General features: G+C 43.9%; 31 protein-coding genes (1 of these 31 only partly in view). 15 read left to right on the top strand and 16 right to left on the bottom strand.

Annotation, left to right across the window (positions count from 1 at the left end; genetic code table 11):
* Positions 1-70: 70 nt before the first annotated feature.
* Positions 71-1,378 (bottom strand): tyrosine--tRNA ligase, encoded by a 1,308-nt coding sequence (gene tyrS, locus ACYUCY_RS03680; protein ID WP_460225095.1) that lies wholly within the window; start codon positions 1,376-1,378, stop codon positions 71-73.
* Between the two features lie 233 nt (positions 1,379-1,611).
* Between tyrS and ACYUCY_RS03675 the strand changes: the two genes are divergently transcribed.
* Complete coding sequence (locus ACYUCY_RS03675) at positions 1,612-2,967, top strand: peptidoglycan DD-metalloendopeptidase family protein (RefSeq protein WP_460225094.1); 1,356 nt, start codon at positions 1,612-1,614, stop codon at positions 2,965-2,967.
* A gap of 37 nt (positions 2,968-3,004) precedes the next feature.
* Positions 3,005-4,135, top strand: a complete 1,131-nt coding sequence (locus ACYUCY_RS03670; RefSeq protein WP_460225093.1) for an anhydro-N-acetylmuramic acid kinase — start codon at positions 3,005-3,007, stop codon at positions 4,133-4,135.
* Between the two features lie 23 nt (positions 4,136-4,158).
* Here the strand turns inward: ACYUCY_RS03670 and erpA are convergent, their stop codons facing one another.
* The 4 genes from erpA to argC form a co-directional block, all read right to left on the bottom strand.
* A complete protein-coding gene (gene erpA, locus ACYUCY_RS03665; protein WP_460225092.1) occupies positions 4,159-4,509 on the bottom strand; it encodes an iron-sulfur cluster insertion protein ErpA in 351 nt (116 codons plus the stop codon).
* Positions 4,510-4,630: 121 nt separating this feature from the next.
* Positions 4,631-5,068 carry a bactofilin family protein gene (locus tag ACYUCY_RS03660; RefSeq protein WP_460225091.1) on the bottom strand — a complete coding sequence of 146 codons (438 nt, stop codon included), beginning with the start codon at positions 5,066-5,068 and terminating at the stop codon, positions 4,631-4,633.
* A gap of 31 nt (positions 5,069-5,099) precedes the next feature.
* On the bottom strand, positions 5,100-5,858 hold the full coding sequence (locus ACYUCY_RS03655; protein ID WP_460225090.1) for a DUF6776 family protein: 759 nt from the start codon (positions 5,856-5,858) through the stop codon (positions 5,100-5,102).
* A 249-nt stretch (positions 5,859-6,107) separates the two neighbouring features.
* Positions 6,108-7,157: an N-acetyl-gamma-glutamyl-phosphate reductase gene (argC, locus tag ACYUCY_RS03650; protein WP_460225089.1), complete on the bottom strand. Its 1,050-nt coding sequence runs from the start codon at positions 7,155-7,157 to the stop codon at positions 6,108-6,110.
* Between the two features lie 309 nt (positions 7,158-7,466).
* On the opposite strand from argC, the gene ACYUCY_RS03645 reads away from it, so the two are divergent.
* The 5 genes from ACYUCY_RS03645 to hemL all read left to right on the top strand — a co-directional run bounded on the left by ACYUCY_RS03645 (position 7,467) and on the right by hemL (position 12,987).
* Entirely contained in the window at positions 7,467-9,260 is a 1,794-nt protein-coding gene (locus ACYUCY_RS03645; RefSeq protein ID WP_460225088.1) for a chloride channel protein, read from the top strand.
* 121 nt (positions 9,261-9,381) lie between these two features.
* Positions 9,382-9,801 (top strand): CopD family protein, encoded by a 420-nt coding sequence (locus tag ACYUCY_RS03640; RefSeq protein WP_460225087.1) that lies wholly within the window; start codon positions 9,382-9,384, stop codon positions 9,799-9,801.
* 314 nt (positions 9,802-10,115) lie between these two features.
* The gene (gene thiD, locus ACYUCY_RS03635; RefSeq protein ID WP_460225086.1) at positions 10,116-10,946 is read left to right on the top strand and encodes a bifunctional hydroxymethylpyrimidine kinase/phosphomethylpyrimidine kinase; all 831 of its coding nucleotides are present in this window, start codon (positions 10,116-10,118) and stop codon (positions 10,944-10,946) included.
* 110 nt (positions 10,947-11,056) lie between these two features.
* A complete protein-coding gene (gene thiE / locus ACYUCY_RS03630; protein WP_460225085.1) occupies positions 11,057-11,710 on the top strand; it encodes a thiamine phosphate synthase in 654 nt (217 codons plus the stop codon).
* A complete protein-coding gene (gene hemL, locus ACYUCY_RS03625) occupies positions 11,707-12,987 on the top strand; it encodes a glutamate-1-semialdehyde 2,1-aminomutase (protein ID WP_460225084.1) in 1,281 nt (426 codons plus the stop codon). The genes thiE and hemL overlap by 4 nt, the downstream gene beginning before the upstream one ends.
* 93 nt (positions 12,988-13,080) lie before the next feature.
* Here the strand turns inward: hemL and ACYUCY_RS03620 are convergent, their stop codons facing one another.
* The 4 genes from ACYUCY_RS03620 to mrcB all read right to left on the bottom strand — a co-directional run bounded on the left by ACYUCY_RS03620 (position 13,081) and on the right by mrcB (position 19,178).
* Positions 13,081-13,434, bottom strand: coding sequence for a PilZ domain-containing protein (locus ACYUCY_RS03620; RefSeq protein ID WP_460225083.1), 354 nt, complete (start codon positions 13,432-13,434; stop codon positions 13,081-13,083).
* On the bottom strand, positions 13,409-15,880 hold the full coding sequence (locus ACYUCY_RS03615) for a DUF1631 domain-containing protein (protein WP_460225082.1): 2,472 nt from the start codon (positions 15,878-15,880) through the stop codon (positions 13,409-13,411). The genes ACYUCY_RS03620 and ACYUCY_RS03615 overlap by 26 nt, the downstream gene beginning before the upstream one ends.
* Before the next feature lie 383 nt (positions 15,881-16,263).
* Positions 16,264-16,740, bottom strand: coding sequence for a tetratricopeptide repeat protein (locus ACYUCY_RS03610; RefSeq protein ID WP_460225081.1), 477 nt, complete (start codon positions 16,738-16,740; stop codon positions 16,264-16,266).
* Between the two features lie 26 nt (positions 16,741-16,766).
* Positions 16,767-19,178, bottom strand: a complete 2,412-nt coding sequence (gene mrcB / locus ACYUCY_RS03605; protein ID WP_460225080.1) for a penicillin-binding protein 1B — start codon at positions 19,176-19,178, stop codon at positions 16,767-16,769.
* A gap of 172 nt (positions 19,179-19,350) precedes the next feature.
* On the opposite strand from mrcB, the gene ACYUCY_RS03600 reads away from it, so the two are divergent.
* The 3 genes from ACYUCY_RS03600 (at position 19,351) to ACYUCY_RS03590 (ending at position 22,783) form a co-directional block, all read left to right on the top strand.
* A complete protein-coding gene (locus ACYUCY_RS03600; protein ID WP_460225079.1) occupies positions 19,351-20,349 on the top strand; it encodes an adenosine kinase in 999 nt (332 codons plus the stop codon).
* A 129-nt stretch (positions 20,350-20,478) separates the two neighbouring features.
* On the top strand, positions 20,479-22,389 hold the full coding sequence (ftsH, locus tag ACYUCY_RS03595) for an ATP-dependent zinc metalloprotease FtsH (protein ID WP_460225078.1): 1,911 nt from the start codon (positions 20,479-20,481) through the stop codon (positions 22,387-22,389).
* 46 nt (positions 22,390-22,435) lie between these two features.
* The gene (locus ACYUCY_RS03590) at positions 22,436-22,783 is read left to right on the top strand and encodes a TraR/DksA family transcriptional regulator (protein ID WP_460225077.1); all 348 of its coding nucleotides are present in this window, start codon (positions 22,436-22,438) and stop codon (positions 22,781-22,783) included.
* Positions 22,784-22,793: 10 nt separating this feature from the next.
* Here ACYUCY_RS03590 and ACYUCY_RS03585 read toward each other — a convergent pair whose 3' ends face one another.
* The 4 genes from ACYUCY_RS03585 to ACYUCY_RS03570 all read right to left on the bottom strand — a co-directional run bounded on the left by ACYUCY_RS03585 (position 22,794) and on the right by ACYUCY_RS03570 (position 25,252).
* Positions 22,794-23,282, bottom strand: coding sequence for a DUF6644 family protein (locus ACYUCY_RS03585; protein ID WP_460225076.1), 489 nt, complete (start codon positions 23,280-23,282; stop codon positions 22,794-22,796).
* A 41-nt stretch (positions 23,283-23,323) separates the two neighbouring features.
* On the bottom strand, positions 23,324-23,863 hold the full coding sequence (locus ACYUCY_RS03580) for a DUF6644 family protein (RefSeq protein ID WP_460225075.1): 540 nt from the start codon (positions 23,861-23,863) through the stop codon (positions 23,324-23,326).
* A gap of 78 nt (positions 23,864-23,941) precedes the next feature.
* Entirely contained in the window at positions 23,942-24,388 is a 447-nt protein-coding gene (locus tag ACYUCY_RS03575) for a cupin domain-containing protein (RefSeq protein ID WP_460225074.1), read from the bottom strand.
* Positions 24,389-24,448: 60 nt separating this feature from the next.
* Complete coding sequence (locus tag ACYUCY_RS03570) at positions 24,449-25,252, bottom strand: DUF4159 domain-containing protein (protein WP_460225073.1); 804 nt, start codon at positions 25,250-25,252, stop codon at positions 24,449-24,451.
* Between the two features lie 770 nt (positions 25,253-26,022).
* Here ACYUCY_RS03570 and ACYUCY_RS03565 point away from each other — a divergent pair.
* On the top strand, positions 26,023-28,167 hold the full coding sequence (locus ACYUCY_RS03565; RefSeq protein ID WP_460225072.1) for a putative bifunctional diguanylate cyclase/phosphodiesterase: 2,145 nt from the start codon (positions 26,023-26,025) through the stop codon (positions 28,165-28,167).
* A 43-nt stretch (positions 28,168-28,210) separates the two neighbouring features.
* Here ACYUCY_RS03565 and ACYUCY_RS03560 read toward each other — a convergent pair whose 3' ends face one another.
* Entirely contained in the window at positions 28,211-28,993 is a 783-nt protein-coding gene (locus tag ACYUCY_RS03560) for a VOC family protein (RefSeq protein WP_460225071.1), read from the bottom strand.
* A 279-nt stretch (positions 28,994-29,272) separates the two neighbouring features.
* On the opposite strand from ACYUCY_RS03560, the gene ACYUCY_RS03555 reads away from it, so the two are divergent.
* Complete coding sequence (locus ACYUCY_RS03555; protein ID WP_460225070.1) at positions 29,273-30,289, top strand: NADP-dependent oxidoreductase; 1,017 nt, start codon at positions 29,273-29,275, stop codon at positions 30,287-30,289.
* Positions 30,290-30,615: 326 nt separating this feature from the next.
* Here the strand turns inward: ACYUCY_RS03555 and ACYUCY_RS03550 are convergent, their stop codons facing one another.
* Complete coding sequence (locus tag ACYUCY_RS03550; RefSeq protein ID WP_460225069.1) at positions 30,616-31,371, bottom strand: lipase secretion chaperone; 756 nt, start codon at positions 31,369-31,371, stop codon at positions 30,616-30,618.
* A gap of 147 nt (positions 31,372-31,518) precedes the next feature.
* Entirely contained in the window at positions 31,519-32,565 is a 1,047-nt protein-coding gene (locus ACYUCY_RS03545; RefSeq protein ID WP_460225068.1) for an AraC family transcriptional regulator, read from the bottom strand.
* 838 nt (positions 32,566-33,403) lie between these two features.
* On the opposite strand from ACYUCY_RS03545, the gene ACYUCY_RS03540 reads away from it, so the two are divergent.
* The 3 genes from ACYUCY_RS03540 to ACYUCY_RS03530 form a co-directional block, all read left to right on the top strand.
* Positions 33,404-34,492: an efflux RND transporter periplasmic adaptor subunit gene (locus ACYUCY_RS03540; RefSeq protein WP_460225067.1), complete on the top strand. Its 1,089-nt coding sequence runs from the start codon at positions 33,404-33,406 to the stop codon at positions 34,490-34,492.
* Positions 34,493-34,668: 176 nt separating this feature from the next.
* On the top strand, positions 34,669-37,914 hold the full coding sequence (locus tag ACYUCY_RS03535; protein WP_460225066.1) for an efflux RND transporter permease subunit: 3,246 nt from the start codon (positions 34,669-34,671) through the stop codon (positions 37,912-37,914).
* A protein-coding gene (locus ACYUCY_RS03530) for an efflux RND transporter permease subunit (protein WP_460225065.1) crosses the window boundary here: on the top strand, positions 37,914-40,943 show its 5' portion. The gene runs 123 nt beyond the window's last position; only the first 3,030 of its 3,153 coding nucleotides appear in the window; its start codon is at positions 37,914-37,916; its stop codon lies off the right edge, out of view. Before ACYUCY_RS03535 ends, ACYUCY_RS03530 begins: the two co-directional genes overlap by 1 nt.

Raw genomic sequence — 40,943 nt, 5'->3', positions numbered from 1 at the left:
GGAAAAAATAGTTTTTATTTGGGTATTTTGAATAATCGAATCTTGGGGCACAACGGCTAGGTAATGTCGCCTAAATCATGTCCAGCAAGTGATAGCTTTTCTTGCCTAACTTAATCACAAAAAACCTGTTAAAGAAGGCCTTTTGAAGATCAAAACAGCTTTCAAGATCAGCATTATCTTGAGTACTCTTGGCATCACCATTAACCAATACCGAACTCGCAGCCAAAGCGTCTTTTACTTGTTTCCCAGACTTCGCCACCCCCAACTCAACCAAAAGCTGCGTTAGCATCTTACCGCTTAAGTCCGCCCTACCGAGTTTCGAAGCGGGTAGACCATCTAATTGAAGCTGCTCAAAATCATTTTCCGTCAAAGAATCTAAGGTGCTACTAAACAAGGCCTCTGTGATTCTCTGCGCAGCTAAAAGGCCCGCCTCGCCATGGACAAGCTTGGTGACCTCTGTTGCCAGGATATGTTGAGCCATTGGTTTAACGCCCGATTCGCGATCAGAACGCTCCACCTCATCTATTTCAGCGGGAGACAAAAAAGTAAAAAACTTCAAAAAACGATACACATCAGCATCGGGAGTGCTTAACCAAAACTGGTAGAACGCATAAGGAGAGGTTTTAGCGGGGTCTAGCCAAATGGTGCCACTTTCTGTTTTGCCAAATTTGGTCCCATCCGACTTCGTCACTAAAGGCAGAGTCAGTCCGTGCGCCACACCTCCATGCATGCGCCGAACCAAATCAACACCACCCGTAATATTGCCCCACTGATCGGAGCCACCAATTTGAACGGTACAATTATTTCGCTTATAGAGTTCAGCAAAATCGTATGATTGCAAAATCATATACGTGAATTCAGTAAAAGAAATACCCTCACCTTCACGATTAATCCGCTGTTTAACCGACTCTTTCTGAATCATATTATTGACGGAAAAGTGCTTACCCACATCCCGCAAAAAATCCAACGTATTTAAGTCCTGCATCCAATCAAGATTATTGGCCACCTCAGCGGAACAATTACCTGCATCAAAATCGAGAAAAACTGAGACCTGCTTCTTGAGGCACTCAACCCAATTCGCCACGATATCTGATGAATTCAATGAGCGCTCTTCGGTTTTCCCGCTGGGATCACCAATCAGACCCGTAGCACCGCCCACCAAAGCAATAGGCTTATGACCCGCCAACTGAAACCGACGTAGAGTCAGCAAAGGCACCAAGCTTCCAATGTGCAAACTGCTAGCAGTGGGGTCAAAACCACAATAAACCGTTCTTGAAGCGCTCTTAAAATACTCGTCCAGCTCACCTACACCCGTCATTTGAGAAACCAAATTACGTGCTTGCAAGTCATCAAGCAAAGAGGGAGTAGCAGCAGACATTTTTTCAATCCTAATTAATGCGTCGTTAATGATTCTGTTCCGAGAACCCATGGGATTCGGGCCATTTTAAGAGGCGCCAACCTTACCGGAAACACGCCCAAAAACAAGGCCCGACTCAAGATAAAGCAGTCACAAATGCGAGACCAATGGCAATATTGTGCGCTCGCTGGGATGATATCCGAATAATTTTCTGATATAACATTAAACTGTTAACCCAAACATTTAGCAGAGCCATGGAACCCACTGAAAAACAACAGAAAAGAAGCCTTGCAAACAAGCTAGCTCACTTCCCAAAAACTCACATGGTGGCGGCTGGTTCATTAACAGCCTGTCTCGGCCTGCTATTCGCGATGTTTCCTTCGGAAGATGTTTCTGCAAAACGGCAAGCTATCCCTGTCGCCCTATCGGTAATGCCCTCCGAACCCCTATTTCCTGACGAAGAAATCTTTGAACCACTGGTAGAAGAGATTGAGTGGAAGACCTTAACCGTTGCTAACGGCGACAGTTTGTCGGTTCTATTCAATAAAGCAGGCTTAAATGATCGTGATGTTTACGAATTTACCAACAGTAACAAAGAAGCAAAGTCGCTGAGAAAAATATTTCCTGGCCATAAGCTCGCTTTCCAAATAGATGACTCGGGAAAGCTTCAGCAGCTGCATCACATTAAAAGCAAATTAAATTCACAGTTATACAAAAGAACTGAAGCGGGTTTTGTATTTCAAGATGCGTCTAAAGAACCCGATATAAAGCTAGCTTATCGCGAAGCAACGATTAACAATTCACTCATTCTCGCCGCACAAGGTGTTGCGATGAAAGACAGCTTAACGATAGAACTCGCCAATATGTTTGGTTGGGATATCGATTTCGCATTGGATATTCGTAAGGGCGATCATTTCAAAATATTATTCGAAGAAAAATTTCTTGACGGCGAAAAACTAGGTCATGGTGAGATTCTTGCGGCTGAATTCACCAATCGCGGGACAACTTACAGTGCCGTTAGATATACCGATGAGAACGGCGACAGTAATTATTTCACCCCCGAAGGTCACAGCATGCGCAAAGAATTTTTACGTGCACCACTGGATTTTCGCCGTATAAGCTCCAGCTTCAACCCTCGCCGTTTACACCCTATTCATAAAACTGTACGCGCACATAATGGAACCGATTATGCCGCAGACAGAGGCACGCCGGTTTGGGCCGCAGGTGACGGTCGCGTCGTCAAAGCAGGATACAATTCCGCAAACGGGAATTACGTTTTTATTGAACACCCCAATGGTGTCACCACAAAATATCTTCACTTGGATAAAAAGAAAGTAAAACGCGGTGACCGCGTCAAGCAGAAACAAACCATTGGCACCGTTGGCTCTACAGGATCCGCAACCGGAAATCACCTGCACTATGAGTTTTTGTGGAACGGCGTGCATCGCAATCCAGCAACCATTGCTAAAAAGCTACCAAAAGCTAAAGCGATTAATAAAAATGAATTAGAAAGATTCAAGCAGCAAATTGCTCCCGTGGTTGCGCAATTAAATCAGCGTCATCAAGCGACTCAGCTAGCCCTTTCTTCATCTTCAACCTCATTAAACTAATTTCAATCCCTTCAAATAGTTTTATTCGGATAATCCAATGCAAGAAAGTGAAGACTTATACATTGGATTAATTTCCGGAACCAGTGTGGATTGTGTCGATGCAGTATTGGTAGATTTCTCCAAACCAGCGCCACAATTAGTTGAATGCATTGGTTATCCTTTTCCCGAAGAATTAAAACAGAACATTCAAAGCTTAATGCTTCCCGGCGACAACGAAATTGATCGCATGGGCGTGGCTGACCAACTTACCGGTCGGCTATTCGCGGATGCTGCCTTACACGTTCTTGCGAAAACAAAATATAAAAATTCTGATATTGCCGCGATCGGTAGTCACGGCCAAACAATTCGTCATAGACCCAAAGGCGAATTGAGTGAGGCGTTCACCGTACAAATTGGCGATCCAAATATTATTGCTGAACAAACAAGCATAACAACAGTGGCGGATTTTCGGCGCAGAGATATGGCGGCTGGCGGACAAGGGGCGCCTTTAGTTCCCGCGTTTCATCATGCTGTTTTTCATTCTGAAAACGTCGCTCGGGTGATTGTTAACATCGGGGGAATCGGCAACATCACATCCATTCCGACCTGCGGTGAAGTCATCGGTTTCGATACCGGCCCCGGCAACGCGTTAATGGATGAATGGATTGCAAAACATAAGAATAGAAATTTCGACGAGAATGGTGATTGGGCAAGTACGGGCTCTATCGACAAGAGCTTGCTCAAAAATTTATTGAGCCACCCTTATTTTTTTCAAGCTACACCGAAAAGTACAGGCAGAGAAATGTTTACTCTGCCATGGCTAGAAGAATCTCTCTGTGAATTTGAAAATATAGAAGCACAAGATGTTCAAGCTACACTTTTGGAGTTGACTGCCGTAACGATTTGCAACGACATTAAACTACACACTAAAGAAAACAAATTGGACCAAGGCATAGAAGTTTTTATTTGTGGAGGTGGCGCATTAAACCAAGCATTGTTAAACCGCTTGAGCGAATTGCTTGCACCCTACGACGTACAAACCACATCGACACTCGGTATCGATCCAGAATGGGTAGAGGCGATGGCTTTCGCTTGGCTGGCAAAACAGACACTGGAAAAGAAACCCGGCAACCTCGCCACCGTAACTGGAGCGAAACGGGATTTAATTTTAGGTGGCATCTATTGGTGAGAGATGGTGAGCGTAAATCGTCTTTAGACAGAAAAAGATTCGCCACAACCACAAGTCGTAGAAGCATTGGGGTTGCGCACCACGAATTTAGATCCTTGCAGCCCTTCTTCATAGTCAACTTCTGCGCCGACTAAATAGGGGTAACTCATCGAATCAACTACCGCTTTAATCCCGCCCTTTTCAATAACGAAATCATCTTCTGCCGTGACATCCTCGAACGCAAAGCCGTACTGAAACCCAGAACATCCGCCGCCAGTGACGAATACTCGTAACTTCAGCTCATCATTACCCTCTTCTTCAATCAGAGTGCGAACCTTGTCGATTGCGCTCGAAGTAAGCAATAAAGGTTCTGGAGTGAATGTTTGTGCAGTCATAAACAGTTTGAACTCAACAATGAAGCAGTATCGAAGAAAAACTAGTGCCGCATTATCGCTTTAACCTAGTAAAACAATCAAGTATTTACAGCGACTTAAAACTTTGCGTTGGAAATGGGCCCTAGTGGCCACTTGAAGAGACTTGTTGCTCGGAGTGATGTTCCGAACTTGATTCCTGCAATGATACGACAGGGCTGATTTTTTCGGGCTTGGAATCCCCACCATAAACCAGCTTACCGTTTACCTGGGCACCTCTGACCATTTCGATTAAATGGTAGTTCACATTGCCTTCGACTACGGCTTTTGCTGCTAATTCAACGTGTTTGCTTGAGTGAACATCGCCAATCACTTTGCCATTAATTCTCACCGTAGAAACAATAATCTGGCCCTCTACAATGCCATTTTCGGCGATATCTAGATGCGCTTCCTTACCATCTTTAATGTGTACATTGCCCCGTAAGGTGCCTTCAATATGCAAAGTGCCGGAAAAATAAATATCACCGACGACTTCAGTATTTTTTGCAATTAGAGTTGTACTCGTACTGCCTGGTAAACCCATGGGAAACACCTCAATAAATTATTTTATGGCCCTATAAAGCCGAAGTACTCAGCTTTTCTTGGACAAGCCACCCGAACTTCTTTTCTACCTGAACTGCGTCTCGCCCTGTAGAGCGGGCTATAATTTCGATTCGCTCCGGCTCAAAGCCAATTGGAATCTCTAAGCGTCCCTCAATATTCTGAAAATACTTGAACCCTAAGCGAATCTCGTCTGAGTCGACCTGCGAGGTTAAATCTTTAAGCGCAATATTACGATAAATCGGCCCTTCACGACCAATGACGTTGAACTCAAGAGAACCCTGCAGCAACTGGTGATTGGTTGTTAATTGCTGGACCACTACTTTGAAATCGTACTGCCTCGGTACCGAAGTGGAAATGACATCAACGGAACCTATAGTTAAGCCGCGCTTATTGTCCGTGGGCTCCATCAATCCGCGATAAAACGAAATATCTTCCTGTAGGGCTGATATCTCATCTTTTAACTGAATCACCTCATTGCGAACATCTTCACCAGCGACTTTATCTACTTCAGTGGCCAGAGTTAAATTTGCCACCTGCTGGGATAGCTGCTCGGCTTCCTTTGTTTTGCTTTCGAGCTTAAGCCGCAACGAATCCCGTTCCGCAACCGCCTGAATCTGCAAACTCGAACCACGATGCTCACCCAACAAATAGCTAACGGCCGCCACAACACAGAGTGCTAGAACTATGCTCGCAATGAGCAAAATTCGAAATTGCGGCCGATATGGAACCACTATCAGTCGATGTTGTTTACTGCCTTTTACAACACTCATCTTCTCTCTCTAGACACTCTCTCAATGACTCTTGTTGGATTCTGGCTTCTTACCTCAAAAGCAGCGGAGTTTCACCGCATAACTGCCCTACTTCAAAACTCTAAACAGTTTTAGCTCAATTCGTTCGCCGGATCGACACAGCCTAGCGAGACTGTGGACCAATTCTCACTCATCACCTAATTTGACGGCGAGGGATTGAATGTAAAGGGCGTGATGCATGACCCACTAACTTCTATTTCACCATTAAAACTAGGGTAAGATCGCGATTTGATCAATACCGGTTTTTTCATCAAAACCAAACATAATATTCATACATTGAATTGCCTGACCTGAGGCTCCTTTGGTTAGATTATCAATCACCGACAATACAACAACGGTATCGCGTTGCTGGGGCCTAAACACGGATAAACGGCACATGTTGGAAGATTTCACCGTACGCGTTTGAGGTATTTCACCCGCATCAAGAACATCAACAAAATACTCGTCTTTGTAGTACTGTTCGTAAAGCGCCTGTAAATCTACATCACCATCGAGCAAAGTCGCGAATAGACTCGCTTGTTCGCCACGAATCATTGGCACTAGGTGAGGAACGAAAGTTAGTTGAGGTGCTTTTCCTGCTGGGTCGACGCCAGCCAATATTTGCTCAATTTCAGGCTGATGACGATGACCAGCAACCCCGTATGCTTTGAAGCTGTCACTTAGCTCAGGAAACAAATTATCGACTTTCGCACTTCTACCAGCTCCACTGACACCCGAAGCGGCGCTAGCGATTAGGTGTTGGGCATCAACGATTCCCGCAGAAATCAGCGGCAACAGCCCAAGAATAATGGCAGTGGGGTAGCAACCTGGACAGGCAATTAATCGAGCGTTTTTTATTTGCTCTCGATTCAATTCGGGCAAACCATAAACGGCGGCGGGTATTAACTCTGGGCATGAATGGCTTTGCCCGTACCAGGATTCCCATAAAGCTTGATCTTTAATGCGAAAATCCGCCGAAATATCGATCACTTTAGGGCCAGAACTCAGGTCTCGCCCCAATAATTCTGGCAACATTCCTTGAGCAACCCCGTGTGGCGTCGCGAAAAATACCACATCACAGTCATTGAGAGGGGCGGATTCTGGCTCGACAAAACGTAAATCGTAGTGACCTCGCAGACTTGGATATAGCTCGGCAACACCTTTACCCGATTCACCACGAGAAGTTATACAGATCACCTCAACCTGCGGGTGCTGCGCCAATAAACGCAACAACTCGACTCCGGTATAACCTGTACCACCAACAATCCCTACTTTAATCACTTACTCACCTCAAATTCACAATGACAAACACGCGTTCTCCATCCTTCAAAAAGCAACCCTTCAAACTCGGCAACCTTTGTGGTCAGCGACACTTCACTCGCGCAGAGCAGCGTATAATACGGGCACTGCAAAGAATTCGAAAGCCGAAGCGGGGTATAATTCTCACGCCGAATTTTAAACAGACTATACGATGAAAACGTTAGCGCTCAATATTTAGCGCTCTACTTTAAGATTTATGGTCACGTTATAGCCCAAAAGAACAAACAGATCACTTCCATACATGCCGAATTAATTACCTCCGAGTCGTCAATGCTTAAATCGCTAAACAATTTAAAGAACGGGATTCGGAACAAGGCATCCAGCAAATTCGAAAACTTTCGAGATCGCCTGGCGTATATCGATGCCCTACCTCAATTAACCGCCTTGGGGTTGGTGAGTGGAATTATCGCAGCCTGCATTATTGTACTGTTCCGCCTTTTAATCGATTTCGGCCAGCGTTTTTTTCTCTCCATTGACCAAGACAATTTTGAGCAACTCGACGCCGCTTGGCGATTTGGATTACCGGCAATCGGCGCAATTGTGATTGGTATTTGTTTTCACTTTCTTAATAAAGATGATCGCAATATAAGCGTAAGCCATGTGCTCGATCGTTTGCATAACCATCAAGGGCAATTACCTTTCAAGAATTTTATCGTTCAATTTTTTGGTGGAGCAGCAAGTCTTATCACTGGCCAATCCGTTGGTAGAGAAGGGCCAGCGGTTCATTTGGGCGCCGGTGCCGCGAGCTTATTAGGGCAATGGTTAAAATTACCGAATAACAGCCTGCGTACATTAGTCGGCTGTGGTGTCGCCGCTGCAATTTCTGCTTCTTTTAACACGCCTATTGCGGGCGTTATTTTTGCCATGGAAGTTGTCTTAATGGAATACACCATTGCCGGGTTTATTCCAGTGATATTAGCCTCCGTGTCCGGCGCAATTATCAGCCAAGTTGTATTCCCCGACGCACTCGCCTTTTCGATAAAATCCGTCCAGATGAACAGCTTGTTAGAAATTCCTTTCATGGTTTGTGCGGGTTTCGTTATCGGCTGCGTAGCAGCATCTTTTATTCATCTACAACTTTATGTTGGTCGCTTTCAAAAATATCCTATCATCGCTCGTTTCGCGCTTATTGGCGTAATAACCGGAGGCACTGCGGTATTTGTTCCGAGCATTATGGGGCTTGGCTATGACACTCTCGACGCTGCGATGATTGGAGACCTTTCGATAAGAGTTCTATTAGTATTAATCATCGCAAAATTAGTTGTCACAGGAATTAGCACTGGACTCGGAATGCCCGGCGGAGCAATTGGTCCGATTCTACTTATAGGCGGCTGTATCGGTGGCCTAATGGGGATCGTCGGGAATATTTACGGACCAGAGCAAGCATCGAGCCCTGGCTTTTATGTCACCTTGGGAATGGCAGCGATGATGGGCGCAACGTTAAATGCCCCTCTTGCAGCGCTGATGGCGGTCCTAGAACTCACTTACAATCCAAACGTTATTTTCCCAAGCATGGTCGTGATCGTTGTTGCTTGCATCGTTGTACAGCAATTTTTTGGCTGCCAAGGGTTATTTATTACACAGTTAAAGGCGGCGGGCACCCCCATTCATTCAGAACCCGCAAGGCAGGTATTGAGCCGAGTTGGGGTTCGGGGTGTGATGACAAATAACTTTGTTACCAGCGAAAAAGATATTAGCTTAGAAAAAGCAAAGCAGTTACTTCTGAATCAACCGCCCTGGATAATTATTCAAAGTGATAGCGAAGAAAACTATTTGTTACGCGCGAGCGATTTAGCTCAGCATTTGGAAGCGTTACAAGAAGAGCAAGGTGACACCAAAGACCAGCAAAGTTTGGAAACGCCGATGATTGATCTGCGAAAGATTCCTGGCAAACGTTTCAAGATGCTGGGTATTCATCAACGCACAAATCTCTTTGAGGCGAGACGACAATTATTACAAAGTAATTGCGAGGTGATCTGCGTTGAAAGACCGGATCCATACAAAAAAGGAGTGGCAGTTGGTATTGTCACACCGGAGCATATTGAGAGTTACTATTCGACTTAGCATTTAATTAAATAATTTAAATTTATATCACCAGTGTAATTTTCTTCGGGAAAATTAAGTCGTTTTCTCTACAACCATTAATAAACATTTTAATTTTTTACTCTTTATAACAGGATTACCCATGCTTTGGATTAAAGCTTTTCACATCATATTTATGGTTTGCTGGTTTGCCTGCCTGTTTTATTTACCCCGCTTATTCGTCAATTGCGCGGCAACGACCAATGAAGAAACCAAACAACAGCTTATTCTTATGCAGCGCAAGCTTTTCAAATTTTCGATCCCGTTTCCCATCCTAACTATCATCTTCGGAACCTGGCTGATAAATTTAAACCCCGCTTACTATTTTAGTTCTGGCTGGTTTCATACCAAGCTATTCTTGGTACTCCTTCTTATTGTTTACCACCTGATCTGTGGGCACATCGTTCGACAATTTAGCACTGAAAACAACCGCCACTCTCATGTCTACTTTCGTTGGTTTAATGAATTTCCAGTCTTTCTGTTATTTGGAATCATAATATTGGTAGTGGTCAAACCTTTCTAAACCGTTAGTTACGAGAATTTATTTGCTTCTCCAAGCAAATTTTCAAACTTGTGTTAGACTCAAGAGTACTTCGCTCTAAAAATTAACTGTCGCCAAAAACGACAGCTTGGGCAACAAACTACTGGCCGATATAAGAACCGGCTGATACAAGAGTGGTAAGACAAAAAACGATAAAGGCAGTGCGAAGCATCGCTAATAGCAATTTTTTTGTTGGAAGCTGTTTCCCTCACTGATCTCTACCTAGACTACACAACAAATCATTTTTAGGATGATCGATATTACCGCTCTTCCAACTTTATTAATTGGAGCCCGCAATGACGCAGTTTGATAGCGAAACACCTATTGTTTTAAGCTTATCCAGTCTCGACCCTTCTGGGTGCGCTGGGATTCAGGCCGACATTGAAACCACCGCCAGTCTTGGCTGCCACTGCACTCCCGTTATCACTGCCCTTTGTGCGAAAGATACCCAATCAATTAAAGATATTACGCCCGTCGAAACTGGACTAGTGATCGAGCAGGCCCGAGCAATCCTCGAAGATATGCCTGTAAACGCGATCAAAATTGGCATGCTCGGCAGTATCGAAAATGCTGAAGCGATTTACACTATCTTGTGCGATTACCCAGACATTCCTGTCATTCTTGATCCCGTCACCGCCGAATACAATCACGAACTATTTAATTCACAAGGAATCATTCGCGCAATAAAAGCCTTGTTATTACCACGCACCACCATTGCCACACCCGACCTTGTTGAAGCCCACGAATTCGCCAAGCAAGCAGACACCGTCGACGCTTGTGCTCATGAAATTCTTGAGACCGGTTGCAGTTATGTACTAATCACCGGCTCAATTCGTAATGGCGAAGTCTATGGTAACTCTCTCTATGGCGATCGCCGCTTAATGCGTAATTATGAACGTCCTCGCATTCGCATGATTAGTCACGGTGCGGGTGCAACATTAGCGGCAGCATTGTCATCCTATTTAGCTCACGGCATTCGCTTAGAAGAAGCCGTTGAACAAGCGCAGAATTTTACCTGGCACGCGCTGAATGCGAGCCGCCGTCTCGGCATGGGGCATTGCGTACCCAATCGAATGCACTGGGCACTGGGTGACTCTTCCACAACGAAAAAACAAAACTATAATTAAGGTCACCTGCAAAACTAATTATTTTCTTTCCTTTAATAGCATCTCTCGCGACTGACTTTTTGACCAGCATTGGGTAGAATTACCGCCTATTTTTTCGCGAAGAATCTCTTGTGATTTCCAAACTTTACGCCATTACGGATGATCGACTCATGCCCGGCGATCGGTTGTTTTCGAAAGCTACCGCAGCGTTAGATGGTGGCTGCCGCTTAATCCAATACCGCAGCAAACATGATTCAGTTGCACAAAAAATTAAGAACGCCGCACGCTTAAAAAAGATTTGTGAAAGTTACCACGCGACATTAATTATTAACGATGATATTGAAATTGCTGAAACCGTTTCAGCGCACGGTGTTCATCTCGGCCAAAACGACACATCTCTATCGGTTGCACGCAACTCCCTTGGCGAACATGCAATTATCGGTGCGACTTGTCATGACTCGATACAGCTCGCAGTATCTGCTTTTCAAAACGGCGCAAACTATCTTGCCTTCGGTCGTTTTTTTCCTTCGCAAACCAAGCCCACTGCGAAGGCCGCAACAACAGATATTCTAAAAACCGCCAAAAAGTTAATACCATTACCTATCGTTGCAATCGGCGGAATTCATATAGATAATGCAAAATTACTTATTGATGCTGGGGCGGATTGCCTGGCAATTTGCAACAATATTTTTGACTTTGATGACATCAAAGACACAGAAAAACAAGTACGGCGCTATCTTTCACTTTTTGAATTTTCACCCTCTAAAAACCAGGATCAACCATGAGCCATTCCGAACAGCTTTTTCAACAAGCCCAGCAATACATTCCTGGTGGTGTAAATTCACCGGTGCGCGCATTTAAAGCTGTTGGTGGCAATCCTGTATTCTTAAAGTCTGCAAAGGGTGCCTATATTTTTGATGCCGACGATAAAAAATATATTGATTATGTGCAGTCATGGGGCCCTATGATACTGGGACACGCACACCCAGAAGTTATCGCCGCAGTGAAACAAAAAATTGATAGCGGATTGAGTTTTGGCGCACCAACAGAAATCGAAACTGATCTCGCCAAACAAATTTGTGAGCTTTACGACAACATTGATTTAATACGCTTTGTTAACTCAGGTACGGAAGCAACAATGAGCGCGATACGACTCGCGCGCGGCTTTACTGGCAGAGATAAAATTATAAAATTCGAAGGATGTTATCACGGCCATTCCGATTCATTATTAGTAAAAGCTGGCTCCGGCGCACTCACACTTGGCGTTCCCAGCTCACCTGGTGTACCAAAATCACTGACGCAACACACCTTAACCCTGAACTACAACGATATCGAACAAGTAAAAGAAGTGTTTCAAAAACATGGAGAAGAAATTGCCTGCATTATCGTTGAGCCAGTCGCTGGCAACATGAATTGTATCCCCCCTGTGCCAGGCTTCTTGGAAACGCTGCGTAAACAGTGTGATCAATATCAAAGCGTGTTGATTTTTGATGAGGTTATGACGGGTTTTAGAGTTGGACTAAAAGGCGCTCAAGACCACTACAATATAAAACCTGATTTAACCACGCTTGGCAAAGTCATCGGCGGTGGCATGCCTGTTGGAGCGTTTGGAGGCAAGCGAAAAATAATGGAAATGATCTCCCCGCTAGGACCGGTTTATCAGGCGGGGACTTTATCAGGCAACCCAATCGCAATGGCAGCAGGATTAAAAAACCTTGAACTCATTTCGAAGCCCGGCTTTTACGACGAAATATTTAAGCGCACCGATACTTTAATGTCTGGATTAAGAGAGCGCGCTATGAAGGCAAATATTCCCTTCACCACTAATCATGTAGGCACCATGTTTGGCGGATTTTTTACTCAGGAAAAACAAGTTACTAATTATCAACAAGTAATGAATTGTAACAACGAGCGTTTTAACCAGTTCTTTCACTTAATGCTAGAGGGCGGAGTTTATTTAGCACCTGCATCGTTTGAAGCTGGGTTTATGTCCGCGGCGCATAGTGATGAAGATATCGAACACACACTTGACGCAGCGAGCAGAGCTTTTGAAAAACTATAGAGAATAGAATGGAAGTGCTCGCGTAAAAACAGAACGGAGGAAAGTTTTATACTGCCGGCAAAGGAAGATTCAAAAACTATCTAAAGTTATTAGTTATTCTTGTAGTATTTGAATTAAATTTTCTAAATCAATTCTAGCAGAGTCTGCGATATCAATAATTTTGCAGCCCGCCCAAAACATATTCTCTTCTTCGGTGCGAGTCCACAAACAGTCGACCCCCACACTAATACTATTATGCTCATTAATCGGCGTCGGCAAATGCAAATCTAATTGGTATATTTTACTTTCAGAAAAAGGGTGATTACCCATAATCATCACGCCCTCAGAGCTGACATTGACAACTCTGCCGAGCAAGGCCTGACTAACACTATCATAAACATCTACCGCCGCCTTCAAATTGTGGCGCGGTAAAATTCGCTTATTATGTCGGTTCTGGGCTTCCGCCATTATCAGCCTCCGGTGCCACCGAATCCGATTCTGATGATTCAGCTTTTGCATTTAGATTCTGGTAAATATTTTCTAAAGCCCGCTCAAAGAAGGGCTTCGTGCTTCCTGCAATAACTCTAGCAGCGCCACTCAACATCGAACGCGCCAATTCTAGTCCCGATTTCATCGCAACTTTTTTACCCATTTGGTCAACGAGCATGTAGTGCAATGTTTTCGAGTTATACCACGCAACTTTTAGGCGTTTTCCGCCTTCGAACTCAAACCAAGTACCAAACTCAATCATCTTCAAATGCTCAACCAGCTTTTCTTCCTCTGGTGTTGCTTGATCATCTTCTTGGTCGGAATCTCCGGCTTTCTCGGCCGCTTTCGTTTCAAGGTCAGCTCGCATTTCGGCCGGTGCGGCTTCGACTTGTTGACTTTGCATAGCTATTTTCTGCAAAGACACGACCGCCTCAATGAGTTTCCTGCCCTTATTTTGATCATAGCCTATGGTTTCAAATCCTGCCTCTATGACATCCAACAAATCATCCATCAGTTCTGACTGACGAGATTTATCTTTAACATCAACTTTTGGCTCGATACTCCACAGCACATCATCAACAGCGGCAATAGCCTTTTTCCAAGTTTCGGACTCATCACCGTAGCGCAACAACACAAAGGCTAAGTAATCAGACCAAGGTTGCAACAACAAAAGTAATACTGCGGAAGGAAGCTCTTTCCCATCAGTACGGGATCTAACTTCTTTATTGACTTGAATTTTAACTTCGCGGAGCTTTTCCTCACCCTGGACTTTCTCCATCGCCCGCTTTTCCATTAACTCTTGGCGACGAGCTATTTTTTTCGAGTAGGAGCTAAATTCAAGTAGTAACTCTGCGAAGAGCTTAACGTCTTTCTCGAATTCTTCGAGGACACGCGAAACGGTATGTTTTATCTTGGTATAAATTTCATATTGAGATGAGCCATCATTACTCACCCACTTAACCCCAGCTTCCGCCAAACTATTTAATAACAAACGTGCGGGATGCTCGGTTTTTTCAAAAAAACTTGGGTCTACAAAAGCTACTTTTAAAAATGGTGTATGCAAATAACTCAATATCGCTTTTATTGAATCAGGAAGGTTATCGTCAGAAAGCATATATTCGAACAACATACCTACCAACTCGATGGTGTGCATATCGAGTGGATCGACCAAACCATCTTCAGTTTCTTTCTTAAGCTCATCAGCTAACTGTAAATTAACCGCCGCTATCGCTTGCGGCGTTACGGGCTCAAACTCACCCGTCGGAGTATCCGCCAATCCTGCTGTAAATGACGAGGCTTGAGTTTGCAAACCATGCAATGCAGTAACCATTTGCTGATTTGAATAAATTGGCGCTTGTGCATAACCACCGGGGGCCGCTGCACCACCCGCACTAGCAACTTGTGGAGAATTCGGTGCGTAATTCGCCGCGTTTGCCGGTGCCGCAGTAGGAATGGCTTGCGCCTGCCCTTGACCATAACCAATATGGTTTTGCAAAGTTCGTATCGCATCGACCAACCGCCCTTGGTATTCTTCAGCGGAACGATTGGGATCCGGTGTCGCCACAAAACGGGATGGCGGCAAGGGTTGCTGCCCCAAATACGATGGCGGAACGCCGGCAGCTTGCGGTGGATGTTGATATCCTGCGGGCTGTTGATGTGCTGGCGGTTGCTGCTGAGAAGGGTCTTCATAGCCAGGCAAAGGGAGATCATTAATTTCTGGCTGTTTATTTTGTTGCCCCATCGTATATCGCAAATTAGGCAAGATATTTTTGTTTGATAAGTAGAGGTTTATTTCTCTTAAGATGTCATCAATTTTAGTAATGAACTCTTTATCAAAAATCTTGTAGGCAATAATTTTTGACTTTGTATTAATCGATAAAACTTTTAAGGCTTTTCGCAGGGCTTCACAAAATTGAACAGGACTTACTGGGTTATTACTTTCAGAAACTTTATCGCCATCGTTTAAGACAGCAAAGCGTTGGTTCAAAAACCATAGCTCTTCACCATAATGCTCTTCCGCCCGGTGGGCGACAGAGGATAAAGCAATAGTTTCTTCCAAATCTTCGTTGTCTACCAAAGACAACATATCTCCACGGTATTTTTCTTCGCCAGTTCGCGTATTTAATTGGCGCTTTTTAAACTTAATAAATCCTTCGCCCAGGTGGCCGCAGAAATGTTTAGTTAATTCTTTATTTTTAGTGCGAAATTCACGAACAGTTTCTTGAATTTGCGTCGCTTCTTTATCGGTTTTCGCAGAATCAATAAATTCCAATAATTTTTCATCGAGAATTTTCGAATAACTTTTAAAAAGCTCTTCGCTACGTGCGATACATATTTTTTGACACGCTTTCAAGCTCTCAACTATAAAGGCATCAGGATAATGGCCTATAGAGTTATTCTCTGAGTCTTTGTAAAAATCGCTCATAATATTCCAAGTATGTTCTTCCCACTACCGGTCGGATTACGACGGCGAGCCAAGGCCTAAAGCCCAGACCAGACTATCTAACAGTTTAGCTGAGAATTTACAGTTAGTTGTTCCAATTCGAATTGTTTGCCTACTCGATAATTCTTGCTCTGGATAGCACACGTAATCTCAGAGCCGGATCAAGGAGGAGGGCCATCTTAAAATGTCATTTTTTGCTGAATCAGCCTGGAATGGCGCCCAAGAGTTAGGGGTGCAAATGGTTTAATACTAGCACCGATGGGCTCACGAGGACAATTGAAGCAATAACACGAAGATTAGCTGTAGCTATAGCTGACAACTGGGCAAATAATTGCCCTTTATGAGGCAGGTTACTTAAAACACCCTCAAAATGACACTTTAAGCAGGCGATTAAACTCCAAGGCAATATCACTGGTGGGCTCTACAACGTAACGCAAACCTTGCTCGGCGAACTGTTTAGATAAGTCAAGATTTCCTAATGCGCGATAACTTTTCGCAATGACCAAATACAGTCGCACTTCTCGCCTATCAACTCGCAATCCTCTTTCTGCCGTAGCGATCGCGGCTCGCCAATCGTTGTTCTCAAACTGTCGCTGCGCTTCAACAATGAGTAATGCCGTAGCTCGATTTAGCGACCCTTCTTTTGACGCCGGCTGGCTGACTGAGCCCCGCTCTTCAATTGGGACTTCTGGGACAGTAGACGGTGGCTGGTTTACGCAAGCTACGGTAAAAATTATTAAAACCACCAAGAATAATCGTGCGCCTAATGAAATTAAGCTCCTAACACCTACTCTTTGAAAATGGTAAGTCTGAGATTCAAAACCAGAGACGCCGTTGTTCATTACTATTTTCAACCCACATAAACTCACTACAAATTTTTCAACCATTGTAAAACTGAATTTTGTCGAGATCGACATTTACTTTTGAAGCGCGGTTCGCTGCCTCGAACGAAAGGAATGTAGTGCGCACCTTCACAGCCTTCATCACTCAAACCGCCGTCAATAGGGTCAACCCAAAAATAATTAATGTTGGTAGGTTTTAGGGGATAGATTGGCCGCGAAGACACCGATGAAAATAGCTTCGCCCATATTCTCATCGCACCGGTTGCCCCGGTCAAACTTGTTGGAGCATTATCATCTCGCCCCACCCAAACTACAGCTAAATGATCGCCATTGTAGCCTGCAAACCAGGAATCCCTCTGCTCGTTTGTCGTGCCGGTTTTTCCCGCCACCAACCACTCTTTATCTAAATACTGGTATGCCGTGCGCCCAGTCCCAGTTTGCATCGTCGCTTGCAAAGCATATTGAACTAGGTGCATAAACTCGGGATCAAAACGATTTTCAGGAGTCAAAGGGTAACGATTAAGGGGGCGCCCATTGGCATCCAACACGGATAAAATCGCTCTTTGCGGTGTGTACACGCCATCGGAAGCAATGGTTTGATACATGCTGCTTACCTCATAAGGTGATAGCTCAACCGCTCCGAGCAACACCGATGGCAACACTGCAAAATCCGACTCAACCCCTAGACGTTGAATTGTTTGCGCAACCTTATCAACACCGACATCGACACCAAGTCGCGCCGTTGCCTGATTGTACGATGACGCTAATGCTTCATAGAGCGGAACCTCACCGTGTGCTTGGCGAGAAAAATTCCGCGGTCGCCAAGTATCGCCGCCATCCAACAGCACGCTAAATTCAGAATCATCAACATGGGAAATTAAGGTGAATTTTTCTGGCTGCATTAACGCTGTCAAATACACCGCTGGCTTAACGAGTGATCCAATCGCTCGGCGAGCATCTAGCGCGCGATTAAATCCTGAGTACTTTGGTTCTCGGTCACCCACCACCGCTAACACTTCGCCATTGCCCACACTGGTTACTACCATGGCGCCTTGTAAAGACCCTTTACTTTCAGACGAATTTATTTCCAGTTCAACTAAAGTACCGGTTAAAGATTTTTCCGCAGCATTTTGCACCATTGGTGACAAGGTAGTAAAAATTCTTAGCCCTTCATTTCGCAAATCATCTTCATCATAGTCTGCACGCAACTGATGTTTTACGAGTTCGATAAAACTGGGATAGCTATACACACTCGAATTCGGGCTAGACACGACATCTAACTTTCGTTGTCGCGCAATATTAAATTCTTCTTCGCTAATTAAGTCAGATTCACGCATTAGCGATAGCACTAGATTTCGCCGCTCCGTTGCACGCTCTGGATTATTCCAAGGATTATAAAACGATGCTCCTTTCACCAAGCCAACAAGCAGCGCAATTTGGTGCAGTTTTAATTCACCCAGTGGTTGTCGAAAGTAATGTTGCGAGGCCAGAGAAAAACCATGGATTCCTCGCGAGCCGCTTTGCCCCAAGTACACTTCGTTAATATAGGTTTCGAGAATCTCACCCTTGCTGTAATGGGCATCAAGGGAAATTGCCATGATGGCTTCGACGACTTTACGAGAGATGCTGCGATCCTGGTTCAAATAGAAATTCTTAACCAATTGCTGCGTTAAAGTACTGCCACCTTGAACAACGCCACCAGAGCGAACATTCGCTAAAAACGCCCGGGCGATCCCTCGTGGCGACACTCCGTGGTGCTCACGAAAATGTTTATCTTCGACCGCGATCAAAGTCTCACCGAGAATACGAGGTATATCCTGCAATCTTACTAGCAAGCGATCTTCTTGTTGATTGGGGTAAATCCCCGCAATCTCCTGCGGCTCCAAGCGAACAATCGCGAGCGGCTGGCCGCTGGCATCGTTTAACTCAGTAATCACATCGCCGTTAAAAATGACACTTAGCTGCAACGCTGGCTCATCTTTATCCCAGAAAGAAAAACCTCGACTATATAAGCTGATGATATTTCCTTGAGAATTACCCGCGGAACTCCCGAGCGCAGGGAAAGCCGACAAACTCGCCTGCCCCGGCTGATTTGCACCTGCGGTAAACTGATAGCCGAGTTCCCGCAACTCCTGCTCCAGTTCGCTTTTACTAAGCGTCAAGCCCGCATATAACTCCAAGGGCCGCGCATAGACGCGCGCAGCAAGCGACCATTTCTTCCCTTCAAATTTATCGCGAACCACGAAATCCAAATAAACCACGCCAACAATCATTAACGCTAGCGGAACTAACGCCCACTTCCACCACTTTGAATAGTGAAAACGCGATTTCTTCGCGGCGCGTCTCGAAAGCGCCTTGCGCTTGGGCTTTTTATTACGAGAAAGAAAACTGAACATACCGCCGCTTATGCGGCTTTTTGATTTACGGCGTTTACTCATACAATATGTCACTAGTCGGGGGATTGCGTAGTCTACCGATCTTGCAAAAAGGAATCGAGAAATGCCTCACCATTTGACTTTATTGATCATCAAGAAACCAGGATAATGCGAAACGATCTACACCAGCCCGACTTAGTTTAATTCCGGCATAAATTTATAAGGACTAGTCTTAATGAGTAAATACCATATCTACGGCATAGGCGCAGCCTTGGTCGACACTGAAATCGAAGTTAGCGATAACGATCTCAACAAATTCAATATCGACAAAGGTGTCATGACCTTAGTTGACGAAGACCGACAACATCAATTAATGGATTTACTCTCGGATCACTTAGTTGCCAGCAAACGTGCCTCAGGTGGCTCGGCGGCAAACACTATTATCGCCGCCAGCTACTTTGGCGCTAAAAATTTTTATTCTTGCAAAGTCGCAGATGATGATAACGGCAACTTTTATGTCGACGACCTACGCTCAGCTGGTGTCGACCATCATCATAATGGCGAAGTTCCTCAAGGCATCACTGGCAAGTGTCTGGTAATGATCACGCCCGATGCGGAGCGAACCATGAATACTTTTCTCGGTATCAGTGAAACGCTGTCAGAACAAGAATTACATCTCGATGCTGCAAAAGATGCGCAGTATGTCTACATCGAAGGTTATCTTGTTTCATCGCCGACAGGAAAAGCAGCTGCGATTAAACTGCGCGAATTCGCAGAGCAAAACAATGTCAAAACTTCTTTGAGTTTGTCTGATCCTGCCATGGTGCAATTCTTTGGCGACGGATTGAAAGAAATGATTGGTAACAAAGTTGATTTATTATTTTGTAACGGCGATGAAGCCATGTCATTTACAAAAACTAGCTCAATTGAATCCGCCGTCGCAGAAATTAAAAATTTTTGCAATACATTCGCAATCACCTTAGGTGCAAATGGCGCCTTGGTATATGACGGTACAACAACAGTGACAATCGCACCCCACCCAGTGAAAGCCATCGATACTAATGGCGCCGGCGATATGTTTGCTGGGGCATTTCTGTTCGCGATTACCAACGGATATAGCTTCGAGGAAGCCGGAAATTTAGCGAGCCTTGCCTCAAGTCAGCTGGTTACTCAATTTGGTCCTCGATTGCCCGCCGAACAACACCAAGAAATTAAACGTCAGGTACTAAATTAAGTTTTTAGGAAAATAAAAACACGATTTCCAACTATATCAGCCGGCGCCGTAAACTCTATTTTATCGGCGCTTGGTTAATCTCTTGAACATTTGATTGAAAAGTGATTTACATAGAGAAAGGATCCCGCCATGCCAAGCGACAATTCAGCTCCCCCAGATCACAATAAATCACCGAAGGAGCCCTTACCTCGCCCATTCGATGGTCATGTTGTAATGTGGCTATTCGTGCTATTCGCTTTCTACTACCTACTAGCAAACCTTTCTCAATCACGGCCTCAACAATTGCCCTATACGGAATTTAAACAAGCCGTTATCAACAGCAAAATTGCATCGGTTTCTTTCAAGGGTGATCAGATACATGGAATTTATTCAACACCAATAGAGAACGAACAGAAGAACTTTGTCACGGTTATCCCGAGTATTCCGGACCCCGAATTATTACTCCTATTAGAAGACAACAAGGTAGTTATCACAGCAAAATCTCAACAGGAACCTCAATGGTTCCAAGTACTTTTGTCTTTTATACCATGGCTGTTAATTTTAGCTTTCTTCATTTATTCCAGCCGCATGTTGCAACAAAGAATGGGTGGTGGTGGAAAAGATGGTTTTTTTGGTTTTTCGAAATCAAAAGCGCGGCTATTTGAAAGCAAAGATAACGAAGTTGGCTACGCCGATGTAGCCGGTGCGGAAGGAGCAAAACAAGATTTACAGGAAGTCATCGATTTCCTAAAAAATCCCAGTAAATTTCGACAAATCGGCGCAAAAATGCCTCGCGGAATTTTATTAATGGGCCCTCCTGGAACTGGAAAGACTTTGTTAGCAAAAGCAACGGCTCACGAAGCGGGCGTACCATTTTTTAGCATTAGCGGTTCTGAATTTATTGAGATGTTTGTTGGCGTCGGTGCATCGAGAGTTCGAAGTATGTTTAAAGAGGCCCGCAATAAAGCGCCTTCATTAATTTTTATTGACGAAATTGATTCGGTTGGGCGAGTTAGAGGTACCGGTCTCGGGGGTGGCAATGACGAACGCGAACAAACCTTAAATCAAGTTCTCGCCGAAATGGATGGCTTCAGCAATGAAGAAGCCGTTGTCGTTTTAGCCGCGACTAATCGACCTGACGTACTCGACCCCGCATTACTTCGTCCGGGTCGATTCGATAGAAAAGTAACGCTGGAACTACCACAACAAAATGCGCGTAAAGAAATTCTTGCAGTGCACACTCGTAAAGTACCTCTCGCTAGTGACGTAAATTTGCAGGAAATAGCGAGTATGACGGTTGGATTCTCCGGTGCGGACTTAGCAAACCTAGTAAACGAGGCGGCTCTATTAGCAGTCCGAAATGGCCGAACAGAAGTTACACGGGAAGACTTCAACAAATCCCACGACAAGGTAATCATGGGCTCAGAACGCAAGGATTTGCTCAACCCCTCCGAACGTAAACGTACTGCCGTTCATGAAAGCGGGCACGCGATCATTGCGCTTTTACTTCCCGAAAGCGACCCTTTGCGACAAGTTTCAATTATTCCTCGCGGCAGATCTCTAGGAGCTACAGAACAACTTCCAGTAGAAGACCGACACAATTATTCACAACCCTATATCGAGACCAAACTAGCAGTAATGTTGGGTGGTCGCTGTGCGGAAAAATTAATTTTAGGCAATGTGAGTTCAGGTGCGGCAAACGATCTTGAGCAGGCCACGCATTTAGCAAAGCTAATGATTACTCAATGGGGAATGAGTGACGTGATAGGCCCAGTACACTACCATGTGGGCAATGAGCACCCTTTTCTTGGTTATGAAATCACCCAAGAAAAAGACTTTAGTGAATCTACGGCTAAAAAAATCGACGACGAAATTCATCGCATACTAATTACGGCAGAAACCCTCACGGAAACGACCTTACGCAAAAATAAAACCTTACTCACTAGCTTGACCAATGCACTCCTTGAGAAGGAAACCCTGGACCGAAAAGATATCGATAAGCTTCTTAGCGATACTCAAAACCTAAAAAACAATACTAATTTAATTCATGAAGATCTCTAATCTCATCAATACTACAAGTCAGAGTCTATCTCGTTATGGATAACTCATGAATTCAAATCAAACTGATGAACTTAAAATACTTTTGGAAAAACTTCGAACGAAGCTAGTAGAAACCAAGAACGCAGATCAACAATCAACTGACATAGTTAAGCTCGATCAAACCAGCGTCGGCCGCCTTTCTAGAATGGATGCACTTCAATCACAAGCAATGGCCTTAGAAACTGCGCGAAGAAATCAACAGCAACTCAAAAAAATCCAAGCTGCGCTTAAGCGGATTAATGAAGACGAATACGGTTACTGTCTAACTTGCGGCGATGAAATCAACATAAAACGTTTGCAATACAACCCCGCTGCTGAAAATTGTATCGCTTGCGCTGAAGCGCAAGAAAGTTAATTGAAAAATACTAAAGCGTGTGCCCTATCCATCGTCCTGCCAACATTACTCCCACCCAAAAAATTAGCGACAATACCGCAGAAATTTTTGCCGCCTTAGGAATAGCCATAGTATTTCCCCAGATATCCACTGAGCGAAATACGCCAACATGAAAAGCCAACATATTAATTCCCGCGGCGATCAACAGCAGCATTTTAAATTGAAAAGCAGAATTTCCTAAATACCCAACAGTGCGAACAATAAACATTCCTAATCCCGTTACGAAAGCGACAACAAACGCCCCAATCGACCAGGGCACCAGTTCCTTCGCAAAGCGATTAATCGCGTAGCGATTCGCAGTCAAACCTAATAGGCGCAGGTCCAACATGAGTATGGCACCAACAACCATGCAGGCACTCAAGACATGAATCGATTCTAAAAACGGGAACAGCCAAGTCTCACCAATGCGATACGAGATCTCACGCGATTCAAGCCACAACCAAAACTCTTCAAATAACATAATCTATTTTAAGCCCGAGCTTTTTATTATTTTCGTCGCACTCACCAAAACAAATACTCCGCGTAAGCTATCCACCGTCCTGCCAAGACAATACCAATCCACAATAATAAGGACACGAACGCAAGCAGCCTAAACGACACTGGCACAGCAAAATTCATCTGCTCATTCTGAGCCGTCAAGGTTTTGGGTCGCAACAAATTACCTCGCTTATTCTGAAAATAAAAATACCAGGTGATAAGAACAACGGGGATCAATAGCGCCAGTTTTATTCCGAAGACCGGATTTGAGAAATAGCGCATGGGACGGGCTATCACAAAAACAATGCCGCTAAAAAACAAGGCAAGCAGTGCGCACCATGTCCAGGGCAATAATCGCCGCATCATTTCATCAAGCTGTTGACTAGGAACCGCCAAACCCAACATGCGCAAACAAATCATCACACTGGTAGCCATAATAATAGCGACGCTGAGGATGTGAATCGTTTGAATGATCGGCGGCAAGCCATAAACCTCACGCAAACAATGAATCATCCAATCATTTAATGGACTTTGCGCGATTGCTTTCGCATATTCTTGAAACATAAATAAATTCTTATTATTGTAATTATTCTACCGAGAAGCTTTTAACGAAAACCGCGCCGCAGCTTTATAAACCCTCTCTTAATTGCTGCTTGCCGATGTCGTTTTTACTGGCCCCATTCCCCGAATTTCCACAACCACATCTTCGTCTTTTGCGCCATCGAAATGTATCGCACCCGCGGGATGCTTCATAAAGCCTCCCGCCTTAATGGCGACAGTTTTTTCCATATCATATTCTGATTGAGTGCCGGCATACCAAGTGCCATCAATCACGGTAATAAAACGATCTTGATCATGTGAGTGCGGACGACTGGACATGCCCGCAGGAAATAAGATTCGAATAATATACAAGCCTTCTTTATTCGGGTCACCATGTAACACCACCGTCTTAATTCGATCTCCGCTAAGGCCAAGATCAGATTTTTGCAATATTACAAAGCCTTGCTCATCTTCATTAGCGTGTGAAAAAATGCTGACCGTAAAAGCGAGTAATAGTGAAAATGAAGTTAGTGAAAATTTTTTATTCATGGACCACCTCTTTTTATTATTTTTTATTCGATTGCACAGGTCTGTCATCGAACATGCTAATCAATGAGTTAAGGAATAAATCAAATAATTAATGCCCAGTTGATAAGCTAGGTTAGCGTATTTGGTTGGATAGTCCTCGTGATAAGTATGCTCCCAGCCATCGCCAATATCCGAATTCCAGTTAATCAAAACCATCATTCGACCATCATCATCGAACATCGCGTAATTAAATGCGTTGGGAACATCTTCTTCTGGTAGATTATTTGGATTGCGCACCCGAGGTATCATCTGCGCGCCGTCAATGTCATAAAAGCAATGGTAAATCTCATGATCACTACTTAGAGTCACCAGCTCTCGGTCGGGAAAAATCAAACTAAAAGTTTCATAGAACGTTTCCCATTGCCGCGTTCCCCAGAAATCGTCAATAAATAAGAAACCGCCGCGCAATAAATACTCACGTAAATTTTCCATTTCCCGTTCGCTAAGAAAAAAACCACCGCGACCCATCTCAAGCGTGTAAATGAAAGGATAGTTAAAGACCCTCTCATCATCTAAACGTAATACGATAGGTTCTCGTTCTACTTTAATATTGGTCAGACGGGAGACGCCCCTTAAAAAATTCTCATCGGAAGCGGGAAAATCTGTAGCCCAAGAATCGAATCCGCCAAAGCCGCCGCGAGAACCAAAACGACTGTCGTATTGTAAACGCACGAAAACGAATTCGCCCTCAAGCTCATTGTCGTCAACAGCATTGAAACCTGGGTTGGTACTTGTTGCCAAATCATTGCGTAGCACCTGCCCAACGCTAGGTAATGACACGACAAAAATAATGATGCTAGTAAGCAGGTAACGAAGATGTTTCAAATGACATATCCCTCCACTTAAATACAAGCAAGATGACTAAAAGTCCTGGTTATCAAGTTCAACATTTGGTCTTTTCGTTGACGACCCGAGTTGATGTTGAGTTCGACCCTATCTACCGAGCGAATGTTTCAAGGCAATCATTTCAAAAACAGCATTTTCAAAAAGACGATTTCGAAACCTTGTATTCGCAGAAAAAAATCTACGCCAGAAGCGCTGAAGCTATAATCTTGATCACCAATTTTTATATTTTATTGTAGTGAATCTTTTATTCGTCAGTGATGAAAGTGCTTATCCTGCCTAAGTCTTCGTATATTCACAAGCACACAAAACAGTTCTCTACTTTACTTAATGTCCCTGGATAAATTTGGCCACAATCGACTGTATAAAAGTGGTACCCAAAGCGGACGACCTTATCAATGCTGAGCAATGTTATTCATTTTCGGCAACTTGAATGAATGACCATTTGAGTGAATATCGATAGAAACAGGCTTGAATAGCCATAATGCAATAACAAAGGCCTTAGAACTTAAAAATATAGTTCGCTCGAGTATGCTTTATTTTTGTCATCAAACACTCATATCTATTTAAGCAAGAGTTGATTTGAGTGACAGGCGGTAGCCAATTACGATCATTTTCGGCCCCCTTACAGCTTAAATTCCGTACAATAGTACGATTATAGCGCTAGATTCACATGCGTGATGGGGGAGTAGGCACCGACACTGCTCGCATAACGTGCAAATCACTGAATTACTCGTTGAAAATGCTTCAAGATGGCTAACTCAGCTTCAAACAAGATCACCCCTCTCGATATCGAGCCGACTTTCGTGTCCACACCAGACTCGGAGATGCTCAATGCTCGTATTGATCAGACGCTCGCGACAATGCTTTATTCACGTGGCGTAAACAGTATTTTAACGACTGTCGTTACCAGTTCGACGCTTTTCCTCATCCTCGATAGCAACAATAATTTAACCTTCTTGTGGTGGCTAGCCATGTCGTCACTTTTGCTTTTTCGTCTTATCGATATCCTACACTGGAAAAAGGTAAGGCAATTTACTGAATTTAACGGCTCTCAACATCTGAGAAATTACTCGATTGGGGTGTGCTTAACAGCAGCACTCTGGTGCAGTCTTCCCTTTATGCTGTTTCATTCATTGTCCTTACTCGAGCTCGCGACTTGCGTCATATTCTTTGCCGGCTTGGCGGGTGGCGCAACGACAATGCTATCGGCGAGCAAATTTACGGTTATTTTTTACGTAAGCGTACTACTTGTTCCACCTTCACTCTATTTACTCCCAATGGATAGCGAGTTGTCGCAAACGCTCGGCATCCTCGGACTACTTTTCTGGCTCGTTTTATTATCATCTGCGTTAAAAGCAGCGGACTTTTGCCGTGAATCAGCGCGACTGCACCACCTAAACCAAGACTTATTAGATGCAGTCAACTCTGAAAAAGATCAAGCTGAGAAATCAAACGAGAAGCTTCAACAAGCCTACCTCGAAATCAATCAAGTTAATGCAAATCTTGAATCTCAAGTTCTAGAGCGCACAGAAAGATTAAATCAATTGGCCACTATCGACGAATTAACGGGTTTAAAAAATCGGCACACTTTTGTCGAAACATTAGACAAGGCAATCGAGAATGCAAATACTCGAGGTAGAAGATTTTCGATTTTATTTATTGATCTTGATGGCTTCAAAGAGATAAACGATATCCACGGCCACTTAATTGGCGACTCTGTATTGCAATCCACTACCGAACGCCTGATGAACTGCGTTGACGATATTAATATGTTGTGTCGCTGGGGTGGGGATGAGTTTGTTTTAGTCACGGAAGAAATCGCTGAGCAGAAACTACTTTCCATTGGCAAAAAAATTCTGTCTTACTTAGAACGCCCAATAGAAGTTGACGACAGTATTATCGAAATAAGTAGTAGTATTGGCATCGCGACTTATCCCGATCACGGTGGTTCGGCATCTGAACTACTTAATGCCGCAGACATCGCGATGTACCAAGTAAAGAACGGCAAAAAAAGTGGTTGCTTGATATTTCAGCAAGCTTTTCTCGACGCAGTAAGAAATGAGCAATGGCTACGAGAAGGTATTCGAAACGCAATCGAAAACAACGAAATCGAATTACATTATCAAGCGATCTTGCCGACCAACAAAAAAGATCCGGTGATATACGAAGCATTGATGCGCTGGACATACGGCGACAAAATTATTCCGCCCACATCTTTCATACCCATTGCTGAAAGCTCTGGAGCGATTAACGCGCTAGGAGAATGGGCAATATTTAAAGCTTGCAGTGATATCAGTTCTGGCGTGCTAGGATCTGACTCCAGTATTGCCGTTAACATTTCAGTTAAACAGATTCTCGAAGGAAACTTGGTAGAAACGGTATCTAGGGCACTGGCCTTAACAAAATTATCGCCAGCAAGATTGCACTTGGAAATCACGGAAAGTTTTTTTGCAACCAACCTAAACCTTGTAGCAAAAGTCTTGGGAGAACTACGTCAACTCGGCATCAAGATTTCAATTGATGATTTTGGCACTGGGTTTTCTTCACTTGCTTACTTACAAGCGTTACCGGTAAACACCGTCAAAATAGATCGCTCTTTCGTTAAGAAAATAAATGAAGGAGGCAAAGGTATTATCATCGCAACGATCTCTATCGCGCGTACATTTAATTGCGAAGTTATCGCCGAAGGCGTTGAAACCAGAGAACAGTATGAAGAACTACTCAGCCTGGGCGTCAATTATTTGCAAGGATTTTATTTTGACACACCAAGAAGTGTTACCAAGATCGACAGTCAAGTTCACCACGATATAGATTTGAGTAATGTTATCCCATCTTCAATATCCCTTGATAAGGAGACATCATCTTCATCAAGGGTAGTAAAATCTCAGCATTGATCATCAAGCCGTCGATTCAATGTTAAAGTATAAAAAATAAATACTATGGTTGAACCAACTCGATTCTTACGCCATCTGGCCCCTCGACAAAAGCAATACGTATGCCTCGGTAATCTCTTGGCTCCAGCGTAAACTTGACATTATTTTGTTTCAAAGAAATCGCGGCCTCATCCAAATTAGCAACATTATAACCAAGATGGTCTAAGCTACGGCCTTGTGTGCCCGCGACATCTGTCTTTGCCTGACTCACCAACAGCCAAAGCTTATTGTCGTAGTTAATTCCGTCTAGAGCACCTTTAAACTTTCCTAATTCACCACCAAATCGCACCGCATACCAATTCAGCGTATCAGTAGGCTGCGGACTTGAAAGATGAATGTGATGTAAACCTCGAAGTTCAGCATCGTCTATTAATTCGATTTTCGTTCCCCAAGGATCTTCAACGAAACCAATCGTCATGCTGCCAAAACTTCTGAGCTCACCTAAACTTTTCGCGCCGTCCGCAATTAAACTGGCAAATTTGTCTTCGACATTCGCCATTGAAAAACCAATATGATCAACACCTGAACCAACACTACCTGGGCTATTTTCTCGTTTCTGGAAAATAACCGGTATGGAACCGTACATCACTCTATCAACTGGAATATCTTGACCTGTCTCGCCAGCAAACCCCGCCACCGAACCACCAAAATGTTTTGCATACCATTGCGCCGCGACATTCGGCTCTGGCGCTGCCAGATGAATATGACCGTAATCTGCGCTCGCAGCAGCAGATAAAAAAATACTAGCGGCCCCAATTAAAAAAATCGCTACTTTAAATAACTTCATTATTACTCTCCAGGTGTCTCGATTGCACGCTTGACCAACTCGATTCTATTCTATGCTCGACTAACTTGTATCTGCGCTCGACTAACTCTCATCTGCTCTTGACTCAGCATCTGCTCTTGACTCAAAGGTCGCGAAGCATAACGCTTAAAAATAGTTGCGTCTAATAGTCAATCGCAAAAAGAAAGAAATGCTAAGAGTTTTCTCGGTACACATAAACCATGCTAGGCTTGACGCACTTTTTAAGCACCGTTTTTGTGTATAACTTTTGGAGTATTGGTAATGAAATCCCAACGCGTATTACTGGCGAAACGTCCATCTGGCGAGCCCGACGATTCTTGTTTTAAATTTGATGAAGCGGAAACAGCAGCGTTACAAAACAATCAGGTGCTGGTAAAAGTCCTTTACCTTTCACTCGACCCCTATATGCGTGGTCGGATGAACGATGGGAAATCCTATGTCGCGCCTTTAGAAATCGGCGACGTTATGACCGGCGAATCCGTCGGTGTAATCGTCGAGTCAACATCGGATAAATTTAAAGTTGGTGACTATGTCACTGGCTATACAGGCTGGCAAACGTACTGCGTATTTGATGCGGACGAGCCCCGTCTTCGCCCCGTAGATCTCAACGATGGCTCACTCTCAGCACATCTCGGCGTTATCGGAATGCCGGGGCGTACAGCCTATTGGGGTTTTACTGAAATTGGCAAACCGGTCGCGGGAGAAACCTTAGTTGTTGCGGCGGCCTCTGGTGCAGTAGGCTCTGTGGTAGGGCAAATGGCGAAAATTTTAGGTTTACGCGCAGTTGGCGTGGCCGGTGGCGAAGAAAAATGCCGCTACGTAAAAGAAGAATTGGGCTTTGATGATTGTATTGACTATAAGGCCGATGGCTTCGCCGAGAAACTTGCCGCCGCCTGCCCTAAGGGAATCGATATTTATTTTGAAAATGTCGGTGGCGCGGTATCAGAGGCGGTAGCCAATCTACTCAATCCTGGATCGCGCGTACCCATTTGCGGCTACGTTTCTGCTTACAACGCGGTAGACCCTAAAACCACTCGCACTCCTTTTCATATTTTTGGTGAAGCCAAAAATGTTCCAGAGCATCGTTTTTTTGTCGTTAGCGAATGGGATGCTCGCTGGCAAGAAGCGACCAAACAGTTGGCAACATGGGTTAAGGAAGGCAAGATAAAATTTCGCGAAACAATGGATGAGGGCTTGGAAAACACACCCGAACTGTTACGAGGTTTATTAAAAGGTAAAAATTTCGGCAAGCAAATTGTTAAAATCGCCGATGAATAAATAACATATTTTTAAATATAAATCCGAAGGATCCAACGAATTAAATTGTTGGATCCTTTCAGAAAATAGGCTGAGTGCTCAGAGTATTATTAGATCGCACTTAAGGAAAAGATTTACATTATCTATTTAAATTATTTTTCCTGCCACAAAGAAATTTTTTGATTCAACATCCCAACCACCTCACTCTCACATTTCGCAATACTTGACATGTAGCACCAAAATTTTTTCTTTACATATCTCGAGTATTGATCTTCCCAATCAAATTCTAAAAAATTTAGAACATATCCGAGATGATCTAAATATTTTTCAACGATGCTTTTGGCAGGCTATTGTTCAGTAGTTTCCGCCTTCGCTTCTTTACTATCGTGCGAACTCTCGCCTTCCTGAACCTCTACGTTGCTAAGTGTGTAACGAGCTAATTCTTCTCCGTTACCGAACAAGGCCCCTGATACCTCCAAACCGAAATAATGCTCACGAAGAGTCTTTAGCTGCTTATATTGTAAGTTTGCCTCCTGAATATTCTCTGGGATTGTTTGCGCACTTTCATATCGTATTTTAGCTTGACTATAAAAATAAAAATCTGCGACAAGCTGCGCAGTTTGCTCACCCGACTTTCCTGGCAGGCCTAATTTAATCAGTTTTTTTAGTTGTTCGACGTCAGCTATGGACAATTCTGTAGTGAAAGCCGCAACTGTATCTTTCAAAGCCCGCAAAGCTTTTTTATCAATAACCACATCGCCATTGTCTTCAATCTCAACCAGACCTAATGCAGCATAAATTAAAACCACATCAAATTCATATTCGCTTTCAGCTTCTAGATTTTTTTCGTTTTTTTCATCTCGACTGATAGGTTTTGCGCCGTTGATAATCTGCTCGTCAGAAAACCCGTTCCAATTCCAAGCATTGGCAATAATATTTTCGGTCCCAGAGATATTTTCACTATTAGCGGCCTCTCGTAAGCCATTTACGATTGCTTGCGATGTTCTGGTTTTTTGCCAGGCGAGAAAAATCACCAAAATAATCACGAATCCGACGATAAGTAACAGGCGAACCAATATATTTTTTCTTGTTGTTTTGGTCATGGTCTGTCTCGACAATAAGGCCAATGATACTTTTCTTAACTAATTTCTTCTGAATTTTTAAGTCATTAATAATAAATAATTTGAAAACTGGTAGCTTTCGAACCGTCACGCTCCCGTAGGTATTATTTTACCAGTACGCTAAATGAGTCATTTGCTTTGGGATCGCACTACACTGACAGCATCTCCACTCCAATTTTTTACCGCGCGACGCAAGCTACTAGCGTTTGAAAAACCCAACAAACTTGCGATCTCCTCGACACTTAGTTTCGATGAGCGCAAATGATGAGAAACCTGTTCCATTTTATTCTCGTGGACAATTTGTCGAAATGACGTTTTCTCATCAGCTAAACGCCGTGTCAAAGCTCGCGGAGACATTGACAATACCTCGGCAATATCATCCAAGGTGGGAGAGGTAGAGTACTGACCGCTGATATGCCAACGAACTTTAGCGGCTGTGGTGGTTTCAATTGCCGTATTTGCAAATTCTTGCTCACATCGTGCGACGATTCTCTCAAATGCATTTTTACGTAAGGGGCGAAAAGGCTCGATGATATGAGAAAAGTGAGACGCAATATATGATTCGGGGCAATCGAACTTAACGGAATGACAAGGTAAGTGTTTGTACAGCTCACCATGTTTCGGCTCAGGGTAATTCAAACAAGCGTAGACTTCTGGCCGAGCAACAGACTTATTTCCGCACTCATCACATAAACGTAAAGTAATCGCCAGACGATATTCTATTTCAAAAAGTCGAAGTTCCGCGCTTGCATCGTAGGGAACAAAAAATCGTATCGGGCTAACGACAAGACCTTCAGTGTCAATATAACTATTGGGTAGATTTGCGAACATCGCGTAGTTAGGCTGGGCGATCAATATGTAGCGAAGAAAAGCGGCACCGGCATCCTTCAAACTCGGACTACAGTGGACGATTTCCCCAACAGTCCCATTGAAAGACCAATCCATGTATTGCCCTACCAACAAACCCAAGCCGGGTTTTGAACATAAATGAATACCGTTACTCAATAATTGGGTTTGCTGGACGTAAGAAATCTTATACCCACGACCAGTAAGCATCTCTTTGCTAATACCTGTGTTTTCAAGAAGTCGCGAAAGATCCGCACCAAAAAAAGTGAAGGCCTCGATAAAACCTTGGGGCAATAGCTCTAAGGGAATGACCTTACTGTGTATATTCATTCAAGTGCTCGCTTATTATTATTTTGGTTCGCTGCTTGAGACATCGATATAGTTGCGGTAAGCGTTTTTATGCGAGTCGAGTTTATATTTTTTTTAGTGTACTTACACCCTCCAAAAAGGAATATCACGGCATTTTTTCTTAGAAAAACGTACTTTTTCTAAGAAGAACGCTGTCTACTTGGTCATATTTTTACTTGCACTGCACTTATAGTTCGTCATCCAAGATGGTATAAAAAACACTTTCAAGTTAAATATTTTTCATTGCCTCTTTCAACAACGATAGGAATGTTTTTTATTATCTAGGAAGACATTTACTAAAAATAATTTTTAAAAAAAATTAATAAACCCGCATCAAAAAAATCAATTGATATTTTGTTCCCGATAACAAGTTTTAGAACCAAGAATATTTGCAATGAAACGGATTATTATTTTCATCGAGGGAGTTTCAAACTGATTGTTGCGCAGAGATTATATGAATTTAGACGCTCCAACAGTCAATGGTTTTACGCCTTTTTAGAGTATTAATACTTACACTCCTTAACCACTCTCAAGACAGCCATGAATCTATAATCTGTTCATAAGCTAAACAGAGATAGTCTTACCTCTGATATGAATCGAACTTTTATCCGGTAGGGGATTCAAAGAAACCCAAGGCGGCGTGGCACCCAAATCTACTTTTGAGGTTTCAAAAAGGATGTTTCAATTATCGGGGCTCGCTCTAGTTATTAGCAGCAGCAATGTCCTAAAAATGTCCGTAGATTGCCTAGAAGTAGATTGTCTAAAAATAGGCACTAGAGTTTAAGGAAGTACAGACACTTCGCAAGATAATGGAATGGTAATGAAAGTAAGTACAACTAACAGTAAAAGCTTTTTAAGCCGAGATTTCAGCCGAGCGGTTTTAAGCTTGGCTTTCGTCGCGACGGCCTTAATGACCAGCGCTTGTAACCCCAACAACGCGGATGCCTCCGATGAAGATAAGGCTCCCCAAGCTGTGTCAGTCGAGGTAACCAAGGTATTACGCGGCGACATACAGCTTACGTATGGCACCATCACCACCCTTGAAGCAGAACGAGAGGCCCAGATCGTCGCTCGCACCAGCGGCATCCTCGAAAAAATCCTGGTTGAAGAAGGTGACGCTGTCGCTGAGGGACAAATACTTGCCCAGCTCGATACTGAACAATTGTTACTGCAAGTCGCGCAATTAGAAGTTGTCGTTAAACGCCTAGAAACCGATTTGCAACGCGAAGAAACTTTATTCAAACGTCAGATTGGCACAAGCACAAACCTAGAAAGAGCGCGATCAGATTACGAGTCACAAAAAGCGCAGCTCGAGTTGGCGATGCTAAATCTTCGCTACGCAACAATTCGCGCGCCGTTTGCCGGAATTATCACTGAGCGTGTAGTGAAGACCGGTAATTTAATCCAGGCCAACGACAAGCTTTTTACTGTTGTAGACCCGAATTCTTTACAGGCAATTATTCATTTACCTCAAAAAGAGCTCGCTCAGGTTGCTATTGACCAACCGGCTTTTCTTAGCGTCGATGCTTTCCCCGACAATATAATCGAAGGCAAAATAAAACGAATTCGACCACAGATAGAAACCGACACAGGTACATTTCAGGTCATTGTCGCAATCAACAATTCCGATAGTCGTTTGAAAGCGGGCATGTTCGGTCGCGTCGAAATTATTTTTGATGTTCATCAAGACACCTTACTCCTAACTGATAGAGCCTTAATTACACAGGACAACAGAAGTCATGTATTCGTGGTACGCGATGGAATTGCCGTACAAACGCCTGTAAAACTGGCTATCAAGCATAAAGACATCGTTGAAGTTAGCGACGGACTTGAAGAAGGCGATGACGTCATCATCAGCGGCCAAACCATTCTAAAGAACGGCGCTAAAGTTGAAATTATCGAAGGCTAGTTTTACCGCAAGCGCCTTTTCTGCGGGCCAAGGAAAGGACCTAACCTCATTACCACAATCCCTCAATAATAAATAAGGACCTTAGGTTCACGTAGATTATTTTTCGCGAGAGGACTAACGAATTTTTCGAGAAATATTTACTGACTCAAGTTTCTGTAAAAAGTTGTGAGCTTACCGTGAATATAGTTGCACTCGCTATTCGTCGCCCCGTTACCGTCGCCATGTTTACATTGGCCATGCTAGTTTTTGGTATGGTTTTACTGGAGCGCCTCGGCTTTAACTTATTACCAGAACTGGCTTATCCTACTCTCACTGTTCGCACCGACTTTCCAGGCTCTGCTCCAGAAGAAGTCGAAAATTTAATTTCTCGGCCTTTAGAAGAAACCTTAGGCACCGTGAAAGGTTTACGCCAAGTCCGCTCCGTTTCAAAAGCTGGTAGTTCTGATGTGTACTTAGAGTTTTATTGGGGCAGTAATATGGATCTCGCCAGCCTCGACGTACGCGAGAAAATGGATCAGGTCCAATTGCCTTTAGAGGTCAAAGCACCCACCCTACTTCGCTTTAATCCCAACAATGATCCAATAATTCGCCTTAGCCTCAGCAATAAACTCGAACCCGGAGACGACCCCGTCCTCGCAATGACGGAGTTGCGTCGCTATGCAGACAATCAGCTCACGCGACGACTGCAAACTATTGATGGCGTAGCTGCCGCAAGAGCATCAGGTGGTTACGAAGATGAAATTCAAATTCTGCTAAACCAAGCTAAGCTAGCACAACTTAATCTTAGTGTTGACGAAGTTGCCCAGCGACTAAAAGCACAAAATGTTAACTCCAGCGGCGGACAAATTCGTGATGGACAACGACAACTCTTGGTTCGTACTTTCAATGAATTCAAATCAATTGAAGATATCGAAGAAAGTATCGTCGTCGCCCGCGATCAAAGAGTCATCAGATTAAAAGAAATCGCAGAGATAAAATTTACTCACAAAGACCCAACGGCGATTACTCGTAACAACGGTGAACAAGCAGTAGAAATTTCGATTTACAAAGAAGGCGACGCCAATATTATTCAAGTCGCCGAAGCGGTGAATGCGCGTTTAAATGGCATAAAAAGATCACTACCCGATGGCATGTCCTTGTTAACATTAACAGACGCCTCTATTTTCATCGACGAATCTATTAGCGAACTTATTTTCTCAGCGATCATTGGCGGTATATTAGCAATGATTGTTATCTATCTATTTTTAGGTGATATACGACCCACGTTAATTATTTCCGCTACTATCCCGTTATCGGTAATCATTACATTTAATTTTATGTACATGTCCGATATCGATATCAATATTATGTCCTTAGGTGGCCTAGCTTTAGCGATAGGGATGCTGGTTGATAATGCTATCGTCGTACTTGAAAATATCGCGCGAAAAAAAGAAGAAGGCCTTGATCTTAATACCGCCGCCGAGCAAGGTGCCAATGAAGTTTCTGGTGCGATTACTGCATCAACACTAACGACTATTGCCGTTTTTCTGCCAATTATTTTTGTTGAAGGTGTGGCAGGACAATTATTTCGCGATCAAGCATTAACAATCACCTATTCCTTATTGGTCTCTCTTGTCGTTGCTCTAACCTTAATCCCGATGATGGCTTCACGGAAAGTTGGCAGCTTGAACAATGAGGAAAATCATTTAGATCGACCAGCACAATCGAAGTGGAAAAAAATTGGCCGCAGTCCGGTAGAAATAGCGTTTGTTGCTTTACCATGGCTGATCATGAGCGCATTAAAACTTCTGCTTTGGTCGCTTAGTTTTGTCGGTATGAAAATCTTTTCACCACTGAGAAAACTTTTTGATCGTTCCTATGCATGGCTAGAGACCGCCTATCAAAAACTTCTCTCGACTGCACTATCCCACTCTTGGCTCACCGTCTTATTCGCATTTGGCACCCTGCTTTTCGCATTAGCTCTTGCGAGACAAATTCCACAGATTGTATTGCCGGAAATCGCTCAAGGACAACTCATCGTAAAAGTGCAATACGCACCTGGCTCGGCGATCGAGCTCACTGATCAACGTATGACGAATTTATCGCAAAAACTGTTGGCCTTTGATCAAGTGAACGAAGTATTTGCCACCGCTGGCACCGGCAACAAGCTGACCGCAAATCCCGAGCAGGAAGGTGAAAACCAAGCTGAACTCACATTGCTTCTCGCACCGGGACTTTCTCGCGATGATGAAGATAAGCTGTTAGTCGAGATCCGGGAATTGCTCGCTATTGAACGAGATACCCTTGGCGTAGAAACTGAGCGCCCACAGCTCTTTAGTTTCTCAACGCCGCTGGAGATAAATATTTTTGGTTTTGAGATTAACGACTTACGAAAAGTGGGCGACCTCGTCGTTGAGCGCTTACAGCGCTCCGAAAAATTTGCGGACTTAAGTAGCAATACCAAACGCGGCTACCCCGAAGCACAAGTTATTTTTGATCAGGCGAAGTTAGCGCAACTAAACATCCCAATGCAAAGTGCATCAGCCGCGGTCGTTGATGCAATCAAAGGTAACACCGCAACACGTTATCGACTTCGCGATCAACAAATAGATATTCTCGTGCGCTTAGAAAATAGTGCTCGAGATGAATTGAATGATTTATCGCAACTGATCATCAACCCAACATCTTCACGCCCGATACCACTCACATCTGTTGCCACAATTGCACAAATCTATGGGCCAAGTGAAATTATGCGAATTGATCAGCAACGCGTCGTCGTGGTCGCCGGTCAGATTCAGGTAACCGGTATCACTGAAGCCGTTGCGGAAGCACAAGTATTATTACAAGACTTGGAAATCCCCTACGGTACCAGTGTGCAATTCGGTGGCCAGAGCGAAGAAATGCAACGCAGTTTTAATTCACTTTTTTTAGCACTGAGTTTGGCCGTGTTCCTTGTTTACTTGGTCATGGCTTCGCAATTTGAATCCTTATTACACCCTTTTATTATTTTATTTAGCGTGCCGCTATCGTTGATCGGCGCGATTTTTGGTCTTGCTGTTTCAGGTACTTCAATTAGCGTAATGGTGTTTTTGGGTTTGATCATGCTCGCGGGGATAGTGGTTAATAATGCGATCGTATTAGTGGACCGTATCAACCAACTGCGCGATCTTGGCAATGAGAGAACGCAAGCCATATTGCAAGCAGCACAATCTCGTTTACGCCCCATCTTAATGACGACGCTAACCACGACGCTCGGCATGTTGCCCTTGGCTTTAGGATTTGGCGAAGGCGCAGAATTAAGAGCGCCAATGGCAGTAACGGTTATTGGCGGTTTGTTATCTGCAACTTTGTTAACCCTTGTCGTCATTCCCGTTATGTATCAATTATTTGATCGCAAAAAATTTGTCGCTACACCCGACCCCACCACTGAGGAATTCAGCTAATGTGGTTTACCCGCTTCGCGCTAAAACGCCCAGTAACTATCGCCATGGTATTTGTGTGCGCCATCGTTACTGGTTTAGCCTCGGTGCGATTAATCCCGCTAGAAATGTTTCCGGAGATTCAGTTCCCAGGTATTTTTGTGCAGGTCAACTACCCAGGCTCTACACCTGAAGAAGTCGAGCGACAAATTACTCGGCCCTTAGAGGAAGCTTTGGCAACTATTGATGGCATTACACGAATGCAATCGACCAGTACAGAAAATCAAAGTAGTGTGTTTATGCTGTTCGATTGGTCCGCGAATACCAAATTAAAAGGTGTAGAAGCACGAGAAAAAGTCGACAACATTCGCGATCAACTCCCAGAAGATGTACAGCGCATTTTTGTATTTACTGGTGGCACTCAAGACGAACCTGTTATGCAACTGCGAATATCTTCACCCAAGGATCTCGCAGATTCTTGGCAGGTACTTAACCGTCAATTGAAACAAGGGCTAGAGCGGATTGCCGGCGTCTCCAAGGTAGATATTTATGGCGTTGCTCCGAAGACTTATCAAATTCGTTTGCAGCCAGAAAGCCTGGCTGCCTACAACATCGATACGAATAAACTTTTAAGTGATTTGCAATCCGCCAACGCACTGATAGCCGCTGGCGAGTTAAAGGGCGACGAGAATAATATTCGCGTCACGATTAACGATAAGTTTAAAGACCAGCAAGCAATGGCTGATTTTATTGTCAATGCTCGGGGGATAAAACTCGGCGACATCGCGGACATTCGACTCGCTAATGAAGAACTTACTGGTGGCCGCCATTTAAACCGGGAGTTCGCTGTAGGCGTAAATGTCTCGAAAGAAGCTGGGGCGAATCTTGTCGCGACTGCTGAAGCGATTCAAGACGAACTGGAAAGAATCCGCGAGCTGCCTGATTTTGCAGACATCGATGTTCTTATCGTTGATAACTCTGGCGACGAGGTTACAACGTCACTAAAAGACATTGCATTTTCTGGCTCGGTCGGCTTCTTTCTTTCATTTTTAGTTCTATTGTTTTTTCTGCGCGACATTCGCTTAACACTCATTGTCTCCTTGGCCGTCCCTTTTTCCCTAACTATTACCCTCGCAGTGATTTATCTCACGGGTTACAGTTTGAATCTACTATCGATGATGGGTTTGATGTTAGGCGTCGGCATGCTCGTCGACAATGCGGTGGTTGTCAGTGAAAGCATTTTCACCCGACGCAGTGAAGTGGGGGCCACATCTTACCAGGCGGCAATTCTCGGTGTTAAGGATGTTGGCCTACCGGTAATAGCAGGTACTCTGACGACGGCGATTGTCTTTTTACCCAATATTATCGGCGCGAAAGTTTCACTCACAATATTTTTAGCGCACGTAGCAATTTCTATTGTCGTTGCCCTGGCCGCATCTCTGTTTATTGCAACGACGATTATTCCTTTATTGTTGAGCCGAATTCCCATAACGGCGAAAGAAAAAAATACTCAAGCCGAGCCCAAGCAAGTTTTAGATTTCGATAAAAAAACTTCTACTCACAAGCACTATCAACATGGGCGTTACAGTCGACTACTAGCATGGCTGTTAAATCGTCCACTCATCGCTGGCGTAGTAACAATTTGTTTAGGTCTCGTTATCGCCATACCCATTCAGTTTGTTAAAGTCGATCTGTTAAATTCGGATCAGAACAATGAGCTCAATATTTCTTACAACGTATTGGGTACGCATGAGCTAGAGCGCGTCGAAGGGATGGTCACGCGAGTAGAAGACTTTTTATTCGCTCACAAAGAAGAACTCGATTTAGTCGACGTTTATTCTTACTTCGATCAAGGTTACGCCAATTCACAATTATTATTAAAAGAAAAGGAAGACCGACAAAAATCACTTGAAGAAATAAGAAACTTCGTCGAAGACGGATTACCAAAATTTTCTATCGCCAAACCAGGTTTCGAGAGAATCGGCGGCGGAGAAAATGGTTTTGTCGTTATGTTACAAGGCGACGATTCCTCAACGCTTTGGAATCTTTATCGAGAAATCACACCCCGCCTTGAGAACATTACCGGAGTAGTTCAAGTACGCGCCTTGATCGCGCTGGGTGGTCGAGAGGCTGTGGTTTCACTGGATTCTCAGCGTATTCATCAACTCGGTTTAACACCAGAATCTGTTGCACAAACCATTGGCACCGCTTTGCGGAAACGACAGTTGCGAACTTTTCGCGGCGACTTCGACGAGATTGATATTTCATTGTCGTTATTCGAGGGCAATGACAGAGCAACGCTCGACCAGTTGCAAGCGTTACCCATAGCCCTCGAAGGAAACCGGCAAGCGCGCTTAGATTCAATGGCAACTTTCAGCATTCAAGATTCCATCCCGCAAGTACGTCGCAATGATAGACAAACTAGTATCGCGTTAAGGTTGGAATATCGCGATGGAGAAGTGTCTTCGCAACAAGTCAGACGCTCAGTAACAAACGTGATGGGCCAAATAGATTTCCCTGCCGGTTATCGATGGCAATTTGGCCAACAATTACAGCAAGCGCAACAAGAAGTTAATGTTATGGGCATCAACATGTTGCTAGCGATCTTAATGATTTTCGTGGTAATGGCGGCACTGTTTGAATCCTTACTGTTTCCTCTTGCCGCGATTAGTTCGATTTTTTACGGGGTAGTCGGCGTGTATTGGTTTTATTTTATAACCGGCACAACGATGACAATCATGGGAATGATAGGGATATTGGTCTTGATGGGCGTCGTCGTTAACAATGCCATTGTGCTTATCGACAGAATCAATACGTATAGAAACCAAGGCTTAGCGCAGATTGATGCGATTTTACAGGCGGCGAATGATCGTATTCGGCCAATCTTAATGACAGTATTAACCACTATTTTAGGATTATTGCCTCTCAGCATGGGCGACACCGCTATTGGTGCAAGTGGTCCGCCTTACTATCCCATGGCGCGAGCAGTCATCGGCGGCCTCGCCTACTCCACGATTGCGACTTTAATTTGCCTACCCATTATTTATTTATTT

The organism is Aurantivibrio infirmus (genome assembly GCF_054767315.1).
Note: the sequence above shows the minus strand (reverse complement) of the source record. Positions and strands in the feature narration are given on the sequence as shown.

Bases quoted from the DNA above. Each gene is read 5' to 3' on its own strand.
- tyrS (WP_460225095.1), bottom strand. From the start codon at position 1,378: ATGTCTGCTGCTACTCCCTCTTTGCTTGATGACTTGCAAGCACGTAAT.
- ACYUCY_RS03675 (WP_460225094.1), top strand. From the start codon at position 1,612: ATGGAACCCACTGAAAAACAACAGAAAAGAAGCCTTGCAAACAAGCTA.
- ACYUCY_RS03670 (WP_460225093.1), top strand. From the start codon at position 3,005: ATGCAAGAAAGTGAAGACTTATACATTGGATTAATTTCCGGAACCAGT.
- erpA (WP_460225092.1), bottom strand. From the start codon at position 4,509: ATGACTGCACAAACATTCACTCCAGAACCTTTATTGCTTACTTCGAGC.
- ACYUCY_RS03660 (WP_460225091.1), bottom strand. From the start codon at position 5,068: ATGGGTTTACCAGGCAGTACGAGTACAACTCTAATTGCAAAAAATACT.
- ACYUCY_RS03655 (WP_460225090.1), bottom strand. From the start codon at position 5,858: ATGAGTGTTGTAAAAGGCAGTAAACAACATCGACTGATAGTGGTTCCA.
- ACYUCY_RS03645 (WP_460225088.1), top strand. From the start codon at position 7,467: ATGCTTAAATCGCTAAACAATTTAAAGAACGGGATTCGGAACAAGGCA.
- ACYUCY_RS03640 (WP_460225087.1), top strand. From the start codon at position 9,382: ATGCTTTGGATTAAAGCTTTTCACATCATATTTATGGTTTGCTGGTTT.
- thiD (WP_460225086.1), top strand. From the start codon at position 10,116: ATGACGCAGTTTGATAGCGAAACACCTATTGTTTTAAGCTTATCCAGT.
- hemL (WP_460225084.1), top strand. From the start codon at position 11,707: ATGAGCCATTCCGAACAGCTTTTTCAACAAGCCCAGCAATACATTCCT.
- ACYUCY_RS03620 (WP_460225083.1), bottom strand. From the start codon at position 13,434: ATGGCGGAAGCCCAGAACCGACATAATAAGCGAATTTTACCGCGCCAC.
- ACYUCY_RS03615 (WP_460225082.1), bottom strand. From the start codon at position 15,880: ATGAGCGATTTTTACAAAGACTCAGAGAATAACTCTATAGGCCATTAT.
- ACYUCY_RS03610 (WP_460225081.1), bottom strand. From the start codon at position 16,740: ATGAACAACGGCGTCTCTGGTTTTGAATCTCAGACTTACCATTTTCAA.
- mrcB (WP_460225080.1), bottom strand. From the start codon at position 19,178: ATGAGTAAACGCCGTAAATCAAAAAGCCGCATAAGCGGCGGTATGTTC.
- ACYUCY_RS03600 (WP_460225079.1), top strand. From the start codon at position 19,351: ATGAGTAAATACCATATCTACGGCATAGGCGCAGCCTTGGTCGACACT.
- ftsH (WP_460225078.1), top strand. From the start codon at position 20,479: ATGCCAAGCGACAATTCAGCTCCCCCAGATCACAATAAATCACCGAAG.
- ACYUCY_RS03590 (WP_460225077.1), top strand. From the start codon at position 22,436: ATGAATTCAAATCAAACTGATGAACTTAAAATACTTTTGGAAAAACTT.
- ACYUCY_RS03585 (WP_460225076.1), bottom strand. From the start codon at position 23,282: ATGTTATTTGAAGAGTTTTGGTTGTGGCTTGAATCGCGTGAGATCTCG.
- ACYUCY_RS03580 (WP_460225075.1), bottom strand. From the start codon at position 23,863: ATGTTTCAAGAATATGCGAAAGCAATCGCGCAAAGTCCATTAAATGAT.
- ACYUCY_RS03575 (WP_460225074.1), bottom strand. From the start codon at position 24,388: ATGAATAAAAAATTTTCACTAACTTCATTTTCACTATTACTCGCTTTT.
- ACYUCY_RS03565 (WP_460225072.1), top strand. From the start codon at position 26,023: ATGGCTAACTCAGCTTCAAACAAGATCACCCCTCTCGATATCGAGCCG.
- ACYUCY_RS03560 (WP_460225071.1), bottom strand. From the start codon at position 28,993: ATGAAGTTATTTAAAGTAGCGATTTTTTTAATTGGGGCCGCTAGTATT.
- ACYUCY_RS03555 (WP_460225070.1), top strand. From the start codon at position 29,273: ATGAAATCCCAACGCGTATTACTGGCGAAACGTCCATCTGGCGAGCCC.
- ACYUCY_RS03550 (WP_460225069.1), bottom strand. From the start codon at position 31,371: ATGACCAAAACAACAAGAAAAAATATATTGGTTCGCCTGTTACTTATC.
- ACYUCY_RS03545 (WP_460225068.1), bottom strand. From the start codon at position 32,565: ATGAATATACACAGTAAGGTCATTCCCTTAGAGCTATTGCCCCAAGGT.
- ACYUCY_RS03540 (WP_460225067.1), top strand. From the start codon at position 33,404: ATGAAAGTAAGTACAACTAACAGTAAAAGCTTTTTAAGCCGAGATTTC.